This window comes from Streptomyces daliensis (assembly GCF_054782395.1).
Genome location: NZ_BAAGSO010000136.1, coordinates 71500 through 125373 on the forward strand (window position 1 = coordinate 71500; position 53874 = coordinate 125373).

Below are 53874 nucleotides of genomic sequence, written 5' to 3' on the forward strand. Positions count from 1 at the left end.
GCCCGCTCCAACCGTTGTGGGCAAGCGTCCCGCTCGGCGAGGGGGCACCGCCCAGCGGTAGCTGGGGGAGGGTGGGCACAACCCGTGCCACCGGCCCGCAGCACGCGAACGAGAGCCCAAGGGGCAACCGGGTAGGCGCCCCGCCGACAGGGGGAGTTGCGCGGGACCGGTCGCCCCGTGAAGCGGGGGACCGGAGGTCCCGCGCTGGGGTGTGGGCGTCAGCCGACCCGGAACCGGGCAGGGGCCACCGGCGGGACGGGGACGGGGTGGGGTGTCCCCGCAGGTCGAGAAAGTCACCGGCGGAAAGTCGAGGACGAGACCTTCACGCCGAGGAGACACCCCACCCCGGCACCGGACACCCAAGAACACGCGCCCATAACCCCAACAGAAACCCAGAATCACGCGGCGCCAGCCGCAAAGCACCGCACCACACGCCGCGCCGTAGCCACCGGCCAGGCAGCCGAACACGGCGCCAAGCCACATGACGGCACCCCCGGACAGGGGCACAAAAATTGGCGCGGGACCCTACATCGCGCACCACACCGGCGAACCGTCCCGCGCAACACCCCCGACGAACGGGGGCACCCCCACTTCAATCCGCACCCCGCGAAGGGGCCGTCAGAGTTCGGGGCCGTCGCCGCGGGCCTCCTGGTAGGAGTAGCGCTGTTCCTGCCAGGGGTCGCCGATGTTGTGGTAGCCGCGTTCTTCCCAGAAGCCGCGGCGGTCCGCGGTCATGTACTCGACGCCGCGGACCCATTTCGGACCCTTCCACGCGTACAGGTGCGGCACGACCAGTCGCAGCGGGAAACCGTGCTCGGCGGTCAGCAGCTCGCCCCCTCGGTGCGTGGCGAGGAGGGTCTTCTCAGAGGTGAAGTCGGCGAGCCGGAGATTGGAGCTGAAGCCGTACTCGGCCCAGACCATCACATGGGTGACGTCGTCGGCCGGAGGCGCCAGTTCCATGATCGTTCGGGCGCTGACCCCGCCCCACTCCGCACCGAGCATGCTGAACTTGGTCACGCAGTGCAGATCGCCGATCACCGTTTCGTAAGGGAGAGCGGCGAACTCCTCGTGGTTCCAGCAGCGCTTCTCGCCGTCGGCCGTGGCCCCGAAAACCCGGAATTCCCAGCGTTCGGGCTTGAACTTCGGCACGGGACCGTAGTGCGTGACCGGCCACCCGCGCTGAAGACGCTGGCCGGGCGGAAGCGACGACTGCTCCCCTTCTCGGCTCTGCGGCTGACCCATGTCTCCATGGTGACAGACCTCGCGGGCCCCCTTGACCACGCCCCTGCCGGGAACTCACGGTGAATCCCGGGTGACGCGATCACTGTCGTAAATTCGGGCAAATTCGGTAAGCCTGCACTTACTGGACCGAATTGCCGCGGCAGTGCAAGGATGCGCGATGCGCGCGCACCGCACCTGCCACTTTCCTGCCCCCTGGAAGGAGCCCGCGCCATGCAGGGCGACCCCGAGGTCATCGAGTTCCTCAACGAGCAGCTCACCGCCGAACTGACCGCGATCAACCAGTACTTCCTGCACGCGAAGATGCAGGAGAACTTCGGCTGGCCGAAGCTCGCGAAGTACACCCGGTCCGAGTCGATCGACGAGATGAAGCACGCCGAACGGCTCACCGACCGCATCCTCTTCCTGGAGGGGCTGCCGAACTATCAGCGGCTCTTCCACGTCCGCGTCGGCCAGACGGTCACCGAGATGTTCCAGGCGGACCGCCAGATCGAGGCCGAGGCCATCGACAGGCTGCGGCGTGGCATCGAGGTCATGCGCAACAAGAGCGACATCACCTCGGCGAACATCTTCGAGGACATCCTCGCGGACGAGGAGCACCACATCGACTACCTCGACACCCAGCTCGAACTGGTCGAGAAGCTGGGCGAGCCGCTCTACATCGCCCAGTTGGTGGAGCAGCCGGACAGCTGACGGCGGGACGGCTAGGCCGCCTCGGCGACCTCGTCCTGGGGTTCCGGCGCCTTCTGCGTCTCCGCGACGAGCGCGGGCGCGCCCTTGTCCAGCAGTTCACGCCTGGGGCAGGTGCCGCGTCCGAGGAGGCCCTGGATGCGGCGTACGCAGGAGCCGCAGTCGGTTCCGGCCTTGCTGGCCGAGGCTATCTGGCGCGGAGTGCAGGCGCCGTCCGCCGCGTGTTCGCGGACCTGCTGCTCGGTGATGCCGAAACAGGAGCAGACGTACACGCGGCTCACCTCCGTCCAGGGCTTGGTGACCGCCGCCCAGCGGCCACTGAGGTTAACCTAACCTTACCCTCCGGCCGATGTCCACAAAAGCGTGTGGGGCCCGCATCTCTGTGTGATGCGGGCCCCACTGCTGTCCGTGCCGGTGTCCGTAACGGCCGCCCTGACTACTGGTCGCGGTACATCTCGGCGACCAGGAAGGCCAGGTCCAGGGACTGGCTGCGGTTGAGGCGCGGGTCGCACGCCGTCTCGTAGCGCTGGTGGAGGTCGTGGACGAAGATCTCGTCGCCGCCGCCGACGCACTCGGTGACGTCGTCGCCGGTCAGCTCCACATGGATGCCGCCCGGGTGCGTGCCCAGGCCCTTGTGGACCTCGAAGAAGCCCTTGACCTCGTCCAGCACGTCGTCGAAGCGGCGGGTCTTGTGCCCGCTGGCCGCCTCGAAGGTGTTGCCGTGCATCGGGTCGCAGACCCACACGACCTTGGCGCCGGAGGCCGTGACCTTCTCCACCAGCTCGGGGAGACGGTCACGGATCTTGTCCGCGCCCATCCGGGTGATGAAGGTAAGGCGGCCGGGCTCGCGGTCCGGGTCCAGCTTGTCGATGAGGGCAAGCGCTTCCTCGGGCGTGGTCGTCGGCCCGAGCTTCACGCCGATCGGGTTGCGGACCTTGGAGGCGAACTCGATGTGCGCCCCGTCGAGCTGCCGGGTCCGCTCGCCGATCCAGACCATGTGCCCGGAGACGTCGTACAGCTTGCCGCTGCGCGAGTCCGTGCGGGTCAGGGCCGACTCGTAGTCGAGCAGCAGCGCCTCGTGCGACGAGAAGAACTCGACCGTCTTGAGCTCTTCCGGGTCCGTGCCGCAGGCGTGCATGAACTTCAGCGCCTGGTCGATCTCGCGCGCCAGCGCCTCGTAGCGCTGCCCCGAAGGGGAGTTCTTCACGAAGTCCTGGTTCCAGGCATGGACCTGGCGCAGGTCGGCGTAGCCGCCGGTGGTGAAGGCGCGCACCAGGTTCAGCGTGGAGGCGGACGCGTGGTACATCCGCTTGAGCCGCTCCGGGTCGGGCTTGCGGGCCGCCTCGGTGAACTCGAAGCCGTTGACCGAGTCGCCCCGGTACGTCGGCAGCGTCACGCCGTCGCGGGTCTCCGTCGGCTTGGAGCGCGGCTTGCTGTACTGGCCTGCGATCCGGCCGACCTTGACGACAGGGACGGCCCCGGCGTACGTCAGCACGGCGCCCATCTGGAGCAGCGTCTTGAGCTTGTTCCTGATGTGCTCGGCGCTGACCTGGTCGAATGCCTCGGCGCAGTCACCGCCCTGGAGCAGGAACGCCTCACCGTGCGCGACGGCACCCAGCCGGGCACGCAACTGGTCGCACTCGCCCGCGAAGACGAGGGGCGGATAGGACTCGAGCTCGGCGATGGTGTCGCGCAGAGCCTCGTGGTCCGGCCAGTCAGGCTGCTGCGCCGCGGGAAGGTCTCGCCAGGTGTTCGCACTGGCGTCTGGTTTGGCGTTCACAGTCACGCACACCAGATTACGTCGTCGTGTCCAGGGGTTTTCGCCCTGTTCGAAGGTTGAGACGTATGGCACGCCCGCCCGTCACGGAGATGCCTGGTGGAAGCCTGGTGTATGGTGCCGCTCATGTTCGCGCAGACCCGTCTCAGCAACTGGTGGTGGACCGCTCTCCAGGCGGCCCGCTAGCTGCGCGTATCCGATCCGACGCGAAGGCCGCCCGAGGGGCGGCCTTCCGTGTTTTCCGCGGCCGTTCCTCCTCGTACGTGACAAGGAAGAGGAACCCCGGATGCCGCACCCACCCACGCCTCGCCCCGCCCCCGTCCCGGACCCCGCCGAGGGGACCGCCGCGCTCCTCCAGCGGCTGACCGCCGAGGAAGCGCCGCCCTTCGCGCTGCTGCGGCGGCGCACCCCCGGCAGGGACGAGAACCTGGTCGAGGTGCTGACCGGGCCCGTCCAGCATGTGGACCGGCTCGACGCCATCCCCGACGGCGAGCTGGGCGCGCTCGCGCTCGTTCCCTTCCGGCAGATCAGGGAGCGCGGCTTCGACGTGCGCGACGACGGCACACCGCTGGCCGTGCTCGTGCCCCGCGAGGTGCGCGAGGTTCCCCTGGCGGAGGCGCTGGACGCGTTGCCCGCGCACCGCGTCCACGTCGGGAACGGGGCCTTCGACGTGTCCGACGCCGCGTACGAGGACATCGTGCGCCGCGTCGTGGAGGACGAGATCGGTGCGGGTGAGGGCGCCAACTTCGTCATCCGGCGCACCTTCGCCGGGGAGGTCCCCGGCTTCTCGCGCGCCGACGCGCTCGCCCTCTTCCGGCGGCTGCTGTGCGGGGAGCAGGGCGCCTACTGGACGTTCGTGGTGCACACAGGGGACCGCGTCCTGGTCGGCGCCAGCCCCGAGGTCCATGTGCGGATGAGCGGGGGCACCGTCGTCATGAATCCCATCAGCGGCACCTACCGCTACCCGGCCGCCGGGCCCGACGTGGAAGGGCTGCTGGAGTTCCTCGCCGACCGCAAGGAGAACGAGGAGCTGTCGATGGTCGTCGACGAGGAGCTGAAGATGATGTGCACCGTCGGCGACCGGGGCGGTGTGGTGGTGGGGCCGCGGCTGAAGGAGATGTCGCACCTGGCGCACACGGAGTACGAGCTGCGCGGGCGCAGCACCCTGGACGTGCGCGCCGTGCTGCGCGAGACGATGTTCGCGGCGACGGTGACCGGCTCCCCCGTCGAGAACGCGTGCCGCGTCATCGAGCGCTACGAGCCCGCGGGCGAGGACGGCTCGGGGCGCGGCTACTACGCGGGCGCCCTCGCCCTGATCGGCCGCGACGCGGGCGGCGCGCAGAGCCTGGACTCGCCCATCCTGATCCGTACCGCCGACATCGACCCCGCGAGCGGCAGGCTGCGCGTCCCCGTGGGGGCCACCCTCGTGCGGGCCTCGGACCCCGCGAGCGAGGTCGCCGAGACGCACGCGAAGGCGGCCGGGGTGCTGACGGCGCTCGGGGTGCGGGAGGCGCCGGCGCGGGCCTCGGGCGGGCCAGCGCCCAAGCTGGCGGACGATCCACGGGTGCGGGCGGCGCTGGAGTCGCGGCGCGCGGGGCTCGCGCCGTTCTGGCTGCGGATGCGCACGGAGGACGGGGCGGCCGGGGCGGCCGGCAACGCGCCCGGCTACGGGGAGGGCCGGGCACGCGGCGAGGTCCTGGTCGTCGACGGCGAGGACACCTTCACCTCGATGCTCTCCCACCTGCTGCGCTCCACCGGAACGGGCGTGCGGGTGCTGCGCTTCGACGCGCCGGAGCTGCGGGAAACGGCGTTGACGCACCCGGGCCCCGTCGTGCTGGGTCCAGGGCCCGGCGACCCGCGCGAGGAGGCCGACCCCAAGATGCGGCTGCTGCGCGGGCTGACGGCCGAGCTGGTGCGGGAGCACCGGCACGGGCTGTTGGGGGTCTGCCTGGGGCACGAGCTGCTCGCGGCCGAACTGGGCCTCACGATCGTCCGCAGGGACCGCCCGTACCAGGGCGCGCAGGAGCGGATCGACCTGTTCGGGCGCGAGGAGACCGTCGGCTTCTACAACTCCTACACCGCGCGCTGCGACGAGGAGGCGGTGAACGAGCTGGCGCTGCACCGCGTCGAGGTGAGCAGGGACCCGGTCTCGGGCGACGTGCACGCGCTGCGCGGGCCGACGTTCGCGAGCCTCCAGTTCCACCCGGAGTCGGTGCTCACCCTGGACGGGCCCGCGCTGGTGGCGCGGCTGCTGGCCACCGTGGCCGTGGGCTGAGGCGCGTCAGCCGGGCCCGGACGACGACGGCTCGCCGGGCCGCACCAGCACGTTCTCGCTGGTGCGGCCCGCGAGATAGTCCTCGATGTTGTTCACGGTGGTGCCGATGATCTGGCCGACCGCTTCCCGCGTGTAGTACGCCTGGTGCGAGGTGACCAGGACGTTGCTGAAGGTCATCAGCCGGGCGAGGGTGTCGTCGGTCACCACGTCGAGCGACCTGTCGTGGAAGAACAGCCCCTCCTCCGCCTCGTACACGTCCAGCCCGACCCCGGCCGGCCTGCCCGCGCGCAGCTCCTCGACCAGCGCCTCCGTGTCGACGAGGCCGCCCCTGCTGGAGTTGACCAGCAGCGCGTCGTCCTTCATGCGGCGCAGCGCGTCCCGTCCGACGAGGTGGTGGGTCTCCGGCATCAGCGGTACGTGGAGGCTGACGAGATCGGCGGCGGCGAACAGCTCGGGCAGCTCCGTGTACGTCATGCCCAGCGCCGTGCAGGCGGGGTTCTCGCGTACGTCCCAGCCCAGCAGCCGCATCCCGAAGCCGTGCGCGATGCGGGTGAACGCCTCGCCGATCCTGCCGGTGCCGATCACTCCGGCCGTGCGGCCGTGCATGTCGCGTCCCATCAGCCCGTCGAGGCGGAAGTCGAACTCGCGGGTGCGGCGCACGGCGCGGGCGACGCGCCGGTTGACCGCCATCGCGAGGGTCCAGGCGAACTCCGCGACGGAGTACGGCGAGTAGGAGGAGACCCGCGCGACGGTGAGGCCCAGCTCGGCCGCGGTGTCCAGGCTGATGTTGTTGAAGCCGGTGGCACGCTGGGCGATCATCCGGGTGCCCCCGTCGGCGAGGACGCGCAGCACCCGCTCGTCGAGCCGCGCGTTGACGCTGACGGTGATGACCTCGTGGCCCGCGGCGAGGGGCGCGGTGTCCCCGTTCAGGAACACGTCCAGGCAGCGGACCCGGTGCTCCCGGTCGGCGCAGGCCCTCTCCAGCAGCGGCTTCTCGTCGGCCTGCACGCCGAACGCGAGGATCTCCACGGGGCTTCTCCCGGGACGGGGGGGTGGTGACGGGGGCGGGAACAGGGACGGGACGGGCGGGCCCGGAAAGCGCGAGAGGCCGCACATTCGGGGCATGCCCGAATATACGGCCTTTCGCCCCGTATCGCCGCCCGGAGATCCGGCCGACGATCCGGGTCATCCGAAGAAGACGTTCGCCTCCTCGTACAGCTCGGGAGAAACCGTCTTCAACTTGGAGGTGGCCTCCTCAAGGGGGACGCGGACGATGTCCGTGCCCCGCAGCGCGACCATCTTGCCCCAGTCCTCGTCACGCACCGCGTCGATCGCGTGCAGCCCGAACCGGGTGGCCAGCCAGCGGTCGAAGGGGGTCGGTGTGCCGCCGCGCTGGATGTGCCCGAGGACGGTGGTGCGGGCCTCCTTGCCCGTACGCGACTCGATCTGCTTGGCCAGCCACTCGCCGACGCCCGAGAGGCGGACGTGTCCGAAGGAGTCCCGCGACTCGTCCTTGAGCACCATGTCCCCGTCCTTGGGCATGGCGCCCTCGGCGATGACGACGATCGGTGCGTAGCTGGCCTTGAAGCGGGACTCCACCCAGCCGCAGACCTCGGCCACGCTGAAGCGCTGTTCCGGGATGAGAATGCAGTTGGCGCCGCCCGCGAGGCCCGAGTGCAGGGCGATCCAGCCCGCGTGGCGCCCCATGACCTCGACGACCAGGACCCGCATATGGGACTCGGCCGTGGTGTGGAGGCGGTCGATGGCCTCGGTGGCGACGGTGACCGCGGTGTCGAAGCCGAAGGTGTAGTCGGTGGCTGACAGGTCGTTGTCGATGGTCTTGGGAACGCCGACGCACTTGATGCCGTGCTCGCCCGTGAGCCGGGCGGCCACGCCGAGGGTGTCCTCGCCGCCGATGGCGATCAGTGCGTCGACCTCGTGCTTGGCGAGGTTCTCCTTGATGCGGCGGACGCCGTTCTCCTCCTTGAAGGGGTTCGTCCGCGAGGAGCCCAGGATCGTGCCGCCGCGCGGCAGCGTGCCGCGCACCGCCGGAATGTCGAGCTGTGTGGTGTCCCCCTCCAGGGGCCCGCGCCAGCCGTCCCGGAAACCGAGGAAGTCGTAGTCGTACCTCTGGACGCCCTTACGGACCACAGCCCGCATGACCGCGTTGAGACCGGGACAGTCGCCGCCGCCCGTCAACACTCCGACCCGCATGGGATCTCCCTTCTCCACGTGAACGCGACTGCGGCCACGCTAACGGTGATCCACGTCACATGGGGATGGGGCGAACGCCCGATTCCCTTGCGTGCGGGCGGTGTTGGCGGTGCACGATCACTCGTACGAAGGACCCTCGGGAGGCGCGCGGGAGACGCGCCGGGGCACGGCGCGTGCAGCGGGCGCCCCGTCGCCGCCCCGCCTCACTCCCCGTCGAGACCCCGCTCGATCGCGTAGCGCACCAGCTCGACGCGGTTGTGCAACTGGAGCTTGCCCAGGGTGTTCTGGACGTGGTTCTGGACGGTGCGGTGGGAGATGACCAGGCGCTCGGCGATCTGCTTGTAGCTCAGCCCCTTGGCCACAAGGCGCAGGACCTCCGTCTCGCGCTCCGTCAGATGCGGGACGCCCGGCTCGTCGGGGGCCGTGGGCTCGGGGTCGGCGGCGAGCCTGCGGTACTCGCCGAGGACCAGTCCGGCGAGCCCCGGTGTGAAGACCGGATCGCCGACGGCCGTCCTGCGCACCGCGTCCAGCAGCTCCGCCGTGCTCGCCGACTTCACCAGATAGCCCGTCGCCCCCGACTTCACGGCCTCCAGGACGTCCGCGTGCTCGCCGCTCGCGGAGAGCACCAGCACCCGGAGCGAGGAATCGGCGCCCACCAGCTCGCGGCACACCTCGACGCCCGGCATCTCGGGAAGGTTCAGATCCAGCACCAGCACATCGGGCGAGACGGCCAGCGCGCGGCGCACCGCCTGCTTGCCGTCACCGGCCGTGCCCACCACGTCGAACCCGGCCTCGGACAGATCGCGGGCCACGGCGTCCCGCCACATCGGATGATCGTCGACGACCATCACCCGCACCGGACGCTCCCCGTCCAGGCCCTGGGCCTGGTCCCGGTCCTGAGCCTGGTCGCCCTGCACCCCGTCAGTCATGGGCTGTTCCGTCATGCTTCGGCACCCTCAATTCCACTTCCGTCCCCTGCCCCGGCACCGACACCCACTCCGCCGTGCCGCCAAGCTCGCGCAGCCGTCCCCTGATGGACAGCGCCACGCCGAGGCGCCCCTCGGCCTCCGCGTCCGCGAGGCGTCCCTCGGGGATGCCGGGGCCGTCGTCCCGCACCGTCACCGCCACCGCGTCCGGCTCCTCCTCCAGCAGGATCCACGCCTGCGCCTCCTCCCCGTCGGGGCCCGTCGCGTGCTCGCGGACATTGTCCAGCGCGGCGCCGACGGCCGCGGCCAACTCCCGCGCGGCGGTGGCCTCCAGCACCACGGGGCTGCCGGGTTCGGCGAAGGACACACGGGACCCGGAGTACGCGGACAACAGCACCCGCAGATCGCGCGCCCGCTCCGCTCCGCCGCTCCCGGAGCCGGTTCCGGCGCTGGAGTCCGGGTCCGGGTCCGGGTTCCGCTCCAGGGCCGGGTCCGGGTCCGCTCCCGGGTCCGTACGGTCGGCTCCCGCGCCGTTCCCGCCCCCCGGCACGATGCCGCTGGAGACCAGGGTGCGCAGCGCCACCTCCTGCTCCCCCGCCATGCGGCCCAGCTCGGCCGCCTCGCCGCCCAGCGCCGTGCCACGGCGCTGGACCATGGCCAGGACCTGGAGCACGCTGTCGTGGATGTCCCGGGCCAGCCGCTCCCGTTCGCGGGTCGCCGCCTCGATCTGGAGGGCGCGGGCGAGGGTGCGCTCACTGGCGCGGGCGACCTCGACGACGTAGCCGATGGCGATGCTCGCCACGCAGACCAGCAGGGCGTTGTGCAGCGTGGAGCGGTAGAACGAGTTCTGCTCGACGAAGTTGGCGATGCCGACCAGCACCGAGGCCAGGGCGCCCCAGCGCCAGCCGCCCTTGATCGCGAAGGCCAGCACGGGCCCCGCGACCCAGATGGAGGGCAGCGTCGGCCCGACCTCGTCATAGGCGTCCACATAGCGCGACAGCAGGATGCCCCCGACCGCGAAGGCGAGGTCCACGGCGAGGAAGGGCCTGGTGCACCGCCGGGCCGAGGAGACCTTGGGGAGGGTGGCGAAGGTCCACACCGCGAGCGCTGCCAGATAGGCGCAGCCCAGCGCCGGGTGGGCGTTGTCCTCGTACTCCAGGGCGAACACGACGATCGCGTACACCAGCGTCAGGATCCGGTAGCCCGTCAGCGCACGCCACAGCGGCTGCTCCACGGACATCTTCATCGCCATGCTGCCGCCCCGCCCCCTGGTCCCGCCTGGTCACGCGCGTTCGCGGTCACCGCCCGTGTGCGCCGGTGCCGCGCTACCGCCCGGCGCCGCCCAGCCCCGGGCTACGCCGCCTTCCCGCCCTGCTGCTTGCCGTCGTCCGGGGAGTCCGGCTCCGGCTCCGGTTCCGGTTCCGTTCCCGGCTCCGCCCCCGGTTCCGGTTTCGCGCCCGTGGAGCGGCCCGCCCGCTCCGCACCCCGCTGCGCGGCCTTCTCCTCCTCGGCCCGCTTCTTCGCCGCCTCCGCGATCTGCCGCTTGGCGGCCGTCGCGTAGATGTCGACGTACTCCTGGCCGGAGAGCTTCATGATCTCGTACATGACCTCGTCGGTCACCGAGCGCTGGATGAAGCGGTCGTGGTCCATGCCCTGGTAACGGCTGAAGTCGAGCGGCTCGCCGATCCGGATACCGGGGCGCATCAGCTTCGGCACGACCTTGCCGGGCGGCTGGATCTTCTCGGTGTCGATCATGGCCACCGGGATCACCGGAGCCCCGGACCGCAGCGCCACCCTGGCCAGGCCACCGGGCTTACCCCGGTAGAGGCGGCCGTCCGGAGAGCGCGTGCCCTCCGGATAGATGCCGAACAGCTCGCCGCGCTCCAGCACCTCAAGACCGCTCCTGATCGCCGCCTCGCCCGCTCCGCGTCCGCCCGAACGGTCCACGGGCAGCTGCCCGACGCCCTTGAAGAAGGCGGCCGTCAGCTTCCCCTTCACCCCCGGGGAGGTGAAGTACTCGGCCTTGGCGATGAACGTGACCTTGCGGTCCAGCACCGCGGGCAGGAAGAAGGAGTCCGAGAAGGAGAGGTGGTTGCTGGCAAGGATCGCGGGCCCCTCGGCGGGGATGTTCTCCAGCCCTTCGACCCAGGGACGGAAAGCGAGCTTGAGCCCGCTGCCGACCGACAGCTTCATCGCTCCGTAGAACAACCGACAACCTCCTGTATCCGACGGGCACGACCCTATCTCGCCACCCGGCACGACCGCCCCCGTAGGGAGGCCGGGCAGCGGCAGCGGGAGCTACCCGGTGACGGGGCGCGCGCGTAGGGTGGCAGCACCTCGCCCGTCCGGGGCGCACCCGCGCCACGGGGGGCCGTGGCCGATGACCGGCCGCCGACGAACGACTGCCGACGACCGGCGTCGACGACCAGATGGAGGCCCAAGGTGCCCGTACTCGCCGGAGCCGAGCCGATGCGTCACGACGGTTCGGAGGTGGGAGTCCTGCTGTGCCACGGCTTCACGGGCACGCCGCAGTCGCTGCGCCCCTGGGCCAACTATCTTGCGGCGCGCGGCCTGACCGTCTCGCTGCCCCTGCTGCCAGGGCACGGCACGCGCTGGGAGGACCTCGCGGTGACCGGGTGGCGCGACTGGTACGCCACCGTGGACCGCGAGCTGCGGCAACTCGGCGAGCGCTGCGAGCAGGTCTTCGTCTGCGGCCTCTCCATGGGCGGAGCGCTGGCCCTGCGCCTGGCGGCGCGGCACGGCGACGCGGTGAGCGGCGTCGCCGTCGTCAACCCGGCCGCGACCTTCCCCAGGCTGGAGGGCCTGGCGCTCCCCGTGGGGCGATTCCTGCTGCGCTCGGCGAAGGGGATCACGTCCGACATCGCCAAGGAGGGCTCCTGGGAGGTGGGTTACGAGCGGATGCCGACGCACGCCGCGTACTCGCTGAGGGACTTCTTCCGGGTGGTGCGCCGCGAGCTGCCCCAGGTGACGCAGCCCCTGCTGGTCCTGCACAGCAGGACGGACCACGTGGTCCCGCCGTCGGACTCCGCGCTGATCCTCGGCTCGGTCTCGTCCACCGATGTGACGGAGACTGTCCTGGAGCGCAGCTACCACGTGGCCACGCTGGACCATGACGCGGAGCGCGTCTTCGCGGACTCGTACGGATTCATCACCCGGCTCGCGGCGAGGAAGACGGCAGGCAAGTGACGGAGCGCAACCCGGACGCGGAGCACGGCGACGACGACGGCCCCCGCGGCCAGCGGGGCGGGCCCCAGGGGCCCGAGGGACACGAGAATTCCGAGGACCGGACCGCGACGGGCCCTGCCGCATCCCCGGAAACCGGCGCGACGCCGGACACGGGCAACGGTACGGATGCGGCGAGCGGCACCGGCGCGGGCGCGGGCGCGGGCAGCAGCACGACACCGGGCACGGACGGCGACACGGACGCGGGCTCAGTCAACGGCGCGGACGCGGACAGCGGTACGGGCGCAGGCGCGGGCAGCGGCACGAACGCAGGCAGCGGTACGGATGCGGCGAGCGACACGGGCGCGGACAGCAGCGCGGACGCAGGCACCGACAGCGACACGGCGCCAGGCACGACCAGTCACACGGACGCAGGCAGCGGCACAGGCGCGGACAGCGGTACGGACACCGACAGCGGCGCGGACGCGGCGAGCGACACGGCCACAGGCGCAGCGAGCGGCACAGTCAACGGCACCGACAGCGGCGCGGACGCGGGCGCGGACAGCGGTGTGGGCGCAGTCAGCGGCACCGGCGCGGGCAGCGGCAGCCCTGCGGCGGAGAAGGCCGAGAAGCCCGGGGCCGCCGAGGGCGGCGGGCCGAACCGGCGCGGGGAGGTCTCGTTGCCGGAGGACGAGGAGGCGGCGTGGGCGGCGATCGTCGCCGCGTACGGCGAGGAGCCCGCCGAGCCGGGCGGGTCCGCCTCCGAGGGCCAGGGTCAGGGCCAGGGCGGCGACCGCAGGGAGCCCGACGGCGACACCCTCACCAAGCAGCGCCCCGACCCCGCGGACGGCGGCGACGGGAGCGGCGAGTCGCCCGTGCGCAGCTTTACGGTCTACGCGGCGGGCACGGGCCCACGCGACTGGGAGACGCCCGAAGAGGGCGAGGACGAGGGCCACTTCGTGCCGCCCGAGCCGCCGCCGCTGCCGGACGCAGACGTGACCACCAAGTTCGCCTGGCTCGCGGTCCTCGGCGGCCCGCTGCTGCTGCTCGGGACCATCCTGCTCCAGCAGGACATGACGTGGTGGATCGTGACCCTGGGCGTCGGCGGCTTCCTGGGCGGCTTCGGCACCCTGGTGGCCAGGATGCGGGACGGCCGTGACGATGACGACTGGGACGACCCCGGCCGCGGCGCGGTCGTCTGAGCCCTCCCAGGGAGGCCCAGGACCCTCCCGGAGGGCTATGCGGCGGGCACCCGCAGCGCGGCCAGCACCGGCAGGTGGTCCGTCGCGGCCCGCAGGTCCTCCGCCGTGACGCCCGCCAGCCCGTACGGCACCCCGCACCCCAGCACCTCGACGCCCTCGGACGCGAGGACCGCGTCGATGCGCTGGTGGGGGTCGCGGGGCGTCGACGTGTACTCGCCGCCCCACGGCTTGGCCGTCCAGCCGTCCTGGAGCGCGGCGGACAGCCTGCGGAAGCCACGGCCGCCGGGACGGTCGTTGAGATCGCCCGCCGCCACCCGGTACGGGGTGTCCATGGTGGCGAGCTGGTCGAGGAGGGCCCCGGCCTGCGCGTAGCGCTCGTCCTTCTGGAGGCTCAGATGGCAGCTGAGGACCCCGAGCCTGGCCGAGGGCCCGAAGCGCAGCTCGGCGGTGGCGAAGCCCCTGCGGTGGAGTCCGGGCGTGCGCGGCAGGAGCACGTCCTCGGTCCGTTCGACGGTCGCCCGCAGCGTGGCCATGATCATCGGCCCCGTTGCCGTGGCGCCGCCCGTCACGTAGACCATGTCCGTCTCGCGGGCGAGGCGGGCCGCGTGCTTGCGCCAGCGGAAGAAGCGCGGCGCCTCCTGGACGCAGACGACGTCGGGGGCGCACGCCCGGATCACCCGGGCGAGCGCCCCCCTGTCGTCGCGCAGGGAGCGGATGTTGTAACTGAGCAGGCGCACCACGGCCGAACCGTCGGGTTCGGTCGTGGAGGCGGGCAGGTCGGCGAGTGTCATCGGCTCGGCTCACGCTCCTCGACGCAGCTCTCCGGGTGGATTCCTCGGTGCCTCGGTAAGACCTCGGTGACACGGCACGCCTGACGGTCCCGCGACGGGTCGCGGCGGGCCCGTCAGGCGTGCGCGGCCCCACGAACCCCGCGGACAGGGCCCATGCGGTGCTGTTCGGTGCTGTTCGGTACGGGCGGGCTCAGCCCTGGCGTGCCAGGTCCGCGACGCCCACCATGCCCGCCTTGCCGCCCAGTTGGGCGGCGAGGACCTCGGCGTGCGGGCGCCAGCGGCTGCCGACGAGCCAGCGGCGGTACGACTTGCGGATGGGGTCGAGCACGAGATCGCCCTCGTCCGAGACGCCGCCGCCGACGATGAAGGCGCCGGGGTCGAAAAGGGAGGCCAGATCGGCGAGCCCTGCGCCCGCCCAGCGGGCCAGCTCGCGGAAGGAGTCGATGGCGACCGCGTCGCCCTGCCTGGCCGCCTCGCTGATGTGCTTGCCCTTGACGCCCTCGGGGGTGCCGTCGCCGAGTCCGAGCAGGATCTCGGCGGCCTCCGGGGTGGCCGTGGCCCGCTGCTGTGCGTAGCGGACGAGGGCGCTGCCTGACGCGTACTGCTCCCAGCAGCCCTGGTTGCCGCAGCCGCAGAGCAGGCCGTCCGGCACCATCCGGATGTGGCCGAACTCCGCCGCGACGCCGAAGCGTCCGCGGTGCAGCTTGCCGCCGGTGATGACGCCGCCGCCGAGCCCGGTGCCGATGGTGATGCAGACGACGTCCTCGTGCCCTGTGCCGACGCCGAACTTGTACTCGCCCCAGGCGGCGGCGTTCGCGTCGTTCTCGATGATCACCGGCAGGTCGATGCGCTGCTCGACCTTGTCCTTGAGCGACTCGTGGCGCCAGCTCAGGTTCGGCGTGAAGAGCACCGTGGCGCGCTTGTCGTCGACGTAGCCGGGAGCGCCGATGCCGACGGCGTCCACCTCGTACTCGGCACTGGCCTTGCGCACCGCGTCGGCGATCGCGTCGATGACGTCGTCCGCCGTGGGCGGGGTGGGCACCGTGCTGGTTTCGAGGATGGTGCCCTCCTCGTCGACCACCCCGGCCGCGATCTTGGTGCCGCCGATGTCGACGCCGATAGTGAGTCCCATGTGTCCCTCAGTTATTCGGTCGAACCCCGCTGTGGACCACCGTACCGGAGGGGGGTTGTGCGCCGTGGCCGTGTCCGGCCGTGCGGGCGCCCGTATCGGAGGCCGCCGCGCTTCGCCGGGCCTTCACCGGGCCGTCACCGCCGCTCCGTCGCGGCGTCACCGTCCCGTCGCCGGATCGTCGCCGTGCCCCTGGGGCTGACGGGGTGGACGAGGTGGTCAGAAAGGTGGTCAGAAGTGGCCGGAGTGGTCAGGAGTGGCCGGGGCGGTCCACGCCGCCGGCGCCCCACGGGTCGTCGGGGCCGCCGTCGTCGGGCGTGCTCCCGCGCCCCTTGCCCGGCTCGCCCGACTCGCCCGGCTCGGGCTCCTTGTCGAGGTCTATCCGCTCGGGGCCGCCGCGTGCGGTGCCCCGCTCCCCCGCGCCCGCTTCGGTACCGGTACCGGAGCCGCTGCCGGGCTCGGCGGTCCAGCGGTGCTCGGCCTCGTGCACGGCGGAGTGGTAGGCGGCGAGCAGTTCGTTGCCGGCGGCGGCGAGGTGCCCGAAGAGCTGCGGGTTCCGCTCGACGACCGGCTCGATCGCGGCCTTCGCCTGGGCGATCAACTGCTGGGCCACTCCCTGCGCCGCCGCCGAGGCCGCCGCGTTGCCCAGCGGCCCGCCGAGGCCCGAGAGCCGCTCGGACACGGCGTCGGCGAGGCGCCGCAGTTCGTCGGCCGCGTTGGTGGGCGGCGCGCCGTACTGGGCACGGCGGCGGGCCTTCTCTGCGGCGAGGTCCTCTTCACAGGCCGTGGCCCACGCGTCCGCGTCGGGCCTGGAGGCCCGCTCCTCGGAGGGGCGCTCGGCTGCTTCGCTCATTGCGGGCTCCTACGGAGGCGGGAAGGGAGTGCTACGGACAGGACGGAACGGTGCGGAACAGGTACGGCGGCCCCGGCCCGGGTCCCCGGTCCTGATTCGACGTTACCCGAACGGACGCACGGCGTTGAGGTTCCCGATGCCCCAGTGCCCCGATGCCCCGGTGCCCCGGTGCCGACGGCTCAGCGGCTCAACGCGTGGGCCACAGGTCAGGGTCGGGCGCGAAGCGCACCCGCAGTTCGCCCCGTTCCAGCGCGGCACCGGTGACGCGGCAGCGGCGCAGCGCCGACGACAGCGGCAGCACGCGCCGGTAGGGCCCCGTACCGACGACCAGTTCGTCCCCGCGCCGCACGAGCCCCAGCTCGTCCTTGCGCGCGCCCGGCAGCGGCAGCACCCACACGAGCAGCCCCTCCGCACCGAGCCGGTCCTCGACCCGTCCGACGACGGGCGCGGGCGCTTCGGGCGTCCGCGAAGGAGCCGTCGCATCCGGACCCCTCACATCCGGGACCGTCGAGCCCGGCCCCGTGCCGCCCAGCTCCGTCGCGAGCAGGGCGAGGTCCGCCGTGCCGCGCGGGTCGCGGCCGAGGTGGGGCAGCTCGGACAGGACGACCCCGTCCGCCTCGCACTCCTCGCGCAGCTCCTTCAGCGCGGCCTGCTGGCCGCCGGAGAGCGCGGCCAGCCAGCTGTCCGAAGAGCGGGTGGGCAGCAGGCGGTTGGCGACGAGCGTGTCGATCCGCAGCCCGTGGAGCGCGAGCCCGGCGCGCGCCGAGCGCAGCGCCTCGGCGGCGAGCGGCCCCGGCTCGGCGACCAGCCGTACCGAGGTCCCGGCCGACTCCACGGCACGCTGGACCCGCGCGAGCCCCTCGTCCCAGCGCGCGGTGGCCGCGTAGAGCCACCGCGCGGGCATCGGGACACCGGCCAACTGGGCCAGCATCGGGCGCAGCGCCCGCGCGGCCTGCCGCTCGGGCGGCACGAGGCGCCGCAGATAGCGGCGTGCCCGCTCGGGCAGCGCCAGTACGGCCAGCGCGCGCGGCGTGGGCGGCATGTCGACGACGACGGTGTCCCACTCGCCGGTGGCGTGCGCTGCGCCCAGGACCCGCAGCAGCGCGAACACGTCGGCGCCGGGCAGTTCCGTCAGCTCGTCCTCGTCCAGCGCGTCGGAGCCCAGCATCTCCAGCGCGGTCCTGCCCTGCTCCTGGAGCGCGACGGCCCGTTCGCGGAACTCCGCGCCCTCGTCGACGCGCGCCGCCCACAGCCCCTCGGCCACCCGCACCGGGCACGCGAGCGAGAGCGGCGCGGGCGACGGCGAGGGGGCCGTGGCGTCCTCGCCCGGCGCCGGAAGCGCCGCGCCCAGTACCGCTTCCAGTGCGCGCGGCGCCTCCGCGCTCAGCAACAGCGTGCGCCGCCCCTCGCGGGCGGCGGCCAGCGCCGTCGCCGCGGCCACCGTCGTCCGTCCCGCGCCGCCCTGCCCGGTCACCAGCACCGTGCGCGGCGCCGGGCCGTCGGCCGTACCGTCAGCACCGGGCGGGCCGTAGCCGTCGCCCGCCGGACCGGAGCCGTCCTCGTCCCCCACGTCAGCCATGTCGCCCGCGGGCTCAGCCTTTGGCGGGGCCGGTGGCGGAGTCGCCGGAGTCCGCCGCCCCGCCGCCCGACTCGACGCGCTTCTTCAACCCGTCCAGCGCACGGTCGATGATGACCTTCTCCGCCTTGCGCTTGATCATCCCGAGCATCGGGATCTTGACGTCGACGGTGAGCTGGTAGGTGACCTCGGTGCGCTCGCCGCCCGCGAGGGGCGTGAGGCTGTAGACGCCGTCCAGGGAGCGCAGCATCTGGGACTTGACCAGCGACCACCGCACCTCGTGCGCGCCGATCCACTCGTAGGCGAGGGTGTGCTCGTCCTTGATGGCCCCGGCGTCCAGGAGCAGCCGTACCTGTTCGGCGCGGCCCGCCCGGTCCTCGGACAGCACCTCGGCCTCCTTCACCTCGCCGGTCCACTCGGGATAGCGCGGGAAGTCGGAGATCACCCCCATGACGGCGGCGGGCGCCGCCTCAATGGTGATGCTTGAGCTGGTGTGTTCCGCCATCGCCGTGGCTCCTCCAAATGCTCCGCCGGTCCGTGCCGCACCGCCCGGAGCGTCGCCGCCGCTTGTCACTGCCGTCATCTGCGAGGAAGGCTACCGCGCGGCCATGCCCCGCCCTCGACCGCTCCGCCCGGGCCCTCGGCCCTGGGGCCACCGCCTCAGCCGCCTCACCACTCCAGCACCCACGGTGTCCCGGTGGCGGCGAAGTGCCCCACGTTCACGCACTCCGTCGCGCCTATCCGCATCCGGGAGTGCAGGGGCTGGTGTACGTGCCCGAAGAGGTGGAAGCGCGGCTGCGTGGCGCGGACCGCCTCCAGGAGCGCGGGGCTGCCGCGCTCGAAGCGGCGCGCGACGGTGTCGTAGCACAGCTCGGGGACCTCGGGCGGGATGTGCGAGCACAGCACGTCGACCTCGCCGAGCGCGGCGATCTTCGCCGCGTAGGTCTCGTCGTCGATCTCGTACGGGGTGCGCATCGGCGTGCGCAGGCCGCCGCCGACGAAGCCGAACCGCCACCCGCCGATGTCCACCGTCTCCCCGTCCAGGACGGTGATACCGGGGCCCGCGTACTCGGGCCACAGGGGCGGCATGTCGACATTGCCGTACGTCGCGTACGTCGGGGCGGGGAAGGCCGCGAACAGCTCGGCGTACTGCTTGCGCACGGCGGCCTCCGTGGCGGACCTGCGGTCGATGCCCGCCCACAGCTTCGCCGACAGCTCGCGCGCCTCGTCGAAGCGGCGCGCGGTGCGCAGTTCCACGATCCGGTCGGCGTTGGCCTCGCCGAAGAGGTCGGGGAAGATCCCGCGCGAGTGGTCGGCGTAGTCGAGGAACAGGATGAGATCTCCCAGGCAGACCAGCGCTTCGGCCCCGTCGCCCGCCTTCGCGAGGTCCCGGCTGTTGCCGTGCACATCGCTCACTACGTGGACTCGCATGGCCACACCCTAGATCGGCGGAGGACGCCACCGGGAGGGCGCCGGAGCAGGCCGGGGACCGGCCCGCGCCCTGCCCACGACCAGCCCACGCCCCGCCCACGCCCCGCCCGCGACCGGCGCGCGGGCGATCGGGAGGCGGGCACGTGAGGGGCCTGTGGCCGGGCGGGGCACGGGCCGTGGAGGTGCGGCCTCGGTTACTTCCCCGTCGCCAATGGCCTGGACTAGGCTGCCGCACAGCAGCCCCGAGGCATGTGACGCACAAGACAATGCGGCGTCACCCCCTATCCCCACGGCTGTACCGATGGGTAACGTCCGGGCCGTCAATCTTTCAAGATCCCCCACTGGTCTTGGACCGAGCCAATGGAGGCCGCCCCTCGATGGCCTCCATGTCCGGCGCCGACGAGGAGCAGCAGTCTTGCGCGAGTTCAGCCTTCCGGCCCTCTACGAGGTCCCCGCAGACGGAAACCTGACGGATCTCATCCGCCGTAACGCTACTCAGCACCCGGACGTTCCCGTCCTCGCGCGCAAGCGGGACGGGCGGTGGGAGGACATCACAGCCGCCGCGTTCCTCGACGAGGTCCGCGCCACCGCGAAGGGCCTGATCGCCGCGGGTGTCCAGCCCGGTGACCGCGTCGGGCTCATGTCGCGCACCCGCTACGAGTGGACGCTCTTCGACTTCTCGATCTGGAGCGCGGGCGGCGTCACGGTGCCCGTGTACGAGACGAGTTCGCCCGAGCAGATCGCCTGGATACTGGGCGACTCGGGCGCGGTCGCCGCCCTCGTCGAGACCGAGGACCACCTCAAGGCCGTCGAGTCGGTGCGCGACCACCTGCCGGCGCTCGCGCACGTGTGGCAGATCGAGACGCCCGCGCCGTCCGAGGGCGCGGTCCCCCGGCTGATCGCGGAGGGCGCCGGGGTCAGCGACGCGACGGCCGACGAGCGCGGCTCCGTCGCCAACGCGGACTCGCCCGCCACCATCGTCTACACCTCAGGCACCACGGGCCGCCCCAAGGGCTGCGTGCTCACGCACCGCAGCTTCTTCGCGGAGTGCGGCAACGTCGTCGAGCGGCTGCGGCCCCTGTTCCGTACGGGCGAGTCCTCCGTGCTGCTCTTCCTGCCCGTGGCCCACGTGTTCGGGCGGCTGGTGCAGGTCGCCGCGGTGATGGCGCCGATCAAGCTGGGGCACGTCGGGGACGTGAAGACCCTCACCGACGAGCTGGGCTCCTTCCGGCCGACGATGGTCCTCGGGGTCCCGCGCGTCTTCGAGAAGGTCTACAACTCGGCCCGCGCCCAGGCCCAGGCGGGCGGCAAGGGCAAGATCTTCGACAAGGCAGCCGACACGGCCATCGCCTACAGCCGCGCCCAGGACGACCCGTCGGGCCCGTCGCTGAAGCTGCGGTTCCAGCACAAGGTCTTCGACCGCCTCGTCTACAGCAAGCTGCGCGCCGTCCTCGGCGGCCGTGCCACCCACGCCATCTCGGGCGGCGCGCCGCTCGGCGAGCGGCTCGGGCACTTCTACCGGGGCATCGGCTTCACCGTCCTGGAGGGCTACGGGCTGACGGAGTCCTGTGCCGCCACCGCGTTCAACCCCTTCGACCGGCAGAAGATCGGCACCGTCGGCCAGCCGCTGCCCGGCTCTGTCGTGCGGATCGCCGACGACGGCGAGGTGCTGCTGCACGGCGAACACCTCTTCACCGGCTACTGGAACAACCAGCAGGCCAGCGAGGAGGCCCTGTCCGACGGCTGGTTCCACACCGGCGACATCGGCACCCTGGACGCCGACGGGTACCTCGCCATCACCGGGCGCAAGAAGGAGATCCTGGTGACGGCGGGCGGCAAGAACGTCGCCCCCGCCGTGATCGAGGACCGCATCAGGGGGCACGCGCTCGTCGCGGAGTGCATGGTGGTCGGCGACGGCCGCCCCTTCGTCGGCGCGCTGCTCACCGTCGACGAGGAGTTCCTGCCGCGCTGGGCCGACGAGCACGGCAAGAGCGGCCTCTCCCACCCCGAGCTGCTCGCCGACCCCGAGCTGCTCGCCGAGTTGCAGGGCGCGGTCGACGACGGGAACGCGGCGGTCTCCAAGGCGGAGTCGGTGCGCAAGTTCCGCGTCCTGAGCACCCAGTTCACGGAGGAGTCGGGGCACATCACGCCCTCGCTGAAGCTGAAGCGGGGCGTGGTCGCGAAGGACTTCGCCAACGACATCGAGGCGCTCTACGCCTCCTGACGTCCTGAGAGCTTGAGCGGGCGCGGGGCCCTGACCCCGCGCGCCGCACCCATGACCCGTGACCCGGGCGCGGGCCCACATCCCTTCCGTAGTGGGCCCGCGCCCGGGTCACGTCACAGCAGGGCGCGCAGCTTCTCCGCCAGCAGGTCCCAGCGCCAGCGCTCCTCCACCCAGGCACGGCCGCGCTCGCCCATGCGGGCGCGCAGCACGGGGTCCTGGAGGAGGGTGACGATCCGCTCGGCGGCCTCGCCGGGCTCGCCGCCCCGCACGACATAGCCGGTCTCGCCGTCGAGCACCGCGTCAGGGGCCCCGCCCGAGTCGCCCGAGACGACGGGGAGCCCCGTCGCCGACGCCTCCAGATAGACGATGCCGAGCCCCTCCACGTCCAGGCCGCCCCTGCGCGTACGGCAGGGCATGGCGAACACGTCGCCCGCGCCGTAGTGCGCGGGCAGCTCCTCCCAGGGCACGGGGCCTGTGAAGCGCACGGAGTCGGCCACTCCGGTCTCAGCGGCCAGCTTCTCCAGGTCGGCGCGGTAGGGGCCGCCGCCGACGATCAGCAGCACCGCGTCCGGCACCTCTTCGAGGACGCGCGGCAGGGCGCGGACGAGGGTGTCCTGCCCCTTGCGCCGGACCAGCCGCGAGACGCAGACGACCACGGGCCGCTCGGTGAGGCCGAGCCGCTCGCGTACCGCGTCGCCACCCGAACCGGGATGGAAGGTCTTCTCGTCGACGCCGGGCGGCAACTGCGCCATGCGGGCCGCCGCCTCGGGGGTCAGCGCGCGGGCGATGCGCGAGCGGGTGTACTCGCCCAGATACGTGACCGTGTCCGTGCCCTCGCCGATCCGCCGCAGCAGCCCGCGCGCGACGGGGAGCTGCGCCCAGCCCGCCTCGTGCCCGTGCGTCGTGGCGACCAGGCGCCGCGCGCCCGCGCTGCGCAGCGCGGGCGCCATCAGGCCCAGCGGCGCGGCGGCGCCGAACCAGACCGAGCGGCAGTCGTGCTCGCGCAGCAGCGCGACCGCGCGACGGGTGACCCTGGGCGTCGGCAGCAGCATGGTCGTGCGGTCGCGCACGACCGTGAACGGCTGCTCGGCGTCGAAGCGCGCCGTGGCCTCCGCCCCCTCCCTGCCGCGCTTCCAGGTGGAGGCGTAGACGACGACCTGGGAGGGGTCGAGACGCAGCGCCATGCTGTGCAGGAACGCCTGGATACCGCCGGGGCGGGGCGGAAAGTCGTTGGTGACGATCAGGGTCTTGTCCATCGCCGCCGACAGTACCCGGTGGCTGTGGGCCGCGCTCCGGGCCTCTCCGGGGGCGCACGGGGGAGGCGGCTGGGCCCGGACGGGGCTCCCGTGAAGAGCGCCGGGCGCCCGCGTGGCCTCCCACGCGCCCCACCGGGCATGATGGACCGTCGGCACAGAACACACGAGCGGTGAGGCGGGCGGACCGGCATGGCCGAGGGCGGCGGGGACCATCGGACACCAGAGGCGGAGGCCGACGAGCCGCCGACGGACGCGGCCCTGTCCGCGGACCACGGCGCCGACCGGGACAGACGCCCGGTGGACGGGGAAGAGGCCGAGGCCCTGGGCCACGGGCACGAGCGCGGGCGTCGTCGTGGCGGGCTCGCCGCCGCCGTCGCCGTCTGGGCCGCCACCCGCGCCGTCCTGCTCCTGTGCGTCTTCAAGGTGTTCACGCTGCCAGGACCCGACGTCACGAGCGACATCTCCGTCATCTACCGAGGCTGGTTCGAGGTCCTGCGGACCGGGACCTTCCCGTTCGACGACGTCACCTGGCAGTACCCGCCCGCCGCCGCGCTCGCCGTCCTCTCCCCCGGCGCGCTGCCACTGGACTACGCCTCCGCCTTCTTCGTGCTGGCCTGCGCCACCGACGCCGTGGCCTTCGGGCTGCTGCTGTACGGGGGCGCCCGTCCCGGCGGGCGGCGGGCCGGGGCCTGGGCCTGGGTCGCGGGCGTGCCCCTGCTCGGGCCGACCGCCTACGCGCGCTACGACCTGATGGTCACCGCCGTCGCCGTCGCCGCGCTGCTGGCCGCCGCGCGGCACCCCCGCGCTGCGGGCGCGCTGGCCGCCTTCGGGGCGATGCTGAAGGTGTGGCCCGTCCTGCTGCTGCTGGGGATGCCGCGCGGGCGGTGGACCCGACGCTCCTGGGTGACGGCGCTGGTCACGGTCCTCGTACTCTCGGCCGCCTTCGTCGCCGCCATGCCGGGCGCCTTCGCCTTCCTGGGCTTCCAGCGCGACCGCGGCACGGAGGTCGAGTCGCTGGGCTCCCTCGTCTTCCACGTGGCACGGCACTACGGCTGGGAGGGCCAGGTGCTGCTCAACTACGGCTCCGTGGAGTTCCTGGGCCCCTACGTCAACGTCGTCAGCGACGCCGCCCTCCTGCTGACGGCGCTCGCCTTCGGCTGGCTGCTGCTGTGGCGGCTGCGCGCCGTGGAGTGGCACGCGGGCACCACGGCGGACGCCGCGCTGACGGCGGTGCTGCTGTTCACGACGACGAGCCGGGTGATCTCGCCGCAGTACATGATCTGGCTGGTCGGCCTCGCCGCTGTCTGTCTGACGGTGCGCGGCAGCCGTCAGACCGTGCCGGCGCTGCTGGTGCTGGTGGCGACGGGGGTGACGCTGCTGGAGTTCCCCTTGTGGTTCGCGCACGTCGTCGCGAGCGACTGGCAGGGCATCTTCGTCCTGTCCCTGCGCAACGGCCTGCTCGTCGCCGCCTCGCTCCTCGCCTGCGCGGGCCTGTGGCGCGCGACGGTGCCCCGGCGCGGGGCGCGCGAGGCCGGTGCCGACGGCTCCGGGGAGCCCACTCCACCGCGCGGGGAACGGCTCCTGGCGGGGTAACCGGGGCAGGCGCGGTAACCGGGGCGGGCTGAGCAGGCGGGGTGGGCGGGACGGGCGGGGCGAACCGGCCGGTCCGGGCTCGTCACGACAGTTCCTGGCGCACATACTCCCGCCACTGCCGCGTGAACTCCCCCTTCGTCACCCCGAGCACCTCGCGCAGCGCCCCGTCCACGCCGGTCCCGTCGCCCTCGTGCTTCTCCTCGCCCCTGCCCGTCCGCAGGTACAGCTCCATCAGGCGGCCCTCGCCCCACCGTTCCGCGACCATGCGGCAGGCCAGCCAGCCGCCCTCGTAGGCGCGGCCCAGTGCCTCGGGGTCGCTGCCGAAGCGGAAGTCCGCGTCGTCGGGCAGGGCGCGGGGCGCGTCGTCCGTGCGGACGGTGCGGGCGAGTTCGGGGGCCGCCTCCTGGGGCGTACGGGACGTGCCCCGGTAACCGGCCCAGTCGGCCAGGCCCTCGGACAGCCACAGGGGGGTCGCGTCGGAGGTGTGGGCCCGGGTGGCCACGTGGACGGTCTCGTGGGTCATCACGACCTGCCGCCCGTCCTCGCTGAGCAGCCCGTACGCGTCCGGGTTGACGACGACCCGGTCGGCGGGCGCGTCCTCGGAGGCCCCCGCCTCGCCCGTCGTGACGGCGGCGATGCCCTGGTACGAGGAAGCGGGCGCCTTCAGCAGCTCCGCCATCCGCTCCAGCGACCCGGGCACCTCCACGACCACACGGGCCGCCCACGAGCGCGGCCAGACGGCGTTCACGGCCGGTACGGCGCGGTCGGCGACGCGGGCCAGGGCGCGCAGTTCGGAGCTGTCCCTTCCGACGCCCAGCACGAGGCTGTGCTCGCCGCGCACGGCGGTGACCCGGCCCTGGTCCCACAACTGGCGGTCGCCGCCGGAGAGCTGCGAGGAGACGTACCAGCGGCCGTCCTCGCGCGTGAAGGCGAAGCGCTCGGTCGCTGTCACCGGGGAGTGGTCGTAGCCGCGCAGCCGGTAGCGCAGCTCCACGTCGGCCTCGGCGCGCGCCGCAGCGCCGTCGTAGCCCTCGGAACCGCCGGAGCCGCCGGAGCCGCCGCCCGTGTCCCGTACCCGCGTGATCCGGTACGACCACGCGGCCAGGGGCAGCCGCTCCAGGTTCGCGAAGACGCGGCGCTGATCGGCGCGGTAGCCGTCGGCGCCCGGTGCGATGCCCGCCAGGTAGGCGCTCTCGTCCCCCGCGCGCACGGCCGTCGCCTGCGCGTCCAGCACGCTCTGGAGCCGGTCGCGCCACGCCGCGCCCTCGTCGGGGGCGCCGCCGCAGGAGCAGAGCCCCGCCAGCAGCGCGACGGCGAGCAGGGCGCCCCGCCACCTGCCGGTCCCGCTTCTCCTGTGCACCCGAGCGCCCACACGCACGATCGTATGCGCAGCCGAAAGGGCCCCGGCCTGCGGCCGGGGCCCTCGTACTCGTCCTCGTACTCGTCCTCGCTCTCGTCCTCCTCGCGGCCCCGGCTCAGGGCCTGGTGACCGAGGAGACCGGCATCATGTCGACGGGGTCGTAGCGCACTTGGGCGCCGGGGTAGGGCGCGTGCACCACCTGGCCGCCGCCGACGTACATGCCGACGTGGCTGGCGTCGTCCCGGTAGACCACCAGATCGCCGGGCCGCGCCTGGCTCATCGGGACCCGCTGCCCCGTCGCGCCCTGGGCCTGCGAGGTGCGCGGGATGGACGTGCCCGCCTGCGCGTACGCCCACTGGGTGAGGCCCGAGCAGTCGAAGGCGTTGGGGCCCGCCGCTCCCCACACGTACGGGGCGCCGACGACGGAGCGCACCGCCGCGACGGCCTTCGCCGCGCGCGCTGAGGACGCCTTGCCGCCGCCCGTTCCCGGGGCCTGCCCGTCCCCGCCGCGCCCGTCGCCACGCCCGTCGCCACGCCCGTCACCGCGCCCGCCGTCCCGGCCGCCGCCGCGTGAGGCGCGCTCGCGCTCGGCGCGCTCCTCCGGGGTGAGCCGGTTGAGGAGCTTCCTGGCCGCCGCGAGCTTCTCGCGCACCTCGTTCTTGCTCGCCTTCAGCGCCTTCTGCTGACGCTCCAGGCGGAGGAGCTTCCCGCCCGCCTCTTCCCGCTGCTGTTCCAGCGCGCGCCGGGCGCCGCCGAACTGGGCGAGCCGGTCCTCCTGGCGGCTGCTGATGCGGTCGAGGGTGGCCGCCTTGTCGAGGTAGCCGTCGGGGTCGGAGGAGAGCAGCAGCGTCACGGAGGGGTCCACTCCGCCCGAGCGGTACTGCGCGCCCGCCAGGGCGCCCAGCGCGTTCCGCAGCCGGTTGACCTTGGCCTGGGTCCTGGCGATCCGGTCCTGCGCGTGGTCGACCTGCTCGCGCAGCCGCTCGGTGCGCTCCGCCGCGCCGTTGAACTTCTCGGTGGCGGCCTCGGCCTGCTCGTAGAGGCGGTCGATACGGGAGTTGAGCGCGGGGCGCGAGACGGACGTCTGGTCGTCCCCGGGGCGCGCGCCCGCGGGGGCCGCGGGCGCGAGCGCCGCCGCCGCTCCCGCGGCGGCCGACAGGACCGTGAACCTGGTGGTCCAGCCGGGGCCACGGGGGCCGGTACGTCGATGGGACGGGTGCGAGACCACTGGAGGACGCGCTCCTTCCGCTAGGCGGACGGCGCCGGTCGGCGCCGAACTGCGCGGAGAATGTAGCGGCGTCGCTACGGAGGGTCCAAGAACCGGCCGCGCCGGTGCGGTGGGCGCGTATGCGCGTACCCCGCCGATGACGCAGGTCATCGACGGGGTACGGAGGTCATCGGCGCCCGCCCGTTTTCACCCGGACGAACGACGTTTGGGGCGTGGCGTCAGCCCACGCGCACGCCGAACTGGAACGGCATGTTGTTGATCGACTCGAAGCGCACGCTGGCACCCGGCTTCGGCGCGTGCAGCACCTGCCCGTTGCCCGCGTAGAGGCCGACGTGGTGCAGGTCGCCGTAGAAGAGCACCAGGTCGCCCGGCGCGAGGCCGCTCTGGCTGCCGATGCGGGTGCCCGCGCCGGCCTGCGCCTCGGAGGTGCGGGGTATGGAGACCCCGGCCTGCTGGTACGCCCACGAGGTGAGGCCCGAGCAGTCGAAGGAGCTGGGTCCGGTCGCGCCCCACACGTAGGGCGAGCCGATCTTGCCCTTGGCGGCGGCGAGCGCGGCGCCCGCGCGGGCCGACGCCGAGGCGTCGTTGCCGAGGTCGACGCGCGAGCTGGAGGCGCGGTCGGCGCGGGCCTGCTTGGCCTCCAGCGCCTTGCGCTCGTCAGCGGTGAGCGAGTTGAGGAGCGTACGGGCCTCGGAGAGCTTGCCCTGGATCTTCTTCTTCTTGTCGCTGAGTTCCTCGCGGGTCTCGGCGAGGTCCGACAGCTTGCCCTGGGCCTCCTTGCGCTGCTGCGCGAGGGAGCGCTGCTTGTCCTGGATCTTCTTGAGCGCGTCGGCCTGCTTGGTGCTGAGCTGGTCGAGGGTGGACGCCTTGTCCAGGTAGCTGTCCGGGTCGGACGAGAGGAAGAGCTGCACGGACGGGTCGATGCCGCCGGTGCGGTACTGCGCGGTGGCCATCGAACCGAGGCCGTCCCGCATGTCGTTCAGGTCCTCCTGGCCGCGCGCCACGCTGTCCTGGAGGTTGTCGACCTGCTTCTGGAGCTTCTTGTGCTTCTCCTTGGCGCCGTTGTACTTCTCCGTCGCCGCCTCGGCCTCTTCGTAGAGCTTGTCGACCTTCTCCTTGACTTCCTCCTTGGAAGCCTTGGGGTCGGCGTGCGCCGCCTGGGAGGTCAGGGCGACGGCTGCCGCAGCGGTTGCCGTGAACACGGTCACACGGGTGCGGCTGCGGCTGGGCTGCTTGGGACGACGGTGGGACGCCACTGGGGCGAGCTCCTTCTTCCTCAGCCGCCTGCCGGTCGGTCACTCCGGCTCCACATCACCGGGGCGATCGCCGGGGCGCCGTGGAACTAGGCGGTCCTCCGCTGTCACCCCGGATGGGTGATCAACCGCGCGAAGGTTCGGGCCCAGACATTAGCCATGCGTAACTGATCGGATCAAATCCCTCTGAGGAAAAACCCGTCACACAAGAGGATTCTTTACTCATGACGTACGCGGAGCGACCATGGCGTCACACAGAGGCGGCGAACGGGGCCTTCGCCGGGGGCGGTTGACGTGAAGCGCGAATTCCGGGGTGCTCGCGGCGCTTTGCCGCTCCGGGCGGCTTTTCGCCCTGTTGTCCCCTGTGTTGACCCCTCCGCTGCTCCCCGCGCGTGGTGGACGTGTTACGTCCGCGCGAGCCGCTTCAGCAGCAGCGTCGAGGCGACGGGCCGGGCACCGGCGGCGGCGCAGCCGTCGGCGACCTCGCGGTCCGAGGAGACCACCACGACGGGCCGCCCAGCGGGTTCGGCCCGCACGATACGCCGGATCAGTTCGTCCGCCGTCTGGCCCGGCTTGCTGAACAGCACCCGCACCCCGCGCGGCGGCGCCAGCAGCACGGGAGCCGCCAGCTCCGCGCCGTCGAAGACGCAGGTGACCTCGGCCCCGGACTGGGCCGCCAGCACGGCGAGCCCGCCCAGCAGCCGCAGCCGCTGCTTCTCCAGCGGCATCGTCGGATAGCCGGTCTTGGTGACGTTGTAGCCGTCGACGACGATGTGGGACTGCGGCAGCGCGAGGAGCTGGTCCAGCAGGGCCGGGTCCGTGTCCGAAAGGGCCCGCGCCGCCACGTCCTTGGGCGACATCCGGCCGGGCTCCACCGAGTCCACGGTGTCCGCAGGGCGCACCTCGGTGGGCGGCAGCGCCAGCTCGCGGCGCAGCCCCTGTGCCGCCTCCAGCACCGTGTCCAGGAGCAGTTTGACGCGCATGTCCTCCACGCTGCGCCCCTCGCGGGCCGCGCGGCGGCCCGCCTCCAGGGCCGACTCCGCCTCCGTGAGCCGGGCCTTGAGGCGCCGCGCCTCGCTGTCGGCAGCCGCCTTGTCCGAGGCGGCGGCCGAGCGGACGGACTCCAGCTCGGCACGCAGCTTGCGCACCTCCGCCTCGCCGCGCTTCACATCGCTCTGGGCGCTGCGCAGCTTGCGCTGCGTCGCCTCCAGCTCCTTGCGCAGCGCGTCCAGTTCGCCCCTGCCGCGCTCGGACTCCGTGCGCGCGGCGGTGCGCGCCTCGGCCAGCTCCGCGCGGAGCCTGGCCAGATCGCGCTGGGCCTCCTCGCCCGCGCGCTCGGCCTGCGCGCGCTGGGCCTCCTCGCTCGCGGCGGCGACGAGCTTGGCCCAGCCGTCGGGACGCAGCACATACGCGACCGCCGCCACATCCACGGGATCGGCGGCGGGCGGGGGCGTGCCGTCCTCCAGCGCGCCCGTCAGCTCGGGCAGCATCTCCCGCAGCCGCGAGGCGATGCGCTGCCGGAAGACGGCGTCGTTCTCCAGCGCCGTGGCCATGGCGTTGCCGCCGAACTTGGCGCGGCGCTGCGGGGTGAAGCGGGCGTACTGTCGCAGCGTGACGGGGAGTTCGGCGATGGTCAGCCCGCCCAGCGCGTCCCCGGTGAGGGCCACCACCCTGCGGCGCACCTTCTCGGGCAGCGGGCGGTCGAGGGCCTCCCCGTCATCGTCCGAGGCCGCCGGATCCGGGCCCGATCCCGGTTCCGGGCCCGAGGCCGGGTCAGGGTCCGTAGCCGGGTCAGGGTCCGTAGCCGGGTCAGGGTCCGTAGCCGGGTCAGGGTCCGTGGCCGAATCCGGACCAGGGTCAGGTGCCTCCTGGGGACCCCGCTCGGGTGGCTCGGGCGCCGACAGCTCGCGCTCGGGACCGCGCTCGCCGTCGCCCGTCCGTTCGACCACCGTTCACACCCGCCGTTCCTCAGACCTGTGCGCCCGGGCGGTCCACCAGCTCGACCTCGTCCACGGCGTTGCACCAGCGGCAGCGCACGGATTCGATGCTCTCACTGAGCACCTCCCGCTCCTCCACCTTCGGCTCACCGGCCAGGTCCAGATGGACGTACTCGACCACCTTGCTGGAGCGCGTCACATCGAACCTGGTCAGGTTGCCGCACAGGGTGCAGCGCCAGCGGGTCGTGTCCGTGGGCGTCGGGACCGCCATGGTGTTCGTCCTCATTCCTTCGGGCGTTCCGGGGATCCGGAGCAGCGAGCCGTGCGCACCTTCGGCAGGGGCGAAAGGGGCTGCGGAAGCACGGGGCACTCCCGGTAACCCTAAGTCCTGCCATCGATACGCGTGTGTCGAGGAGCCTGCCCCGTATCCGAGCCGTCATGATCCGCCCATGCGGACGCGCTCTGTGATGACGTATGCACTCATCGGCTCCTGCTGCCTGCTCTTCCTGATCGGTCCTGCCTCCGGCTTCGTCCCCGCCTACGGCACGGGCGAGGAGCTGCACCGCGCCCAGACCGCGTACTTCGAGCGCTGGGGTGTCCTTCCCCACACCCTGTGGGGCGGCGGAATCCGGCCACTGCTGACCCCTCTGACGGCGCTCTTCCTGCACGGGAACTGGATGCACCTGCTCGGCAACCTCCTCTTCCTGTTCGTCTTCGGCGGCATGGTCGAGGAACGCATGGGCACGCCGCGCTTCGCCGTGTTCTACGTGTGCGCGGGCTATGTCGCCCTGCTCTGCTACGCCGCCGCGCACCCCGGCTCGACCGAGACGCTCGTGGGGGCCTCGGGCGCCATCTCCGCCGTGCTGGGGGCCTTTCTCTATCTCTTTCCCCGTGCGCGGGTCACCAGCGTCTATCCCTTCCTCCTCTTTCTGCCGCTGCGCTTCCCCGCCTGGCTCGTGCTGCCGTTCTGGCTGACGCTCCAGTGGATCGCCGCACGCCGGGACACGGACGGGCCCGGCGTCGCCTACCTCGCGCACGTGGTGGGTTTCACGCTGGGCTTCCTGTACGCGTGGCTCCAGTTCCGGGCCGATAAAGTGGGCGGGCCCGCTCCGGCCACCAAGGGAGAGTCCTCACCGTGATCACCTCGATCGTGCTCATCAAGACCAGCACCGACCGCATCCCTGAGATCGCCGAGCAGATCGCCGCGCTCGACGGGGTGAGCGAGGTCTACTCCGTCACCGGTGCCCACGATCTGATCGCGATGGTCCGGGTCGCCCAGCACGACGAGCTGGCCGACGTCATCCCGGGCCGGATCAGCAAGGTGCCGGGCGTGGAGTCCACCGAGACGCACATCGCGTTCCGCACCTACTCGCAGCACGACCTGGAGTCCGCCTTCGCCATCGGCCTCGACGCGTAGGGCCGGGGGCGGGCGCGGACACGTACGCGGAAGTCGCGGCACCCTCCCCGTGGCGCTCATGAAGATTTCCTCACCCGGCCTTCATGCGGCGCCTCCGGTACGCGCGGCAGCCTCCCCGTATGGCCTTCTCACACCGCATCGCGACCCTTACGGCCGTCGTCGCGATCCCGCTCGGCATCGCCGCCACGAGCTACGCGCTGACCGACAGCCCGGACCCGCCGAAGGCGCCCGCCAAGGTGGAGCTGGAGACGGACAGCCCTGCGCCCAGCCCCTCCGGCTCGGACGAGGGCCCGTCCTCGCCCTCCACCTCGCCCTCCGCCTCACCCGGCGACGAGGCAGTACCGCAGCCGTCCGCGACCGACGAGAGTGCCGACGATGACGCCGACGACGGGCCCGGCAGCGACGACGGACCCGGCGGGGACGACAACGGCGACGACGGACCGGGCAGCGACGACGGCTGAGGCCGCCACGTCGAACGGGAACGGAGAGGGGAACGGGACCCGCGCGCGGCCCTGGACGCCGGAGGGGCGCCGCCGCCTCCGCCCGGCCATATCGGCGCGGGTGCGCATCCTGCTGTGGCTGCTGGTGGTCATGGCGGTGGCCCTCGCCGCCGTCGCCACCACCACCCGCTCGATCCTGCTGCGCGACGTCGACCACCGCATCACGCGCCTGCTGGCCCAGGAGACCGGGGAGTTCACCAACTTCGTCGACCGCGGCCAGGACCCGGAGACCGGCAAGCCCTTCACCGAGGCGCGGCGGCTGCTCACGGTCTTCCTGGAGCGGCAGTACTCGGACCCGGACGAGGAGCTGCTCGGGGTCGTCGGCGGGCGCGTCATCCGGCAGGACCGCGACATCCCCACCGCGCTCCCCCTCCACGAGGACAAGGACAACCTGGCCCGCGTCGCCTCGGACCCCGGCCGCTCCGGCACCCTGGAGCGCCCGCAGGGCGACGTCCGCTGGTCGAAGGTGACCATCGAGCCGGGCGGCGACGGCTCGCCGCGCGGCACGTTCGTCGTCGCCTTCCACGCCGACCGCGAGCGCGCGGGGGCCGAGGAGGTCTTCCGCATCCTGCTGGCCATCTCCTGCGTGGCCCTGCTGATGACCGTGTGCATCGGCTGGGCCGTGGCGGGCCGCATCCTGGCGCCCGTGCGGCTGGTACGGATGACGGCGGCCGAGCTGACCGAGCGGGATCTGACGCAGCGCATACCGGTGCGCGGGCGCGACGACATCGCGGCGCTCGCCAAGACCTTCAACGCCATGCTCGACCGGCTGGAGCGCGCCTTCGGCGCTCAGCGCCAGTTCGTCGACGACGCGGGGCACGAGCTGCGCACCCCCATCACCATCGTGCGCGGGCACCTGGAGCTGATGGGCGAGGACCCCGTCGAGCGCGAGCAGACCGTGCGGCTGGTGACCGACGAGCTGGACCGGATGAGCCGGATCGTCGAGGACCTGCTGCTGCTCGCCAAGGCGGAGCGCCCCGACTTCGTAAGCCCCGAGCCCGTGCAACTGGCCGAGCTGACCGCCGACGTGTACGTCAAGACGCGGGCGCTGGGCGAGCGCGCGTGGCAACTGGAGGAGGTCGCCGAGGGCACCGTCCAGCTCGACCCGCAGCGCGTCACCCAGGCGATGGTGCAGCTCGCGCAGAACGCGGTGCAGCACACCGTGCCCGGAGCGCCCGTCCGCATCGGCTCGCGCCGCCTGCCCACGCCGCACGGGCACCCGCACGGGCACCCCGGCGCTGCGGCCCGCGAGGACGGGCTGATCGAGCTGTACGTCGCCGACCACGGGCCCGGTATAGCCCCCGAGGACGCGGAGCGCGTCTTCGAGCGCTTCCGCAGGGGCACCGCGCGGCGGGGTTCGCGGGGCAGCGGCGCCGGGCTCGGGCTGTCCATCGTCAAGGCCATCGCCGAGGGGCACCCCGGGGGCCGCGTCGAGCTGCGGCACACCGAGGGGGGCGGCGCCACGTTCGTCCTCCTGCTGCCCGCAGGGGAACCGGAGCCGGACGAGGAGGACGCGTGAGGCGCGTACCGGAAGACGTACCGGAGAGAGGGAGGGTGACCGCGTGAACCGCATCCTGGTCGTCGAGGACGAGGAGCGCATCGCCTCCTTCGTCGAGAAGGGCCTGCGCGCCAACGGCTTCACCACGACCGTCGCGGCCGACGGCGACACGGCGTACGACTACGCCTGCACCGGCGGCTTCGACCTCGTCGTCCTGGACATCGGCCTGCCGGGCCGCGACGGCTTCACCGTGCTGCGGGAGCTGCGCGAGGCCCGCGTCACCGTGCCGGTGATCGTGCTGACGGCGCGCGACTCCGTACGCGACACCGTCGCGGGCCTGGAGGGCGGCGCCGACGACTGGATGACGAAGCCGTTCCGCTTCGAGGAACTGCTGGCCCGGGTACGGCTGCGGCTGCGCACGGCCGCGCGGGCCCCCGAGGTCACGGTGCTGCGCAGCGGCGAACTGTCGCTCGACCTGCGGACGCGGCGGGCCCGCGCCGAGGGCCGCACGGTCGATCTGACCGCGCGCGAGTTCGTCCTCCTCGAACTGTTCCTGCGGCACCCGGGTCAGGTCCTGTCCCGCGAGCAGATCCTCTCCCACGTGTGGGGCTACGACTTCGACCCGGGCTCGAACATCGTCGACGTGTACGTCCGCGCCCTCCGCAAGAAGCTGGGCCCGGAACGCCTGGAGACGGTCCGGGGCATGGGCTACCGGCTGCCGTAGTGGGGGCGGGGGTGGGAGCCCGCCCCGCCCCCTCCCTCTCATGAAGTCGCTTTCATAAACCGCTCATTGGTGGCTCACCCCAGGTCACAAGACTCGCCGCATGACACTGAGCCCCCGGCAGGCGATCCCCCTGTGCCTCGCCCTGTCCGCGTGCGCCCTGCTCGCCGTGCCCGGCAACTTCGCCGGGCTCGGCGGTGACGCCCGCCTGACCCTGGCCGTGTTCGCGCTGGCGACCTGCGCCTGGGTCGGCACGCCGATCGACGACACGTACATCGCGCTGGGCGCCGGGCTGGCGCTCGCCGCGACCGGGGTCATCAGCAGCGACGTCCTCTTCGGCACGCTCGGCGACGAGACGGTGTGGCTGCTGATCTGCGCGTTCGTGCTGGCCGCCGCCGTGTCCAGGACGGGCCTGGCGGCCCGCGCCGCCGCGTTCCTGGTGAGCGGCGCCCGCTCGGTGCGGCAGCTCGTCCACCTGACGACCGCCGCGCTCGTCGTGAGCGCCTTCGCCATCCCGGCGACCTCGGGCCGCGCGGCGCTCGCGCTGCCCGTCTTCCTCGCGCTCGCGAAGGTCCTCGCCGACCGCACCCGGCTCGTCGTGATGCTGGCACTGCTCTTCCCGACCGTCATCCTGCTGTCCGCCGTCGCCACCCTCATCGGCGCGGGGGCGCATCTGATCACGGTCAGCGTGCTGTTCGAGACGACGGGCAAGCACATCGGCTTCACCCAGTGGCTGCTCCTCGGGCTGCCGCTCGCCGTGGTCAGCTCCCACGCCGCGGCCGAGATCGTGCTGTGGACGACCACGCGCCGCGCCGACAGGCGCGGGCCCGTCCGGATCACCGCAGAGGACATCGAGGCGCACTCGGAGACCCCCGTGACGGGGCCGCTCTCGCAGAGCGAGGCGCGCTCGGCGCTGCTGCTGGCCACCGTCGTCGCGCTGTGGTGCAGCGAGCCGCTGCACGGGGTGTCGCCCGCGCTGGTCGCGCTGATAGGCGCCGTCGTGGCCGCCTCGCCCGCGCTGGGCACGGTGGGGCTCAAGGACGCGCTGAAGACGGTGCCCTGGTCGCTGCTGCTGTTCATGGCCGCGACGATGGCGATGGGCGTGGCCCTCTCGGAGTCGGGCGCGGCGCGCTGGCTGGTGAGCGGGCTGCCCGGGGGCGGGTCGGTGCCGCGCTGGCTCTTCCTCGGCGTCGTCGTCGCCGTCAGCACAGCGGCCCATCTGCTGCTCCAGTCCCGTTCGGCGCGCTCCAGCGTGCTGGTCCCCCTCGTGGTCGCCGCCGCGGTCGGCGCCGGGGTCAACCCCGTCGCCGCCGCGCTCGCCTCGACCGCCGCCGCGGGCTTCTGCCACACCCTCCCGGCCTCGGCCAAGCCGGTCACCCTCTTCTCCGACATCCCCGGTACGCCGACGTACGGGCCCCGCGACCTGCTGCGGCTCTCCGCCGTGCTGGCACCGGTGACCGCCGCGCTGGTGCTGCTCTTCGCCCTGGCCGTCTGGCCGCTGCTCGGCGTCCCGGTCCTGTGACCGGCCCCGTCAGGCGGCTCGCCCGTCGCCCCGTCCGCCCGCTCCTCCAGGAGGCCACCGCCGTGTCCCCGTTCACCCGCCCCCCGTACCACTTCGCCATCGCGCCCAGCGGCTTCAAGGAGTCGCTCTCCGCGCGCGGCGCCGCCGAGGCCATCGCCGAGGGTGTGCGCAGGGCAAGCCCCGAGGCCACCCTCGACCTCATACCGCTGGTGGACGGCGGCGAGGGCACGGCAGAGGCGCTGGCCGCCGCGACCGGCGGCAAGCTGATCCGGCGTACGGCGACGGGCCCGGTCTCCGCGCCCGTACGCACCCACTTCGCGCTGCTCGGGCACACCGTGCCCGCCGTGCCGACCGCCGTGGTGGAGATGGCCGCCGTCGCCGGGCTCTCGCTCGTCCCCGCAGAGCGCAGGGACCCGGGCGCGACGACGACGTACGGCGTCGGCGAACTGATCCGCGCTGCCCTGGACTCCGGCGCGCGGCGGGTGCTGGTGGGCTGCGGCGACTCGGGCACGTCCGACGGGGGCGCGGGCGCGCTCCAGGCCCTCGGCGCACGGCTGCTGGACGCGGACGGGCGCGAACTGCCGCGCGGCGGCGAGGCGCTGGCCCGCCTCGACCGTATCGACCCGCGCGGCCTCGACCCCCGGCTGCGCGAGGCCGAACTGCTGGTGGCCTGCAACCCGTTCAACGTGCTGTGCGGCGAGCGCGGGGTCGCCCGGGTCTTCGGGCCGCAGAAGGGGGCGACCCCGGCGCAGGTGGAGCGGCTCTCCCTCGGCCTGGAGCGCTGGGCCGACACCCTCGTACGCGACGTGCTCGTACGCGACGGGGTGGGCGGCCACGGTGCCGGTGCCTCCGCGGACCAGGCCCCGGCCCCGGCCCCGGACCTGCGGCACGCGCCGGGGACCGGTGCTTCCGGGGGGCTCGGCGCCGGGCTCGCCGCGCTCGGGGCACGGCTGCTGCCGCGCTTCGAGGTGCTGCTGGACCGGTTCGGGCTGGACGCGCGGCTCGCGCGCGCCGACCTCGTGATCACAGCCGAGGGCTCGCTCGACGGGCAGACCCCGCGCGGCAAGATCCCCGCCGAAGTGGCGCGCAGAGCGAAGGCGTTCGGGAAGCCGGTGCTGGCGCTGGCCGGGTCGCTGGGCGAGGGCGCGGAGGAGGTCAGGGCGTCGGGCATCGACGCGTACCGCTCCATCCTGCCCGCGCCCGTCGGCCTGGCCGAGGCCCTGACCAGGGGCGACGAGTACCTCGCCGACGCGGCGGAGCACGCCGTGCGCATGGTCCTGCTCGGCACCCGGCTGCCCCGCGAGGACGCGGGCCCCGCGGCCGGGCCCCCGGCGCAGACCCGGGCCCAGGCCCACGCCTAGCCGCAGGCCCGGACTCGGACCCGGACTCGGACCCGGACCCCGACCCGGGCTCAGGCGGTGGACGCCGCGCTCTGCGCGTCCCGGTCGGGGACGCAGCGCCCGTCCTCGGTCCGGTAGCTCCAGCGGGCGCCGTCGGCCACCAGCTCCCGCACCGCGCGGACGAACCGCTCCACGTGCTCGTCCGGCGTCCCCGCGCCGAAGCTGACCCGGATCGCGTTGAGCGACCGCTCACCGGGCGCCGCCTCGGGCGCCCCGCACTCGCCGGGCTCGTCGTCCTCGCCGCCCAGCAGGGTGCGCAGGAGCGGGTGGGCGCAGAAGAGCCCGTCGCGCACGCCGATCCCGTACTCGGCGGAGAGCGCGGCGGCGAAGTGCGAGCTGTTCCAGCCGTCGACGACGAAGGAGAGCACCCCGACCCGGTCGGCGTCGTCCCCGAACAGGGACAGCACCCTGACCTCGGGCACCTCGGCGAGCCCGGCCGTCAGCCGCCCGAGCAGCTCCCGCTCGCGGGCGACGAGCCGGTCGAAGCCGGCCTCGGTCAGCGCGCGGCAGGCGGAGGCGATGGAGTAGGCGCCGATGACGTTCGGCGAACCGGCCTCGTGGCGGGCCGGGCCGGCCTGCCACTCGACGTCCACGCCGCCGTCGGCACGGCGCGCGACCTTGCGGCTGGCGCCGCCGCCCGCGAGGTACGGCTCGGCACGCTGGAGCCAGTCGGCCCGCCCGGCGAGGACACCGGCGCCGAAGGGCGCGTACAGCTTGTGCCCGGAGAACGCGACCCAGTCGACGCCGAGTTCGCGCAGGTCGACCGGGTGGTGCGGGGCGAGCTGCGCGGCGTCCAGCACGATCCGCGCGCCGTGCCGGTGCGCGGCCTCGGCCAGTCGCCGTACGGGCCAGATCTCCCCGGTGACGTTGGAGGCGCCGGTCACGCACACCAGCTTGGGGCCCTTGGGCGCCTGGTGCAGCGCCTCCTCCAGGGTGGCCACGGCCTGCTCGGGCGAGCGCGGCGCGTCCAGGTAGGTGGTCTCCCGGGCGCGCCACGGGAGCAGCGAGGCGTGGTGCTCGGTCTCGAAGACGTAGACGTGCGTGCCCTCGGGCAGCGCGGAGGCCAGGAGGTTGAGGGAGTCGGTGGTGGCGCGGGTGAAGACGACCTGGTCGCCCTCCCGGCAGTTGAGGAAGTCGGCGACGGCCTGGCGGCTCTGCTCGAACAGCTCCGTGGAGAGCTGCGAGAGGTATCCGGCGCCGCGGTGGACGCTGCCGTAGTACGGCGCGTAGGCGGCCACGTCGTCCCACACCCGCTGGAGGGCGGGGGCCGAGGCGGCGTAGTCGAGGGCCGCGTAGGTGACCTCGCCGCCCGTCACGAGCGGCACGAGGACGTCCCGCCCGAGCACGGGCAGCGGCGTACAGGCGGCGTCGGCCGGAGCGTCGGAGGCGGGCCCGGCGGAGGCGGCGGACAGGGCGGAGGGGGCGGAAGCGGAGTCGGAGGCAGGCAGGAACGACATGGCGGTCTCCCGGAAGAAGGCAGCCGTACGGGACTCGACGCGCGGACGGGGACGGGGGACGCGGTGCGCTTCCCACGTCGGCCGGGCGGAGGTGTCCGTACGGGAGGAAAGGAATGGGGATAAGGAAGGGATCGGAAACGGGGGGCCGACCGGCCCTATCGCATTCGCTGACTCACGAGACGCTCCTCAAGACCAGGACCCCTGGTATGAGGGATCCGTGCTTGCCGCAGACCTTGCTGTCGTACGGCCTGGTCATCACCCGGGGCACCCCACCACGGAAGGAGGGTTGCCGGACAGCGGAGCCGGGGCCTTGTTCGCTGTCACTCGTGACCTGGGCAGGAGTATGGCACACGTGATCGGCGGCGCGCAGCGGGGTGTCCGCATCCCGGACACGGACACCCCGCCACGATCACCTCGCGCGGCCCGTCAGCAGGCCGTCAGCGGTCCGTCAGCGGGCGTCCTGCCGCCCGTCCGCCGTGGCCCCGGCCCCGGCCCCCGCCCGCGCCAGCAGCGCGCCGATCTCCTCGTGCAGCCGGCGCGGCACCCGCGTGCCCCAGCGCGCCGCCGCCTCCTCGGCCAGCTCCCTGCTCCAGGCCCAGCTCGCGCGGGCCGCCTCGGCGACGGCGTGCCGCTCGGCGGGAGCGGTCGCGGCGGCGTAGCGGGCGCGCTCGGCCGCGGGCAGGTCCGCCTCCAGGGCGCGGCTCGGGGTGAGCCAGTGCCGCGTGGAGCCGCGCAGCAGCCTGCACAACTGGAGCTGGTGCGGGGCGACCACGGTGTGCAGCAGCGCGTGCGACCTGGCCGTCTCGCCGCGGGCCAGCACATGGGCCAGCATCAGCGTCCAGTTCGTCAGCTCGTCGGTGAGCTGCTGCGCGGTGGGCTCGGGCTCCGGGGGCCGGAAGTCCGCCAGCTCCCCGGCGGCCCGGGTGAGCGCGCCCGTCCGGTCCAGCAGCACGGCGGCGCCGGGCTCTGGCAGGTGCACCATTCCGGCCCAGTCCGCGATCTTCGCGATGCCGGAGGTGGCGGGCTCGAAGTGGAACTCGCCGCGCATCAGATCGTCGAAGACGACGGCGAGGATGCCGTACATGTTGGTGTAGGCGAGCTTCAGCGGGGCCAGCCGCTCGATGAACGCGCGGCCGTCGAAGCCGTCGGCGTGCGCGTCGGCGACGAACACGTACGCCTCGATGTCGGAGTGCTCGTCGGCCTCGCCCACCGTCCAGGAGCCGTAGAGCAGCACCCCTTCGAGGCGCGGTTCGGCGGCGGCCAGTTCGCGCAGGCGGGCGATGCGCTCGTCGAGGACGGGCGAGGGCGTGGCGGCGGGGTCGTGTGCGGGGAAGGGCATGGGAAGGAACGTCTCCTGAGTACGGGCGCGTGCGCGGGGGCGCATCGCTGTACGGGCGTGTGGGCATACGGGCATACGGAGATCGCCCGACGGCGCCGGGCTGTCACCGGTGATCGGTGTCGCGGTGTCCGCGCACCCGCTCAGGAGAAGACGGCCATGCGCGGCATCCTAGGAACCCGTACGCCCCCGCTGCACCCCGTTTTCCGGGCGTACCCCCGGCCCCGTCCCCACCCCGACCCGCACCCGTACCTCGTAGCCCACCAGCACCACCGCCACCGTCAGCAGGCTGAGCCAGAACTGGGAGCGGCTGTCGGGCAGGAAGGCCATCGCGAGGATGACGGCGGCCATGCCCGCGATCGTCGCCCAGCTCAGCCAGGGGAACAGCCACATGCGCAGCGTCAGCCGTTCGGGTGCCGTGCGCTCCAGCCCGCGCCGCATCCGGACCTGGGCCAGTGCGATCAGCAGATAGACGAAGAGCGCTACGGCGCCGTAGGAGTTGATGAGGAACGCGAAGACGACGTCGGGCGAGGCCCACGCCGCCACGACGGAGGCGAAGCCGACGACCGTCCCGGCCAGCAGCGCGCGCCTGGGCACCCCGCCGCCGCTGAGCCTGGTGAGGCTCCGGGGCGCGTCACCGTGCCGGGTGAGCGCGAAGAGCATGCGCGAGGAGGTGTAGAGCGCGGAGTTGAGGCAGGAGAGGACGGCGGTGAGGACGACCGCGTTCATGACGGTGGAGACGGCCGGCACGCCCAGCTTCGCGAGGACGGCCGCGTACGGGCTCACCTCGACCGCCTTCGCGTCCCAGGGCACGGCCGCGACGACGATGAGGACGGAGAGCACGTAGAAGGCCACCACGCGCAGGATGATCGAGCGCATCGCGCGGGCCACGGCGCGCTCGGGCTCGGTGGACTCGGCCGCCGCGATGGTGACGATCTCCGCGCCCGTGAAGAAGCCGATGCACGGCACCACGGCCGCCAGGACGGCCGCGACGCCCATGGGCGCGAAGCCCCCGTGCGCGGTCAGGGCTTCCGCTCCGCCCTCGGTACCGGGCCACAGGCCCAGGAGGTACAGGGCACCGAGGAAGAGGAAGACGACGATGGCGGCGACCTTGATCGAGGAGAACCAGTACTCGAACTCCCCGTAGGAGCGCGCCGAGACCATGTTCGTCGCCGTCAGCAGCACCATCAGCACCAGGCTCACCGCCCACAGCGGCGCCCCCGGCAGCCACAACTGGACGATACGGCCGCCCGCGACCGCCTCGACGGCGACCACGATGACGAAGAAGTACCAGTACAGCCAGCCGGTGACGAACCCGGCGCGGCGGCCCAGCGTCTCGCGCACATGGACGTAGAAGGAGCCGACGGCGGGCCGCGCCACGGTCATCTCGGCGAGCATCCGCATGATCAGCACCGTCAGCACGCCCGCGATCAGGAAGGAGACCACGGCCGCGGGCCCTGTCGAGCCGATCACCACGCCGCTGCCGACGAAGAGCCCCGCGCCGATGACACCGCCGAGCGCGATCAGGTTCATGTGGCGGCGCTTCAGCCCCGCCCGCAGCCCGCTGCCGCTGCCGTCGCCGCCGCTCGCGCGCTCACCCGCCCCGACGGGCCCGGACGCCCCGGCCCCCTCCGTAACCTCCGTAGCCCCGGTCGCCTCGGTCGCCTCGGTCGCCACTGTCCGCCGTCCCGTCCTCGCGCCGTCGTCTCTCCGGGGCGGCGTACCGCACACCCCGGAGAAACGATCGCAACGGGTTGTTGAGGCGCTGTTTCCGCGGCTTGGAGATCGTGCGTCGGCCGTGCGACGGGCCCCGCTACGCGTCCTTCGTACGGTGCACGACCTGCGCCGAGGACTGGTCCCTGGCCAGCACCAGCATCGAGTCGACGTTCACATGGCTGGGCCGCGAGGCCACCCAGCCCACGCAGTCGGCGATGTCCTCGGCCGACAGCGGCGTCATGCCCTCGTAGACCTTGTCGGCCCGCTCCGCGTCGCCCCCGAAGCGCACCAGCGAGAACTCGGTGCGCACCAGCCCCGGATCGATCTGGCAGACCCGCACGGGCTGCCCGAGCAGCTCCTTGCGCAGCACCTTGGTGAGCGCCGTCACCGCGTGCTTGGCCGCGTTGTAGCCCCCGCCGCCCGGGTAGGGCTCCTGGCCGGCGACGGAGCCGATGGTGATGACCTGGCCGTCGCCTGAGGCGATCAGCCGGGGCAGCAGCGCCTTGGTCATCCGGAGGGTGCCGAGCACGTTCGTCTCGTACATCGACAGCCAGGCGTCCTCGTCCGCGCTCGCCACCGGGTCGACGCCGAGGGCGCCGCCCGCGTTGTTGACGAGCAGGTCGCAGCGCTCGACCGTCGCGCAGAACGCCTCGACCGAGGCGGGGTCGGTCACGTCCAGCGTCTCGGCGCGCCCGCCGCACTTCTCGGCGACCCGCTCCAGCCGGTCCACGCGCCGCGCGCCGAGCACCACGTGGTACCCCTGCTCGGCCAGGCGCACCGCGGTGGCCGCGCCGATCCCGCTGCTGGCCCCGGTGACGACGGCGCACTTCCGCGACGACTGCTCACTCATCCGTGTATCTCCCTCTCCTGCGGTCCTCCATACATGCGAAAGCGGTGCCCGCACGGGCACCGCTCCCCCGCCGGAAGGCGGCCCGCCTACGCGGTGCTCGCCGCCACCCAGCGTTCCAGCGCGGACTTCGCCGCGCCCGAGTCGACGGACTCGGCCGCCAGCTCCATGCCCGCGCCGAGCTGCTCGGCCAGCGGCGCCTCCGTGGGCCGCAGGGCCACGAGCGCGGCGGCCGAGTTGAGCAGCACCGCGTCCCGTACGGGCCCGCGCTCGCCGTCGAGCAGCCTGCGGGCCACCTCGGCGTTGTACGCGGCGTCCGCGCCGCGCAGCGCCTCGACGGGCACCAGCTCGACGCCCACGTCGCGCGGGTCGAAGGACTCCTGGCGCACGGCGCCGTCCCGTACGACCCACACGGTGGAGGTGGCCGTCGTGGTCAGCTCGTCCAGCCCGTCGTCGCCGCGGAAGACCAGCGCCGAGGAGCCGCGCTCCGCGAGCACGCCCGCGACGATCGGGGCCATCCGCGCGTCGGCGACGCCCGTGGCCTGGGCCTGCACGCGGGCCGGGTTGGTGAGCGGGCCGAGGAAGTTGAAGGGGGTCGGGACGCCCAGCTCCTTGCGCGCGGCGCCCACATGGCGCAGCGCCGGGTGGAACTTGACCGCGAAGCAGAAGGTGATGCCCGCCTCGGCTGCCACCTCGGCGACCCGCTCAGGCGTCAGTTCCAGGTTGACGCCCAGCTTCTCCAGCACATCGGAGGCGCCGCTCGCGCTGGAGGCGGCGCGGTTGCCGTGCTTGACGACCTTGGCGCCGGTGCCCGCGACCACGATCGAGGACATGGTGGAGATGTTGACGGTCTTGGCGCGGTCGCCCCCCGTGCCGACGATGTCCACCGTCGGCCCCGGTACCTCGATGGTGGTGGCGTGCTCGTACATCGTCCGTACGAGTCCGGCGATCTCCTCGACCGTCTCGCCCTTGGCCCGCAGCGCCACCGCGAAGCCCGCGATCTGCGCGTCGCTCGCCTCGCCCCGCATGATGCGGTCCATCGCCCACGCCGTGGCGTCGGCGCTGAGGTCCTCACCGGCCAGCAGGGCGCTCAGTACGTCCGGCCAGGTGCGCGCCGCCATGGTGTCGCCTCCGGCGGGGGTCGCAGCGCTCATGGGAATCACTCCTGGCGTTCGTCTGAGGATGACTCGTCCTGACGTCGGCATCACTCATCAGGACGAGTGGAAAGTCGGCACCACCCTATCGCCGCCCGCGCACGCGCCGACCGCGCCCGGACACGACGTCCGGTTCCCGCCTGTGAGGGCGGCCCGCCCGGCACCACGAAGGGGCCCGCGGGCGAACCCGCGGACCCCTCACATGTGGCGTTCAGCGTGTGTGCGGTCTCAGCCGCACGGCTCAGTGGTGACCGTGACCGCTGGTGATCTCCTTGTACTCCTCGGCCGTCGGCTTGGAGATCTGGGCCTCCTCGCCGTAGTAGCCCTTCGAGAGGCGCGCGCGCAGCTTCTGCCCGCGGGTGACCTTGCGGCGGACACCGTTCTCGTCGGTCGACGGGCCGATCTCGTACGGCTTGTACTGCTCGTGCGCGGTGAGGGTGTGCAGCTGCTCCTGCGAGAGGGGCTCGTGCACCTCGATGAACTCACCGTGCGGCAGCCGCTTGATGATGCCGGACTCGCGCCCGTGCAGCACCTTCTCCTTGTCCCTGCGCTGGAGGCCCAGGCAGATCCGCCGCGTCACGATGAACGTGAGGATCGGGACGACGAAGAAGCCGACGCGTACGAAGTACGTGATCGAGTTGATCGACAGGTGGAAGTGCGTGGCCCACAGGTCGTTGCCGCCGCCCACCAGCAGCACGAAGTACCAGCTGATCCAGGCCGCGCCGAAGGCGGTCCGGGTCGGCGCGTTCCGCGGCCGGTCGGCGATGTGGTGCTCGCGCTTGTCACCGGTGACCCACGACTCGATGAACGGGTAGACCGCGATGGCCGCCAGCACCAGCGGGAAGATGATCAGCGGGATAAACACACCCAGCACAAGCGTGTGGCCCCACAGGTTCACCTCCCAGCCCGGCATGAACCGGATCAGGCCCTCGGAGAAGCCCATGTACCAGTCTGGCTGCGCGTTGGTCGACACCTGGTCGGGCCGGTAGGGCCCGAGCACCCAGATCGGGTTGATGGTGAAGCACGCGGCGATGACGGCGATGACGCCGAAGACCAGGAAGAAGAAGCCTCCGGCCTTGGCCATGTAGACCGGCAGCAGCGGCATGCCGACGACGTTGCTGTTCTTGCGGCCTGGACCGGCGAACTGCGTGTGCTTGTGGTAGAAGACCAGGATCAGGTGCGCCACCAGCAGGCCCAGCATGATGCCGGGCAGCAGCAGTACGTGCGCCGCGAAGAACCTGGGCACCATCTCGTGCCCTGGGAACTCCCCGCCGAAGAGGAACATCGAGATGTACGTGCCGATCACAGGCACGGACAGGATCGCGCCCTCCATGAAGCGGACACCCGTACCGGACAGCAGGTCGTCAGGCAGCGAGTAGCCGGTGAAGCCCGTGAACATGCCCAGCACGAACAGCAGGAAGCCGAACAGCCAGTTGACCTCGCGCGGCTTGCGGAAGGCGCCCGTGAAGAAGACGCGCATCATGTGCACGAACATCGCCGCGAGGAAGATCAGCGCCGCCCAGTGGTGGATCTGCCGCACGAGCAGACCGCCGCGGACGTCGAAGCTGATGTCCAGCGTGGAGGCGTACGCCTCCGACATCCTGATGCCCTGCATCGGCACGTAGGCGCCGTGGTACTCCACCTCGTTCATCGACGGGTGGAAGAACAGCGTCAGATAGACACCGGTCAGGATGATGATGATGAAGCTGTAGAGCGCGACCTCACCCAGCATGAAGGACCAGTGGTCCGGGAAGATCTTGCGCATGTTGGCCTTGGCCAGGCTGTAGATGCCCAGCCGGCCGTCGGCCCAGTCGGCCACCCGCTCACCGGCGGGTGCTTTCCGCTTGGCCGCGGTGGTGTCGGTTGCAGTACTCATCCGCGCTCCCAGAAGGCCGGACCGACGGGCTCAGCGAAGTCGCCCTGCGCTTCGAGGAAGCCGTCCTTGTTGACGCTGATGTTGAGCTGCGGCAGCGGGTGTCCTGCGGGGCCGAAGATGACGCGCGCACCGTCGGACAGGTCGAAGGTCGACTGGTGGCACGGGCAGAGCACGTGGTGCGTCTGCTGCTCGTAGAGGCTGACCGGGCAGCCGACGTGGGTGCAGATCTTCGAGTAGGCCACGATGCCCTCGTGGGACCAGTCGAGTTCCCGCTTGTCCTTGATGTCCTTCGGCTCCAGCCGGACGAGCATCAGGGCCGCCTTGGCGATCTCCTTGTGGAACTCCTCGTCCTCCGGCTCCAGGCCCTCGGGCATGGCGAAGGTGAGCGAGCCGACGGAGATGTCCTCGGGCTTCAGGGGCTGCCTGGTGTTCTCGTTGACCAGGAGCTTGCCCTTCTTCCAGATCGTGTGGCGGAGCTTGTCCTCGGGCAGCGGTCCCAGGTCGCGCAGGAGGACGACGCCGGAGAGCGGCACCAGGGCCACCGCGCCGAACATCGTGTTCCGGATGAGCTTGCGACGGCCGAACTGCGACTCCTTCGCGCCCTGCCGGAAGTCCTCCATGACCTTGGCCCGGACCTCGGGCTCGGCCGCGACCGCGTGCCGCTCGTCGACCATCTCCTCGTCGGACATCAGCGTGCGGGCCCAGTGGACCGCGCCGGCGCCGATGCAGAAGAGGGCGATGCCGAGCGTGACACCCAGCGCCAGGTTCAGGGCGCTGACGTGGCCGAGCGGCCAGACGTAAACGATCTTGTCGATCGGGAAGGCCACGTACGAGGCGATGAAGCCCACGGTGGCCAGCATGGACACGACGAACAGGAAGGCGACAGCACGCTCGGAGCGCCTGGCGGCCTTCTCGTCGATGTCCTGGACACGGTGCTCGTGGGGCGGAAGGCCCGGATCCGCGAACGGATCGTCCTTCACCGCCACCGCGCCGTGTGCGTCTTCCTGCGCACTGGGCAGGTTCTCGTCTGACACGTTCTCGTGTGATCCAGTCTGACTACTCATGACTTCTTGGCCTTTGCGGTCCGAGCTGCGACCCAGACAGCGACACCGACCAGCGCGCCGATACCGAAGACCCAGGCGAACATGCCCTCGGCCACGGGGCCGAAGCCACCGAGCTTGAAGCCGCCGGGGCTCTCCGACTTGTCGCTGTTCACCGTCTTGAGGTAGGCGACGATGTCCTTCTTGTCCTTCTCCGGCATCACGGTGTCGGGGAAGGAGGGCATGTTCTGCGGGCCGGTCTGCATGGCCTCGTAGATGTGCTTCGAATCGACGTCACCGAGATCCGGGGCGAACTTGCCGTGCGTCAGTGCTCCACCCTCACCGGTGAAATTGTGGCACTGGGCACAGTTCGTACGGAACAGTTCGCCACCGTTGGCGACGTCGGCGCCGTTGGGGTCGTACTGCCCCTTGGTGGGCTGGGACGGACCGGAGCCCAGGGACGCGACGTAGGCCGCGAGCTGGTTGATCTCGTCCTGGCTGTAGATCTTCTTCTTCTTCGGCGCCTGCGGCCCCTGCTGCTGCGCGGGCATACGCCCTGTGCCGACCTGGAAGTCCACGGCTGCCGCGCCGACGCCGACGAGGCTCGGACCGTCGCTGGTGCCCTGGCCGCCGGTTCCGTGGCAGCTTGAGCAGCCGGTGGCGTAGAGCTTCTTGCCCTCATCGATCGCGAGGGACTGGCTCGACTTCTCCTGGTCGGCCTTCGCCTCGCCCGCAGGAGCGAACGCGGCGTACAGCCCCCCGGTGGCCGCCAGCGCGAAGAGTAGGACGACGAGCGCCGCCAGCGGATGGCGCCGTCGTGCGGAGAGCTTTTTCACGGATTACCCCGGTGTCAGGATCTTCTGCGTCGATGCTTCTGGCTAAGTCTGTCTCGCGGTCCGAAGCGGGCTCCGGGCCGCCGCCCGATCGTTTACTTGATCAGGTAGATCGTGGCGAAGAGGCCGATCCAGACGACATCGACGAAGTGCCAGTAGTAGGACACGACGATGGCGGCAGTGGCCTGCTGGTGGGTGAACCGCTTGGCCGCGTACGTCCTGCCCAGTACGAGCAGGAACGCGATCAGACCGCCCGTCACGTGGAGTCCGTGGAAGCCGGTGGTCAGGTAGAACACCGATCCGTACGGATCCGACGAGAGCGAAAGGCCCTCGTGCTTGACCAGCTCCGTGTACTCGAAGACCTGGCCGCCGATGAAGACCGCACCCATCACGAACGTGACGATGAACCACCCCCTCAGCTTCTTCACGTCCCCGCGCTCGGCGGCGAAGACGCCGAGCTGGCAGGTGAGAGAGGAAAGCACCAGGATCGTGGTGTTCGTCGCGGAGAACGGAAGGTTCAGCGCTTCGGCGTGTTCCTTCCAGTACTCGGCGCCCGTCACCGATCGCAGGGTGAAGTACATCGCGAAGAGGGCCGCGAAGAACATCAGCTCGGAACTCAGCCAGATGATGGTTCCGACACTGGTGAGATTCGGCCGATTGACCGACGGGTGCGCGTGCCCGGTTTCTACTGCTGTTGCTGTCGCCACGACCGACATTATGTCGGTCGCTTATCCCGGCCTCACTTCGGGGGGTGCTGTTCGGTGTGTCAGGCCCCCGTGTGCAGCTCAAACGGCCCATCCCGAGGGCGTGCGAACCGGTGTTGACGGGGCGTCGGAGGGAGTAGCATCCGCGGAACGGCCCCCGAGACCCATACGCGGAGGAACAATGCAGCCGACCGCCACGGTGCTGGTCTACAGCGACAACGCCAACACCCGCGAACAGGTGCGGCTCGCCGGGGGGCAACGGCCAGCCTCCGACGTCCCTCCGGTCCGGTACATCGAGTGCGCCACCCTGCCCGCGCTGCTCGCCACCCTGGAGGAGCGGGTCGTCGACGTCTGCGTGCTGGACGGCGAGACCGCCCCGGCCGGGGGCATGGGGGTCTGCAAGCAGATCAAGGACGAGATCTTCGAGTGCCCGCCCGTGCTGCTGCTCATCGGCCGCCCCCAGGACGCCTGGCTGGCCACCTGGAGCCGCGCCGAGTCGGTCGTGTCTCACCCCGTCGACCCGGTGGCCCTCGCGGAAGCGCTCGCCGGGCTGCTCCGCGAGAACCACCAGCTCGCGGGCGCCTGAGCCGCGCGGGACGTCCCCCGAGCCTTACGGGACGCCCGCGGCGCGTGACACACCCGACGCGTCTGACGCGTCACACCTGGGGGCGGAGCCTGGCCTGACCGGCCGGCCCGCCCTCTTCGCGTTCCCCGGACCCGGACTCCAGAGCGCTGCCCTCGCGCCACTCGTCCCAGCCCATGTTCCAGTCGCCGAATCCGTTCCCGAAAGTGGGCATTTTCTCGCCCTGCGTGTTGACGTGCGTGACGAGATCACCCGGACGGACGTGGTGGAAGAACCAGCTCGCGTTGCCGGTGCTCAGTCCGGTGCAGCCGTGGCTGACGTTGGAGGCGCCCTGCGAGCCGACGGACCAGGGCGCGCCGTGCACGTACTCGCCGCTCCACGTGAGCCGGGTGGCCCAGCGGACGGGCAGGTCGTAGGACTCCGAACTGCCCTCGGCGATGCCGACGCTGGTGCCCCTCATCCGGACGAAGGACTCCATGCCGAGGATCACCTTGGTGCCGTGCCGGGTGCGGAATCCGGCCTTGCCCGTGGTGATGGGCATGGTGTTGATGGTTCTGCCGTTCTTCTTGACCTTCATCTGGTGCGCCGAGGCGTCCGCGATGGCCTCCACCCGGTCGCCCGTGCGCAGCTTCAGCGGCTTTGTGGCGCCGCCGTAGAGCCCGTCGCGCACCTTCACGCCCTTGAGGTCGGAGCTGACCGTGACGGAGGCGTGAGCGGGCCAGTAGGCGCGCGGCCTGTAGTGGAGCTCCTTGTCGTCCACCCAGTGCCAGGAGCCCTCCACTTCCGGGTGAGAGGTGACGGAGAGCGCGCCCTCGACGCGCTGGCGCTGCTCCGGGTCCTTCACCTTGTGGCTCAGCTCGGCCGTGACCGGCTGGCCGACCCCGTAGGTGCCCGCGTCGGGGCCGAAGGTGACCGAGAGCTTCTTGGAGTCGACGGGCTTCGTGGTGAAGTCCAGGGTGCGGCGGCCCGGCTCGCCGTCCCCGTTCTCGGTGCTGACCTGGACGGTGTAGTGCGCGCCCGCGGTCAGCGGGCCTGTACTGCGCCATCTGGTGCCGTCGGCCGAGAGTTCACCGGCCACGTAGCGGCCGACGGCGTCCTTGGCGGTGACGTCGGCCAGCTTGTCCTCGGAGCCCGAGGTGGTGACCTCCAGGGGCTTTCTGGGGTCCACGGCTCCGCCGTCGGCCGTGGCCTTCACGGACACGTGCTCACCGGCGTCGTACGGAGCACTCGAGAGCGGATCCGTGTCCTCGCCGCACGCGGTGAGCCCCACCGCCAGGGGAGCCAGCATGAGGGCGCCGCTCATCGCCATCCGGCGTTTGGATCTGTTCGACCAGTGACTCATGGGCCCAAAATATGAAGAATCACCAACTCGGGCCCGCTGAGCGCATACAAATGGGTCGGCCCCCGGAGTGACCGGGGGCCGACCCTCGTCCGTCGGATGCGGACGGATACCGCGCGTGCTACTGGTGCGGTGCTGGTGCTACTGGGTGCGGTTCTCGCCGTGGTAGTACTCGAAGACCCACCCGAACAGGCCGATGATCAGCAGCGGTGCCGAGACGAACACCAGCCACCAGCCGAAGGCGACACCCGCGAAGGCGAAGGCGCCACCGAGGCCCAGGGACAGCGGCTGCCAGCTGTGCGGGCTGAAGAAGCCCAGCTCACCAGCGTCGTCGGCGACGTCCGCTTCCTTGTTGTCCTGGGCTCCCGCGTCCACACGGCGCGCGGTGAACGCCAGGTAGTAGCCGATCATCACGGAGAGCCCGAAGGCCAGGAACAGACCCGTGGTGCCGACCGGCTCCTTCGACCACACGCCATAGACGATCGCCATGACGAGCATGAAGAGGGCCAGCCAGAGGAACATCTTGCCCTGGATCTTCACTTCCCGGCCTCCTTGCTGCCGGCCAGCGCCTTCTCGTCCGAGCCCTGGTTCTCAAGCTGGTCGAGAGCGGCGATCTCGGGGTGGTGCAGATCGAACGCCGGGGATTCGGAGCGGATCCGCGGCAGCGTGAGGAAGTTGTGCCGCGGCGGCGGGCAGGAGGTCGCCCACTCCAGCGAACGGCCGTAGCCCCACGGGTCGTCGACCTCGATCTTCTTGCCGTGCTTCGCCGTCTTCCAGACGTTGTAGAGGAACGGCAGGATCGACAGGCCCAGCAGGAACGAGCTGATCGTCGACAGGGTGTTCAGGGCGGTGAAGCCGTCCGCGTCCAGGTAGTCCGCGTAGCGGCGCGGCATGCCCTCGGCGCCCAGCCAGTGCTGCACCAGGAAGGTGCCGTGGAAGCCGACGAACAGCGTCCAGAAGGTGATCTTGCCGAGGCGCTCGTCCAGCATCTTTCCGGTGAACTTGGGCCACCAGAAGTGGAAGCCCGCGAACATCGCGAAGACGACGGTGCCGAAGACGACGTAGTGGAAGTGCGCCACCACGAAGTACGAGTCGGAGACGTGGAAGTCCATCGGGGGCGAGGCCAGGATGACGCCGGTCAGACCACCGAAGGTGAAGGTGATCAGGAAGCCGATCGTCCACAGCATCGGCGTCTCGAAGGAAAGGGATCCCTTCCACATCGTGCCGATCCAGTTGAAGAACTTCACACCCGTTGGAACCGCGATCAGGAACGTCATGAACGAGAAGAACGGTAGGAGTACCCCGCCCGTCACGTACATGTGGTGCGCCCAGACCGTCACGGAGAGGCCCGCGATGGCGATCGTCGCGCCGATCAGGCCGATGTAGCCGAACATCGGCTTACGGGAGAAGACCGGGATGACCTCGGAGACGATGCCGAAGAACGGCAGCGCGATGATGTAGACCTCTGGATGGCCGAAGAACCAGAAGAGGTGCTGCCACAGCAACGCTCCTCCGTTCGCCGCGTCGAAGACGTGCGCCCCGAACTTGCGGTCCGCCTCCAGGGCGAACAGCGCGGCGGCGAGCACCGGGAAGGCCAGCAGCACCAGGACACCGGTGAGCAGGACGTTCCAGGTGAAGATCGGCATCCGGAACATCGTCATGCCGGGGGCGCGCATGCAGATGATCGTGGTGATGAAGTTGACCGAACCCAGGATGGTGCCGAAGCCGGAGAGGGCCAGGCCCATGATCCACATGTCGGCGCCGATGCCCGGCGAGCGGACCGCGTCCGACAGCGGCGAGTAGGCGAACCAGCCGAAGTCCGCTGCGCCCTGCGGGGTGAGGAAGCCACCCACGGCGATGAGCGAGCCGAAGAGGTACAGCCAGTACGCGAACATGTTCAGCCGCGGGAAGGCCACATCGGGCGAGCCGATCTGGAGCGGCATGATCCAGTTCGCGAAGCCCGAGAAGAGCGGGGTGGCGAACATCAGCAGCATGACGGTGCCATGCATGGTGAACGCCTGGTTGAACTGCTCGTTCGACATGACCTGCATGCCGGGGCGGGCCAGCTCGGCGCGCATGAAGAGCGCCATGATGCCGCCGAGGCAGAAGAACGCGAAGGACGTGACGAAGTAGAGCGTCCCGATCTTCTTGTGGTCTGTGGTGGTCAGCCAGTCCACCACGACGGCGCCGGGGGTCTTCTTCCGTACTGGCGGTGCTGCCTCGGCGGTCGCGGTGGCGGCACCCTGGGGTTCGTTGAGGATGCTCACGGGTTATTCGTCTCCGCATTCTTGGCGCCGCCCGTGCTGGCGGTACCCGACGGGATGTAGCCGGTCTGGCCCTTCTTCGCCAGGTCCTCCAGATGCTTCTGGTAACGCTCCGGGGAGACGACCTTCACGTTGAAGAGCATCCGGGAGTGGTCCACGCCGCACAGCTCGGCGCACTTGCCCATGAAGGTGCCCTCCTTGTTGGGGGTCACCTCGAAGCGGTTGACATGGCCGGGGATGACGTCCTGCTTCATCAGGAACGGCACCACCCAGAAGGAGTGGATGACATCGCGCGAGGTCAGGATGAACTGAACCGTCTCGCCCTTCGGCAGCCACAGCGTCGGACCCGGGTTGTTGTTCTGCGGGTTCCGCTCACCAGGGGTGCCGACCTCGTAGACGCCCTCGGCGCCCTCCGGGAAGGTCGACCTCATCCGGTCGGGGATGGCATCCAGTTCCTTGTCATCCGTGTTGTCGGTGGATGCCTTGCCGTCCACGTTCTCGATGTGGTTGAAACCCCAGCTCCACTGGTAGCCGACCACGTTGACGACGTGGTCCGGCTTCTTGGAGGTCGCCAGGAGCTTCGTCTCATCGCGCGCGGTGAAGTAGAAGAGCACCGCCACGATGATGATGGGGACCACGGTGTACAGGGCCTCGATGGGCATGTTGTACCGGGTCTGCGGAGGTACCTCGACCTTGGTCTTGGAACGCCGGTGGAAGATGACACTCCACACGATCAGACCCCAGACCAGCACGCCCACGGCGAGCGCTGCCGCCCACGACCCCTGCCACAGGGAGAGGATCCGCGGAGCCTCATCCGTGACCGGGGTGGGCATACCAAGGCGGGGGAAGTCCTTATATGTGCAACCGGTCGCGGTCGCCAGGACCAGGCCCGCGGCAAGCGCCTGGTGCAGCTTCCGCCGCATCGGGCGCCGCGACGAGGGGGAACCGCCCCCGCCCGTAGGGCGGTGGGGGAGGTCGGAGCCGTTGGGACTCACGTAGCGCCTTCCCGAGAGTCTCGCCCGCCCATCCGGGCTCGGCCTATTGCTGGTCGGGCGCGGGCCCTGGCGCGGGCAGGGGTTTGGATGTTTATGCGGACCAAACCCTACTGGACGCTATTTGGGGGCGCGCGGGGAGGGTGCGTAACGCGCCGCGGGACTCCCCGATGGAGTGGAATAGCGGGCTCGCGCCCCGCATCTGACGGCCCCTTCGCGGGGTGCGGGTCCCCTTCGCGGGGTGCGGAAGGAAACGGGGGGTTGCCGGTTCGCCGGGGGCGTTGCGCGGGACGGTTGGCCCGTGCGGTGCGCACTGTAGGGTCCCGCGCTGATTTTGTTGCCCCTTCACGGGGCGGGTGGGGCGCCGGTCCGGTTCGCCATCGTGTTCGGCTGCCTGGCCGGTGGCTACGGCGCGGCGTGTGGTGACGGTGCGTCGCGGCTGGCGCCGCGTGGTTGTTGGCTTGTGCCGGTGGCCGTGTGGGGTTGCTGTGTGGTGGGGGTCGGTGCCGCGCCGGGGTGTCTCCTCGGGCGGCGACAA

General features: G+C 72.0%; 47 protein-coding genes and 1 riboswitch. Of the genes, 14 read left to right on the plus strand and 33 right to left on the minus strand.

All coding sequences use genetic code 11. The features are described 5' to 3' along the window. Nucleotides 1–618: 618 nt before the first annotated feature. The gene (locus ACYVOO_RS39150; protein WP_461020488.1) at nucleotides 619–1242 is read right to left on the minus strand and encodes a sulfite oxidase-like oxidoreductase; all 624 of its coding nucleotides are present in this window, start codon (nucleotides 1240–1242) and stop codon (nucleotides 619–621) included. Between the two features lie 210 nt (nucleotides 1243–1452). On the opposite strand from ACYVOO_RS39150, the gene bfr reads away from it, so the two are divergent. Next, nucleotides 1453–1932 (plus strand): bacterioferritin, encoded by a 480-nt coding sequence (bfr, locus tag ACYVOO_RS39155; RefSeq protein ID WP_453346376.1) that lies wholly within the window; start codon nucleotides 1453–1455, stop codon nucleotides 1930–1932. Between the two features lie 11 nt (nucleotides 1933–1943). Here the strand turns inward: bfr and ACYVOO_RS39160 are convergent, their stop codons facing one another. Both ACYVOO_RS39160 and ACYVOO_RS39165 read right to left on the minus strand, forming a co-directional pair. Continuing rightward, on the minus strand, nucleotides 1944–2210 hold the full coding sequence (locus ACYVOO_RS39160; RefSeq protein ID WP_453346377.1) for a (2Fe-2S)-binding protein: 267 nt from the start codon (nucleotides 2208–2210) through the stop codon (nucleotides 1944–1946). A gap of 155 nt (nucleotides 2211–2365) precedes the next feature. Continuing rightward, nucleotides 2366–3709 (minus strand): class II 3-deoxy-7-phosphoheptulonate synthase, encoded by a 1344-nt coding sequence (locus ACYVOO_RS39165; RefSeq protein ID WP_453346489.1) that lies wholly within the window; start codon nucleotides 3707–3709, stop codon nucleotides 2366–2368. Nucleotides 3710–3992: 283 nt separating this feature from the next. Between ACYVOO_RS39165 and ACYVOO_RS39170 the strand changes: the two genes are divergently transcribed. Then, entirely contained in the window at nucleotides 3993–5981 is a 1989-nt protein-coding gene (locus ACYVOO_RS39170; RefSeq protein WP_461020489.1) for an anthranilate synthase family protein, read from the plus strand. 6 nt (nucleotides 5982–5987) lie between these two features. Here ACYVOO_RS39170 and ACYVOO_RS39175 read toward each other — a convergent pair whose 3' ends face one another. From ACYVOO_RS39175 to ACYVOO_RS39195, 5 genes are all read right to left on the minus strand, one after another. Further along, entirely contained in the window at nucleotides 5988–7010 is a 1023-nt protein-coding gene (locus ACYVOO_RS39175; RefSeq protein WP_461020490.1) for a 2-hydroxyacid dehydrogenase, read from the minus strand. Between the two features lie 156 nt (nucleotides 7011–7166). Continuing rightward, nucleotides 7167–8195 carry a 6-phosphofructokinase gene (locus tag ACYVOO_RS39180; RefSeq protein ID WP_461020491.1) on the minus strand — a complete coding sequence of 343 codons (1029 nt, stop codon included), beginning with the start codon at nucleotides 8193–8195 and terminating at the stop codon, nucleotides 7167–7169. Nucleotides 8196–8398: 203 nt separating this feature from the next. Next, complete coding sequence (locus ACYVOO_RS39185; RefSeq protein ID WP_461020524.1) at nucleotides 8399–9043, minus strand: response regulator; 645 nt, start codon at nucleotides 9041–9043, stop codon at nucleotides 8399–8401. Between the two features lie 73 nt (nucleotides 9044–9116). After that, complete coding sequence (macS, locus tag ACYVOO_RS39190) at nucleotides 9117–10373, minus strand: MacS family sensor histidine kinase (protein ID WP_461020492.1); 1257 nt, start codon at nucleotides 10371–10373, stop codon at nucleotides 9117–9119. Between the two features lie 101 nt (nucleotides 10374–10474). After that, entirely contained in the window at nucleotides 10475–11329 is an 855-nt protein-coding gene (locus tag ACYVOO_RS39195) for a lysophospholipid acyltransferase family protein (RefSeq protein ID WP_461020493.1), read from the minus strand. Nucleotides 11330–11563: 234 nt separating this feature from the next. On the opposite strand from ACYVOO_RS39195, the gene ACYVOO_RS39200 reads away from it, so the two are divergent. Both ACYVOO_RS39200 and ACYVOO_RS39205 read left to right on the plus strand, forming a co-directional pair. Next, nucleotides 11564–12328 carry an alpha/beta hydrolase gene (locus ACYVOO_RS39200; protein ID WP_461020494.1) on the plus strand — a complete coding sequence of 255 codons (765 nt, stop codon included), beginning with the start codon at nucleotides 11564–11566 and terminating at the stop codon, nucleotides 12326–12328. 545 nt (nucleotides 12329–12873) lie between these two features. Then, the gene (locus tag ACYVOO_RS39205; protein ID WP_461020525.1) at nucleotides 12874–13506 is read left to right on the plus strand and encodes a hypothetical protein; all 633 of its coding nucleotides are present in this window, start codon (nucleotides 12874–12876) and stop codon (nucleotides 13504–13506) included. A 35-nt stretch (nucleotides 13507–13541) separates the two neighbouring features. Here the strand turns inward: ACYVOO_RS39205 and ACYVOO_RS39210 are convergent, their stop codons facing one another. From ACYVOO_RS39210 to ACYVOO_RS39235, 6 genes are all read right to left on the minus strand, one after another. Next, complete coding sequence (locus ACYVOO_RS39210) at nucleotides 13542–14297, minus strand: endonuclease/exonuclease/phosphatase family protein (protein WP_461020495.1); 756 nt, start codon at nucleotides 14295–14297, stop codon at nucleotides 13542–13544. A 190-nt stretch (nucleotides 14298–14487) separates the two neighbouring features. Continuing rightward, nucleotides 14488–15429 carry an ROK family glucokinase gene (locus tag ACYVOO_RS39215; RefSeq protein ID WP_453346386.1) on the minus strand — a complete coding sequence of 314 codons (942 nt, stop codon included), beginning with the start codon at nucleotides 15427–15429 and terminating at the stop codon, nucleotides 14488–14490. Between the two features lie 247 nt (nucleotides 15430–15676). Beyond that, on the minus strand, nucleotides 15677–16279 hold the full coding sequence (locus tag ACYVOO_RS39220; protein ID WP_461020496.1) for a DUF5304 domain-containing protein: 603 nt from the start codon (nucleotides 16277–16279) through the stop codon (nucleotides 15677–15679). Nucleotides 16280–16466: 187 nt separating this feature from the next. Continuing rightward, nucleotides 16467–17858, minus strand: a complete 1392-nt coding sequence (locus ACYVOO_RS39225; protein ID WP_461020497.1) for an ArsA family ATPase — start codon at nucleotides 17856–17858, stop codon at nucleotides 16467–16469. A 13-nt stretch (nucleotides 17859–17871) separates the two neighbouring features. Continuing rightward, nucleotides 17872–18360, minus strand: coding sequence for an SRPBCC family protein (locus ACYVOO_RS39230; protein ID WP_461020498.1), 489 nt, complete (start codon nucleotides 18358–18360; stop codon nucleotides 17872–17874). Between the two features lie 164 nt (nucleotides 18361–18524). After that, a complete protein-coding gene (locus ACYVOO_RS39235) occupies nucleotides 18525–19286 on the minus strand; it encodes a metallophosphoesterase family protein (protein WP_461020499.1) in 762 nt (253 codons plus the stop codon). A gap of 415 nt (nucleotides 19287–19701) precedes the next feature. On the opposite strand from ACYVOO_RS39235, the gene ACYVOO_RS39240 reads away from it, so the two are divergent. After that, on the plus strand, nucleotides 19702–21510 hold the full coding sequence (locus ACYVOO_RS39240) for an AMP-dependent synthetase/ligase (RefSeq protein WP_461020500.1): 1809 nt from the start codon (nucleotides 19702–19704) through the stop codon (nucleotides 21508–21510). A 113-nt stretch (nucleotides 21511–21623) separates the two neighbouring features. On the opposite strand, the gene ACYVOO_RS39245 is transcribed toward ACYVOO_RS39240, so the two are convergent. Further along, nucleotides 21624–22766 carry a glycosyltransferase family 4 protein gene (locus ACYVOO_RS39245; protein WP_461020501.1) on the minus strand — a complete coding sequence of 381 codons (1143 nt, stop codon included), beginning with the start codon at nucleotides 22764–22766 and terminating at the stop codon, nucleotides 21624–21626. Between the two features lie 189 nt (nucleotides 22767–22955). Between ACYVOO_RS39245 and ACYVOO_RS39250 the strand changes: the two genes are divergently transcribed. After that, on the plus strand, nucleotides 22956–24359 hold the full coding sequence (locus tag ACYVOO_RS39250; protein ID WP_461020502.1) for a glycosyltransferase 87 family protein: 1404 nt from the start codon (nucleotides 22956–22958) through the stop codon (nucleotides 24357–24359). Between the two features lie 82 nt (nucleotides 24360–24441). On the opposite strand, the gene ACYVOO_RS39255 is transcribed toward ACYVOO_RS39250, so the two are convergent. The 5 genes from ACYVOO_RS39255 to ACYVOO_RS39275 form a co-directional block, all read right to left on the minus strand. After that, a complete protein-coding gene (locus ACYVOO_RS39255; RefSeq protein WP_461020503.1) occupies nucleotides 24442–25731 on the minus strand; it encodes a hypothetical protein in 1290 nt (429 codons plus the stop codon). A gap of 103 nt (nucleotides 25732–25834) precedes the next feature. After that, entirely contained in the window at nucleotides 25835–26947 is a 1113-nt protein-coding gene (locus ACYVOO_RS39260; RefSeq protein WP_461020504.1) for a C40 family peptidase, read from the minus strand. A gap of 218 nt (nucleotides 26948–27165) precedes the next feature. Next, complete coding sequence (locus ACYVOO_RS39265) at nucleotides 27166–28203, minus strand: C40 family peptidase (RefSeq protein WP_453346395.1); 1038 nt, start codon at nucleotides 28201–28203, stop codon at nucleotides 27166–27168. A 401-nt stretch (nucleotides 28204–28604) separates the two neighbouring features. Then, nucleotides 28605–29894 carry an NYN domain-containing protein gene (locus tag ACYVOO_RS39270; RefSeq protein WP_461020526.1) on the minus strand — a complete coding sequence of 430 codons (1290 nt, stop codon included), beginning with the start codon at nucleotides 29892–29894 and terminating at the stop codon, nucleotides 28605–28607. Nucleotides 29895–30168: 274 nt separating this feature from the next. After that, on the minus strand, nucleotides 30169–30408 hold the full coding sequence (locus tag ACYVOO_RS39275) for a hypothetical protein (protein ID WP_453346396.1): 240 nt from the start codon (nucleotides 30406–30408) through the stop codon (nucleotides 30169–30171). Between the two features lie 196 nt (nucleotides 30409–30604). Between ACYVOO_RS39275 and ACYVOO_RS39280 the strand changes: the two genes are divergently transcribed. The 7 genes from ACYVOO_RS39280 to ACYVOO_RS39310 all read left to right on the plus strand — a co-directional run bounded on the left by ACYVOO_RS39280 (nucleotide 30605) and on the right by ACYVOO_RS39310 (nucleotide 37156). Continuing rightward, complete coding sequence (locus tag ACYVOO_RS39280) at nucleotides 30605–31276, plus strand: rhomboid family intramembrane serine protease (RefSeq protein ID WP_461020505.1); 672 nt, start codon at nucleotides 30605–30607, stop codon at nucleotides 31274–31276. Further along, on the plus strand, nucleotides 31273–31554 hold the full coding sequence (locus ACYVOO_RS39285) for an Lrp/AsnC family transcriptional regulator (protein ID WP_453346398.1): 282 nt from the start codon (nucleotides 31273–31275) through the stop codon (nucleotides 31552–31554). Before ACYVOO_RS39280 ends, ACYVOO_RS39285 begins: the two co-directional genes overlap by 4 nt. Nucleotides 31555–31673: 119 nt before the next feature. Further along, nucleotides 31674–32015: a small secreted hydrophilic protein gene (locus ACYVOO_RS39290; protein WP_461020506.1), complete on the plus strand. Its 342-nt coding sequence runs from the start codon at nucleotides 31674–31676 to the stop codon at nucleotides 32013–32015. A 130-nt stretch (nucleotides 32016–32145) separates the two neighbouring features. Continuing rightward, the gene (locus ACYVOO_RS39295) at nucleotides 32146–33573 is read left to right on the plus strand and encodes a sensor histidine kinase (RefSeq protein WP_461020527.1); all 1428 of its coding nucleotides are present in this window, start codon (nucleotides 32146–32148) and stop codon (nucleotides 33571–33573) included. A 43-nt stretch (nucleotides 33574–33616) separates the two neighbouring features. Then, complete coding sequence (locus ACYVOO_RS39300; protein ID WP_461020507.1) at nucleotides 33617–34276, plus strand: response regulator transcription factor; 660 nt, start codon at nucleotides 33617–33619, stop codon at nucleotides 34274–34276. Nucleotides 34277–34376: 100 nt separating this feature from the next. Beyond that, nucleotides 34377–35795, plus strand: coding sequence for an SLC13 family permease (locus tag ACYVOO_RS39305; protein WP_461020508.1), 1419 nt, complete (start codon nucleotides 34377–34379; stop codon nucleotides 35793–35795). A 62-nt stretch (nucleotides 35796–35857) separates the two neighbouring features. Further along, the gene (locus tag ACYVOO_RS39310; protein WP_461020509.1) at nucleotides 35858–37156 is read left to right on the plus strand and encodes a glycerate kinase family protein; all 1299 of its coding nucleotides are present in this window, start codon (nucleotides 35858–35860) and stop codon (nucleotides 37154–37156) included. A gap of 50 nt (nucleotides 37157–37206) precedes the next feature. Here ACYVOO_RS39310 and ACYVOO_RS39315 read toward each other — a convergent pair whose 3' ends face one another. The 9 genes from ACYVOO_RS39315 to ctaE all read right to left on the minus strand — a co-directional run bounded on the left by ACYVOO_RS39315 (nucleotide 37207) and on the right by ctaE (nucleotide 48170). After that, nucleotides 37207–38652, minus strand: coding sequence for an aminotransferase class V-fold PLP-dependent enzyme (locus ACYVOO_RS39315; protein ID WP_461020510.1), 1446 nt, complete (start codon nucleotides 38650–38652; stop codon nucleotides 37207–37209). Between the two features lie 212 nt (nucleotides 38653–38864). After that, nucleotides 38865–38984, minus strand: a riboswitch (SAM riboswitch). Between the two features lie 116 nt (nucleotides 38985–39100). After that, nucleotides 39101–39991 (minus strand): nucleotidyltransferase domain-containing protein, encoded by an 891-nt coding sequence (locus tag ACYVOO_RS39320; protein ID WP_461020511.1) that lies wholly within the window; start codon nucleotides 39989–39991, stop codon nucleotides 39101–39103. A gap of 168 nt (nucleotides 39992–40159) precedes the next feature. Continuing rightward, a complete protein-coding gene (locus ACYVOO_RS39325; protein ID WP_461020528.1) occupies nucleotides 40160–41521 on the minus strand; it encodes an amino acid permease in 1362 nt (453 codons plus the stop codon). Nucleotides 41522–41801: 280 nt separating this feature from the next. After that, nucleotides 41802–42554, minus strand: a complete 753-nt coding sequence (locus ACYVOO_RS39330; protein WP_461020512.1) for an SDR family NAD(P)-dependent oxidoreductase — start codon at nucleotides 42552–42554, stop codon at nucleotides 41802–41804. Between the two features lie 86 nt (nucleotides 42555–42640). Then, a complete protein-coding gene (gene trpD / locus ACYVOO_RS39335; protein WP_461020513.1) occupies nucleotides 42641–43705 on the minus strand; it encodes an anthranilate phosphoribosyltransferase in 1065 nt (354 codons plus the stop codon). Between the two features lie 241 nt (nucleotides 43706–43946). Next, nucleotides 43947–45581, minus strand: coding sequence for a cytochrome bc1 complex cytochrome b subunit (gene qcrB, locus ACYVOO_RS39340; protein WP_453346408.1), 1635 nt, complete (start codon nucleotides 45579–45581; stop codon nucleotides 43947–43949). After that, on the minus strand, nucleotides 45578–46645 hold the full coding sequence (gene qcrA / locus ACYVOO_RS39345; protein WP_461020514.1) for a cytochrome bc1 complex Rieske iron-sulfur subunit: 1068 nt from the start codon (nucleotides 46643–46645) through the stop codon (nucleotides 45578–45580). The genes qcrB and qcrA overlap by 4 nt, the downstream gene beginning before the upstream one ends. After that, complete coding sequence (gene qcrC / locus ACYVOO_RS39350) at nucleotides 46642–47457, minus strand: cytochrome bc1 complex diheme cytochrome c subunit (RefSeq protein ID WP_453346410.1); 816 nt, start codon at nucleotides 47455–47457, stop codon at nucleotides 46642–46644. The genes qcrA and qcrC overlap by 4 nt, the downstream gene beginning before the upstream one ends. 92 nt (nucleotides 47458–47549) lie before the next feature. Continuing rightward, nucleotides 47550–48170, minus strand: coding sequence for an aa3-type cytochrome oxidase subunit III (ctaE, locus tag ACYVOO_RS39355; protein ID WP_453346411.1), 621 nt, complete (start codon nucleotides 48168–48170; stop codon nucleotides 47550–47552). A 169-nt stretch (nucleotides 48171–48339) separates the two neighbouring features. On the opposite strand from ctaE, the gene ACYVOO_RS39360 reads away from it, so the two are divergent. Next, nucleotides 48340–48744 carry a hypothetical protein gene (locus ACYVOO_RS39360; protein ID WP_461020515.1) on the plus strand — a complete coding sequence of 135 codons (405 nt, stop codon included), beginning with the start codon at nucleotides 48340–48342 and terminating at the stop codon, nucleotides 48742–48744. A 70-nt stretch (nucleotides 48745–48814) separates the two neighbouring features. Here ACYVOO_RS39360 and ACYVOO_RS39365 read toward each other — a convergent pair whose 3' ends face one another. From ACYVOO_RS39365 to ctaC, 4 genes are all read right to left on the minus strand, one after another. After that, nucleotides 48815–50083 carry a L,D-transpeptidase gene (locus tag ACYVOO_RS39365; protein WP_461020516.1) on the minus strand — a complete coding sequence of 423 codons (1269 nt, stop codon included), beginning with the start codon at nucleotides 50081–50083 and terminating at the stop codon, nucleotides 48815–48817. Between the two features lie 138 nt (nucleotides 50084–50221). Continuing rightward, on the minus strand, nucleotides 50222–50620 hold the full coding sequence (locus ACYVOO_RS39370) for a cytochrome c oxidase subunit 4 (RefSeq protein ID WP_461020517.1): 399 nt from the start codon (nucleotides 50618–50620) through the stop codon (nucleotides 50222–50224). After that, the gene (gene ctaD / locus ACYVOO_RS39375) at nucleotides 50617–52347 is read right to left on the minus strand and encodes an aa3-type cytochrome oxidase subunit I (protein ID WP_461020518.1); all 1731 of its coding nucleotides are present in this window, start codon (nucleotides 52345–52347) and stop codon (nucleotides 50617–50619) included. Before ctaD ends, ACYVOO_RS39370 begins: the two co-directional genes overlap by 4 nt. Then, nucleotides 52344–53339, minus strand: coding sequence for an aa3-type cytochrome oxidase subunit II (gene ctaC / locus ACYVOO_RS39380; protein ID WP_461020519.1), 996 nt, complete (start codon nucleotides 53337–53339; stop codon nucleotides 52344–52346). Before ctaC ends, ctaD begins: the two co-directional genes overlap by 4 nt. Nucleotides 53340–53874: the final 535 nt, after the last annotated feature.

Excerpts from the sequence above, each read along its gene's own strand:
- ACYVOO_RS39275 (WP_453346396.1), bottom strand. The coding sequence starts at position 30,408 with ATGGCGGTCCCGACGCCCACGGACACGACCCGCTGGCGCTGCACCCTG.
- bfr (WP_453346376.1), top strand. The coding sequence starts at position 1,453 with ATGCAGGGCGACCCCGAGGTCATCGAGTTCCTCAACGAGCAGCTCACC.
- ACYVOO_RS39365 (WP_461020516.1), bottom strand. The coding sequence starts at position 50,083 with ATGAGTCACTGGTCGAACAGATCCAAACGCCGGATGGCGATGAGCGGC.
- ACYVOO_RS39305 (WP_461020508.1), top strand. The coding sequence starts at position 34,377 with ATGACACTGAGCCCCCGGCAGGCGATCCCCCTGTGCCTCGCCCTGTCC.
- trpD (WP_461020513.1), bottom strand. The coding sequence starts at position 43,705 with ATGAGCGCTGCGACCCCCGCCGGAGGCGACACCATGGCGGCGCGCACC.
- ACYVOO_RS39230 (WP_461020498.1), bottom strand. The coding sequence starts at position 18,360 with ATGGCGGAACACACCAGCTCAAGCATCACCATTGAGGCGGCGCCCGCC.
- ACYVOO_RS39330 (WP_461020512.1), bottom strand. The coding sequence starts at position 42,554 with ATGAGTGAGCAGTCGTCGCGGAAGTGCGCCGTCGTCACCGGGGCCAGC.
- ACYVOO_RS39185 (WP_461020524.1), bottom strand. The coding sequence starts at position 9,043 with ATGGTCGTCGACGATCATCCGATGTGGCGGGACGCCGTGGCCCGCGAT.
- ACYVOO_RS39360 (WP_461020515.1), top strand. The coding sequence starts at position 48,340 with ATGCAGCCGACCGCCACGGTGCTGGTCTACAGCGACAACGCCAACACC.
- ACYVOO_RS39225 (WP_461020497.1), bottom strand. The coding sequence starts at position 17,858 with ATGGCTGACGTGGGGGACGAGGACGGCTCCGGTCCGGCGGGCGACGGC.
- ACYVOO_RS39280 (WP_461020505.1), top strand. The coding sequence starts at position 30,605 with ATGACGTATGCACTCATCGGCTCCTGCTGCCTGCTCTTCCTGATCGGT.
- ACYVOO_RS39235 (WP_461020499.1), bottom strand. The coding sequence starts at position 19,286 with ATGCGAGTCCACGTAGTGAGCGATGTGCACGGCAACAGCCGGGACCTC.
- qcrB (WP_453346408.1), bottom strand. The coding sequence starts at position 45,581 with ATGAGTACTGCAACCGACACCACCGCGGCCAAGCGGAAAGCACCCGCC.
- ACYVOO_RS39315 (WP_461020510.1), bottom strand. The coding sequence starts at position 38,652 with ATGTCGTTCCTGCCTGCCTCCGACTCCGCTTCCGCCCCCTCCGCCCTG.
- ACYVOO_RS39245 (WP_461020501.1), bottom strand. The coding sequence starts at position 22,766 with ATGGACAAGACCCTGATCGTCACCAACGACTTTCCGCCCCGCCCCGGC.
- ACYVOO_RS39210 (WP_461020495.1), bottom strand. The coding sequence starts at position 14,297 with ATGACACTCGCCGACCTGCCCGCCTCCACGACCGAACCCGACGGTTCG.
- ACYVOO_RS39150 (WP_461020488.1), bottom strand. The coding sequence starts at position 1,242 with ATGGGTCAGCCGCAGAGCCGAGAAGGGGAGCAGTCGTCGCTTCCGCCC.
- ACYVOO_RS39295 (WP_461020527.1), top strand. The coding sequence starts at position 32,146 with ATGGCGGTGGCCCTCGCCGCCGTCGCCACCACCACCCGCTCGATCCTG.
- ACYVOO_RS39215 (WP_453346386.1), bottom strand. The coding sequence starts at position 15,429 with ATGGGACTCACTATCGGCGTCGACATCGGCGGCACCAAGATCGCGGCC.
- ACYVOO_RS39220 (WP_461020496.1), bottom strand. The coding sequence starts at position 16,279 with ATGAGCGAAGCAGCCGAGCGCCCCTCCGAGGAGCGGGCCTCCAGGCCC.
- qcrA (WP_461020514.1), bottom strand. The coding sequence starts at position 46,645 with ATGAGTAGTCAGACTGGATCACACGAGAACGTGTCAGACGAGAACCTG.
- ctaE (WP_453346411.1), bottom strand. The coding sequence starts at position 48,170 with ATGTCGGTCGTGGCGACAGCAACAGCAGTAGAAACCGGGCACGCGCAC.
- ACYVOO_RS39325 (WP_461020528.1), bottom strand. The coding sequence starts at position 41,521 with ATGAACCTGATCGCGCTCGGCGGTGTCATCGGCGCGGGGCTCTTCGTC.
- ACYVOO_RS39290 (WP_461020506.1), top strand. The coding sequence starts at position 31,674 with ATGGCCTTCTCACACCGCATCGCGACCCTTACGGCCGTCGTCGCGATC.
- ACYVOO_RS39250 (WP_461020502.1), top strand. The coding sequence starts at position 22,956 with ATGGCCGAGGGCGGCGGGGACCATCGGACACCAGAGGCGGAGGCCGAC.
- macS (WP_461020492.1), bottom strand. The coding sequence starts at position 10,373 with ATGGCGATGAAGATGTCCGTGGAGCAGCCGCTGTGGCGTGCGCTGACG.
- ACYVOO_RS39170 (WP_461020489.1), top strand. The coding sequence starts at position 3,993 with ATGCCGCACCCACCCACGCCTCGCCCCGCCCCCGTCCCGGACCCCGCC.
- ACYVOO_RS39320 (WP_461020511.1), bottom strand. The coding sequence starts at position 39,991 with ATGCCCTTCCCCGCACACGACCCCGCCGCCACGCCCTCGCCCGTCCTC.
- ACYVOO_RS39180 (WP_461020491.1), bottom strand. The coding sequence starts at position 8,195 with ATGCGGGTCGGAGTGTTGACGGGCGGCGGCGACTGTCCCGGTCTCAAC.